We start from the raw sequence: 43,403 nt of genomic DNA, 5'->3' as shown, positions 1-43,403 counted from the left end.
CTGCGCGGGGACGGTCGCCGTCCCCGCGCAGCGCGGCCCAAGGCCAATCCCCCACCCCCTCTCCCCTTTGTCCCCAAACCACCCGGCATCTGGCATCTGGCCGAGTTGTGCTCGACACACCCCCCACACCGGTCCTTTCCTTGCGCTGACGGCTCCCCCGCCCCGTACTGGAGGCTGCATCCGTGACGCGCGCAAGGCGATCCGACCGCGACGGACAGGCACCGGCCGGCCACCGGCGCCGGCCTGGCCGAGGTCACCAGCGCCTATCCCACCTCCGGCGCCCTGTACTTCATGGCCGACCGGCTCGGCGGCAAACGCTGGGGCTGGTACACCGGCTGGCTGAACCTCCTCGGCCTGCTCGGCGCGATCGCCGGCATCGACTTCGGCTGCGCCCTGTTCATGGGCGCGTTCGCCGGTCTGCAGTGGGGTTTCGAGCCCACCCCGGGCTCCCTCATGGTCATCTACGTCTGTGTCCTCGCCCTGCACACGACGCTGAACCTCTTCGGCGTACGCCTGGTCGGCATCCTCAACACCATCTCCGTGTGGTGGCACCTGGCCGGGGTCGCGCTGATCGTCGGCGTCCTGTGGCTGGTGCCCGCCCACCACCAGTCCGTCTCCTTCGTCTTCACCACCTTCGTCAACGACACCGGCTGGAACAGCACGCTGTACGTGGCGCTGATCGGCCTGCTGCTGGCCCAGTACACCTTCAGCGGCTATGACGCGTCGGCGCACTTGAGCGAGGAGACCACCGGGGCGCAGGTGAACGCGGCCCGCGGGATCGTGCGGGCCATTCGCTGGTCGTGGGTCGCCGGCTTCATCCTGCTGGCCGGGCTCACCTTCGCCATCCAGGACTACACCGGCGTACAGCACACCGCGACCGGGGTGCCGCCCGCCCAGATCTTCCTCGACGCGGTCGGCGTCAGCGGGGCGAAGGCGCTGCTGCTGGTGGTGATCGTCGCGCAGCTCTTCTGCGGCAACGCGGAGGTGGCGGCCACGTCGCGGATGGTGTTCGCGTTCTCCCGCGACGGCGCGCTGCCCGGCTCCGCCCGGTGGCGGCACGTCTCCCCGCGCACCGGGACCCCGACCCGCGCCGTCCTGCTCTCCGTGGCCGTCGCCGCCCTCCTCGCCCTCCCCTCCCTCTACTCCTCGGCGGCGTACGCGGCCGTCACCTCGATCAACATCATCGGCATCACCCCGGCCTACGCCATCCCCATCTACCTGCGCCTGCGCCACCGGCGCAGCTTCCGCCCCGGCCCGTGGAACCTGGGCCGCTGGGGCGTGCCGGTCGGCCGGGTCGCCGTACTCTGGGTGGCCTTCGTCACCATCCTGTTCTGCCTCCCCCAGACCCACCCGGTCTCCCTCACGACCTTCAACTACGCACCCGTCGCCCTGGCCCTCGTCCTGACCCTGGCCACCGTCTGGTGGGCCGTGGCGGGCCGCCGCTCGTACCACCTCCCGGCCCCTGGAACGGACTCCGCGGCAGAGCGGGTCGCGGACAAGGCCAACCAGTGACCGGCCGTACCCGACGACCCGGCGAATCCGGCGAATCCGGCGAACCCTTCGGCCCCTTCGGATCCCGACAGGCCCCTGGTAGGAGTCTCCGGCGCCGGGTAGTCAGGGGGGCATGGCCAACACTCACGAGACCAGCCGGATGACCATGCCCCTGCCGACGCCCCGGCGAGTGCCGCTCGACGGGCGGGGGCCGGAGGATGTGGTGGTGGACTCCGCCGGGCGGGTGCTCACCGGGGTGGAGGACGGCCGGATCCTGCGGCTGGGCCCCTTCCCGAAGGAGCCGGGCAGCGCGCCTGCCGGTACGCCGGCCGGTCCGCCACGCGCCGAGATCATCGCCCGTACCGGCGGACGGCCGCTGGGCCTGGAACCCCTGGCCGACGGCGGTGTCCTGGTGTGCGACGCACGCCGCGGACTGCTGCGCGTCGAGCCGTCCGACGGTACGGTACGGACCCTCGCCGACACGGTCGACGGCGCCCCGCTGCGCTTCTGCAGCAACGCGGCGGCAGCCGCCGACGGGACGGTCTACTTCAGCGTCTCCAGCCGCCGCCACCCCCTGGAGGACTGGCTCGGCGACATCCTGGAGCACACCGGCACCGGACAACTGGTCCGGCTGCGTCCTGGCGGTACGCCCGAGGTCGTACTGGACGGGCTCCAGTTCGCCAACGGCGTCGCTCTGGCGCCGGACGAGTCGTTCGTCACCGTGGCGGAGACCGGCTCCCGCCGGCTGACCAGGTTCTGGCTGACCGGACCGCAGGCGGGACAGCACGACGTACTCGCCGACGACCTGCCGGGCTACCCCGACAACATGTCACGCGGCCCCGGCGGCCTGTTCTGGGTGGCCCTGGCCGGCCCCCACTCCACCGGCCTGGACCGCCTGCACCGGGCGAATCCGGCGCTGCGCCACGCCGCGTGGAGCGTGGCCCGGCACGTCCGCCCGCGACCGGGCCCCCTCGCGGGCGTCCTGGCCATCGACACCTCGGGCCACGTCGTCCACGACCTGCGGCGCCGCAGTCCGGACTACCGCATGGTGACCAGCGTCTGCGAACACGACGGCCATCTCATCCTGGGCAGCATCCACGAACGTGCACTGGCCGTCTGCGAACTGCCCTCCGCATCACGGGATTGAATCCCGCGCACACGGGAACCCGGGGCATCCAGGTTCCCACGTGCGGACTCAGACAACAGGGGGCCACAACAGCCGCCCCCCAACAGCCCGCCGCCCCCGGCGCCGGGCCGGCTGATGTGCCGTCTGCTCGCCCGGGCACAGTCCCGGTACGCGACTCCACGGAACCTGCGACCAACAGACGACAACCTCCTGGCGATCTCGGCGAGGGAAGGCAGACATGGAGTGGTGGGAAAAAGCAGCGTGCCTGGACGAGGACCCGGAGCTCTTCTTCCCCGTAGGAGTGACGGGCCCCGCCGCCCAGCAACAGGCGGACGCCAAGGCGGTGTGCCGCCGGTGCCCGGTGGCAGGCGAATGCCTGGAATGGGCCCTGCAGACCGGCCAGAACTACGGCATCTGGGGCGCCACGGACGAGGAGGAACGGCGCAGGCTGACCACCCGCCGCCAACGGAAGCGCAGGGCGGCGTGAAGGGCTGCGGCCCTGTGGGGCTTCTCTAGGACTTTGCGCGTCGGCCGAGACCTTCCGGGTAGCACCGGGCCGGTTCGGGTACCCCCGGACCGGTGCTACCCGAACCGGCCTGTGCGAAGGCCGCGTCGACAGCGGCGGGGCCTCGTGCGCCGGCGCGGGGCAGGAAGCGGGAGTACGTCCGCAGCGTGAAGCCGGGGTACGAGTGCCCCAGCCACCGCGCCAAGGAGACGATGGACTCGCCAGCCTCCAGTAACTCGGAGGCGTAGAAGTGACGCAAGGCATGGAAGTCCTGCTCCCTGGGTGGCTCCCAGACAGGAGGACGTCCTGGGCGGCCTCTTGCAGCGGAACGGTTACACCCGCTCCGGCCAAGGCCGGCTTCCCGACGTAGGTGTTCAAGCTCTTGCGGTCGATCGCGCCGCGCCTACGCCCGGTCACCAAAAGGGTGAGCGTCCTCGGCCTCCGGTGCTTCGCTTCCACCGGCGTTTCTGGCGGACGCGGGTCGCCCCACGGCAACATGGCCGGCACCGGCGCGAGGAGTTCCATGTGCCGCCGAGTGCCCCGCGCCACACTTGACGGCAGGAGAACGTCTCGGGCCTTGCGGCGCTTTGGACGCGCGAAGCACAGGCGGGGCCCCACGCGCTTGACTTGGCGCCGGACATGGACCACTGCCTTGGCAAATGCGATGCTCTCCGGACTCAGCCCGAAGGCTTCATCCTGGCGCAGCCCCAGCCCCAGCCCCGCTCCGAGCACAACGAGGAGACGCGAGCGGTCCGGCATCGCAGCACGGACGGCCAGCACGCGCTCAGGCGGCCGCCGACCGCGCCGGAGCGGCACGGGTTGCGTATGAGGCGGCGGTCCTCGACTGCGTTCTGCAAAATCCCGGAGGGCGACGCCCAGGCATCGACAGACTCCACGCGATACACGCCTCGACCACGGTGGCCCCTGCTGTCGATGACGCCAGCCATAGGGCGCGTGCGGTGAATGACCCAGATATTCGGCGGCGTCTTTCACGTTCGGGAATGCCACTTATGCGGCACACACGACAGGAGGAGCAGACAGCAAATGCGTGGGCATTCACCTCAACCCTCGCTACGAACGCCATTCCCGAAATTACCTGGCCTTCCTCAACCCTTCCGCCGTCAATGGAGGCAATGGTCAGCGTTGCTTCCAGCGCGCGAGAGCAGCCTGTCATCATCGGCAGCCAGAGCCAGAGCCGGGAGAAGCGTATCTGGCGGCGATCGAGACGGCGGTGGCCCAGAACCCGGACGTGGTCCACTATTGGGTGTTTTATGGCCCGCTCGGTACCGCACACTTGCTGACCACCTGGTGCGGCTGCTGGAGCTGCGTGACTCGAATCCTCCCTTGAGGAACCGTCCGCCCAGGTGAGAATGTATGATCATCTGACTGACGGTGCGGGGGCTGTTTTCTATGGGTGTTGTGCTGCCGGGGTGGGCAGACGAGGTTCTCGACATCATCGGGGTCTCTTGGCCCAATGTGGACGAGGACGACTACCGCGAGATGGCCGACGCCATGCGCGAGTTCGCCGACGACATAGACGACGGCGCGAACGAAGCGCACACCGCGATCCAGGGGCTCGTCTCCTCGGCAGGCGGTTCGATCGCCGTCGAGGCGTTGAACGCCCACTGGAGCAAGGTCAACGGCACGCACCTGAAGAATCTGGGGGAGTGCGGCCGCATGGCTGCCACGGCTCTGGACGGCGTTGCCACCCTCATCGAAGGCGCCAAGCTCGGCGCAATCGTCCAACTTGGCATTCTCGCGGCCGAGGTGATTGCCGCGCAGGCCGCGGCTCCGTTCACCCTCGGGCTTTCCGAGGTCGGCGCGCTGGCCGCCACTCAGGCCACCCGCGTGATCGTCAAGCGGCTGTTCAAAGAGGTCTGCCAGCAGGTCGCCGAACAGGTCATCAGCATGGCTCTCACCCCCGTCGAGGAAGCTCTCGGCGCGATGGTGGGCGACCTGGTCGTCCAGTTGGGAGCCAATGCTCTCGGTGTCCAGGACGGCGTGGACCTCGGGCAGACCGCCAAAGCAGGCAAGGAAGGCTTCGACCAGGGCGTCCAAGGCGTCAAGGAGTCCGCGAAATCAGCCGCTGACAACCCCATGGAACTCCTCAGCGCCGGCGGACGGGGCGGCGGTGGCGGCTCTGGCGGCGATGGGTTCAGCCACGACCCCGAAGAACACGACCGGGTCGTGACAGGCCTGCAGAGTGCGAGCGGCACCTTCCGCAACAAGGCCGGCGGCAAGATCGGCCGGGCCAAGAACCATCACGGTCGTACCCGTGGCAAGGACGCCATTGCCGATGCGGCGAACGCGATGCTGGACAAGGTCATCGACGGCATCGAAAAGGGAGTCAAAAAAGCCGCCAAGCACCTCGACGACAACATGTCCCGCGGCATCAAGCAGATGGCCAAGAATCACCACGACAACGACAAAGCCCTGGCCGGCCACTTCAAGGGCATCGGCAAGAACGGCAAAAAGGACCCGAAAGCCCCAAACACGAACGGATCGAACAGCCCTAAGAAGAGCAACGACCGCGGGGCGGACGGCAAGGCCCGGCAACAGCTCGACAAGGAACACCCGAACAACAACTCACGGGTGGACCTCACCAAGAAGGGCTGTGGAGACCCAGTGGACGTGGCCACCGGCCGGGTCTACCTGCGCGAGGAAGACATCACGCTTCCCAGCAGCATGCCCTTGACCTTCAGCCGCAAATTTGAATCCTCCTGCAGGGTCGGCCGGACTGTAGGGCCCTCCTGGACGTCGACGGTCGACCAACGCCTGGAGTTCGACGAACAAGGCGTCATCTTCGTGACCGAAGACGGCATGCTTCTTCCCTACCCGATTCCCAGAGCCGACCAACAGGTTCTGCCGCTTCGCGGCCCACGGTGGCCACTGGCGGTGACGGAACAAGGCGACTGGTCCATTCATGACCCCGGCACCGGCTACACCCGCTACTTCACAGCGGCTACGCACACGAGTGGACTAGGGCTGCTCGACGAGATCACGGACCGTAACGGCAACCACATCACCTTCGACTACGACGACGTGACCGGTGCGCCGCTGGCCATCCGCCACTCAGGGGGATACCGACTCAAGTTCACTACTGACGACCAGGGGCTGCTCAGCTCAGTGCTACTGGCCGCAGCAGGCGTGGATGGCACCGACCTCATCGTGACGTCGTACGAGCACGACGAGTCCGGCAACCTCACCGCCGTCTACAACTCCAGCGGTGTGCCCAATCGCTACGAATACGACGAACAGCACCGCATGACTGCCTGGGTCGATACCAACGGCAGTCGATACGAGTACACCTACGACGAGCACGGACGCTGCGTGACACAGGGAGGTAGCGAAGGACATCTGCGCTACCGCTACACCTACGAACCTGTCGACTCAGAAACCGGCCACCGCGTCGTCGTGGTGACCAACTCATTGGACCAGCTCACACGCTACAAGATCAACGAGCGCCTCCAAGTCGTGGGCGAGACGAATCCGCTGGGCCACACCACCTCGACACGCTACGACAGCTACGACCGGGTACTGAGTGTGACCGACGCACTCGGCCACACCACGCGATATGAAAGGGACGAACACGGTCATCTGACGACCGTGCACTTCCCCGACGGAACACAGGCCCACGCCACTTTCAACGGTCTCGGCCTGCCCACCCAGATCACCGAAGCTGACGGTCAGATATGGCGTTACACGTACGACGCACGCGGCAACCGGCTCACGCAAACTGACCCCAGCGGTGCAACAATTCAGTGCACCTACAACTCTGTCGGCCATTTGACAGCCGTCGCCGACCCGCTTGGGAAGGTCACCCACCTCGTAAGCAATGCCGCCGGCTTGGTCACCGCGGTCACCGATCCGAGCGGCGCGAGCACCTCCTGCGTCCGAGATGAATTCGGCCGCATCGTGCAAGCCACCGACGCTTCCGGCGCCGTAGTGAGCCAAGGATGGAACGTCGAAGGACAGCGCACCTGGCGACAACTGGCCGACGGTACACGCGAAAGCTGGCAGTGGGACGCAGAGGGCAACATCACCAGCCACACCGACCGGGTCGGGCGCACCACCACCTTCGCCGTCGATGCTTTCGACCAGCCGGCCTCCACGCTCTCCCCCGATAACAGCCAATACCTCTTCGGGCACGACACCGAACTACGCCTGACTACGATCACGGGCCCCGACGGCCGCAGCTGGCAGTACCACTACGACCCCGCCGGGCGTCTGGAAGCAGAGACGGACTTCGACGGCCGTACCTTGGCCTATCAGCACGACGCAGCCGGACGTATCATCGCCCAGACCAACCGTGCCGGCCAAACCCTCCACTTCGAGAGAGACGCTCTCGGTCGTGTCGTACGCCTGACCAGCGATGACGGCACGACTGATGCCCTCTTCCAGTACGGCCCCTCCGGGGCGTTGACGCATGCCAGCAACGCCGATGCACGAATATCGGTGACACACAGCCAGTCCGGCCAACCAATACAGGAAGCCGTCAACGGCCGATACCTGATCCGTGAGTACGACGCTCTGGGCCGACTCACCGGCCGCCGCACTCCGCTCGGCTCGGTGAGCCGTTGGGATCTCGACGTAGCCGACGACGTCTCCTCGTACCAGGTCGCCAATCACCAGCTGCGCTTCACCCACGACCTATTCGGCTGCGAGACCAGCAGAATCCTCGACGACCTACTCAGCGTTCGCCACGCTTGGGATGTCAACGGCCACGTCACCCACCAGGTGGTCCGCACTCCGGGCGCAGTACATGAGCGCCACTACGGCTACGGCCTTGACGGAAGCCCCCTCTCGCTGCGCGACGATGTGATGGGCCATCGCACCGTCAGCCGGGACAGCGCCGGCCGCATCGTCACGGTCGAGGCCGACCGTGGTAGCGAGCACTACGAATACACCGCGGCCGGCGACCAGTCCTCGGCCACATGGCCGACCTACTTGCCAGGCCAAGCCGCTGTAGGCGAACGGGTGTACCACGGGTCCTTCCTCAGCCGCGCCGGGCGAACCCACTACCAATACGATGAGCAAGGCCGACTCCTCACTCGCCGTCGCACCAGTCTCAGTGGCAAGTCGATCGCCTGGTGCTACAGCTGGAATGCCGAGGACCAGCTCACTGCTGTTACCACGCCGAACGGTCTGACATGGCGGTACCGCTATGACCCGCTGGGCCGCCGCATAGCTAAGCAGTGCTACGACAGCAGTGGCCATGTGACCGAGGAAACGCTCTTCACCTGGGATGGCCACCTCCTGGTCGAGGAGTCAATCCGCCGCGCGGACACCCCCACGTTCCAGGTCACCACCTGGGACTACCTCGGCGACCGCCCCATCACCCAGTCAGAGCGCACGGTCGACGCAGGCGACGGACGCGAAACCGCCCGCCGGTTCTTCCTCGTTATCACCAGCCCGAACGGCACCCCGACCGAACTGATCGATGAATGTGGCAACACCGCCTGGAAGGCGGACAGCACGCTCTGGGGTCTCACCGCGTGGGACCGCACCAGCACCGCATACACGCCTCTTCGATTCCCCGGCCAGTATTTCGACCGCGAGACCGGTCTGCACTACAACGTCAACCGCTACTACGACCCGGAGACCGGCCGGTACCTCTCCCCTGACCCTCTCGGGCTGGTACCAGCCGCCAACCCGTACATCTACGTCGAAGACCCTCTCGCACACACAGACCCCCTGGGCCTGGCCAAGAAGTGCCGTGACGACATCACCTGGGGCGGTCGTGTCGAGTGGGGCCGCGATCGACACGGGCGCCTCGAGACGATGAGGGCCAAAGTCGAGAGGGACATGCTCGGCGAAGGCACCAGCGCCAGATCAGACAAGTACCCGCCCGGCTTCACAGGCCAGCCTTCCGGGCAGGCCCGAGGCCATATGCTCGCTGCCATGCTGGGAGGTACCGGTGACGATCTCACCAACCTCTTCACCATCACCCACAGGCCAGTGAACACGCCTGACATGCGAGGATATGAGTTCATGGTCAGGAATGCGGTAAAACATAACAACGACATTGTCCACTACAATGTCCGTCTTGAGTACGATAACGACGCCGCCAAGATCCCCAGGTACATACATCTTGAAGCCAGGGGACGCGGCGGCCCGATATTCCAAAATGTGAAGTTGGAAAACCCTGCCTGGCTACAGGAGCCCTGATGAACGATCTGATCCGTCTCCAGCAGCTCTGCCCCCCACCCGAGTCGAGCGTCTCCCGCATCGACTGGGTCACTGTCGAAAACGCGCTGGGCACTCAGCTGCCCGGCGATTACAAGGAACTCGTCGAACGCTATGGAAGCGGCAGCTTCAAGGGCTTCCTCAGTGTCCTCCAGCCCAATGCAGTCCACGAAGCCCTCGACATCGTGAAAGTGACACCGGCTGCACGCAGCGCGGTAGAGAAGATGAGCGAGTGGGTCGAACCGCCCTGTCCGCCGCGTCAGCTCCAGCCTGTCGCTGTCACGAGCAATGGTGACGACATCTTCTGGCTGATGGACCCTGCCGAGGATCCTGACAGCTGGAAGGTCACCGTGAACGACTTGGACAGCGAGGAATGGTTCGTCTCCGATGGCGGCTTCACTGCCTTCCTTCTCGGTTTCTGCACTAATGACACGGTCGTCCCTGGCTTCCCTGATGATCTCCTTGAAAAGCCGGCTTCCTTCACACCCACCACATAGAGCCAGATGCTGAAGGTGGTGACGGTTGGCGGTGATGGAGCGGGAGGTGCGCCCGCTTCCTCGGCCAGCCGGTCCTTCCCGACACACCAGACCGATGGTGCGACCCGTTCCGGAGGCATCGAACCGGGCGGGCAGCCCGTGGACGGCGCTACCACCGGACGGCCGCAGCCGCCGCCCCTGAACTCCTGCTCCGCCCGAGGTCCGGGAAGCCCCCAGTGTGGAAGGTGGTCGTGGGGCACCAGGCGGCCGACGATGTTGTGTGGCGCGTGCGTAATGATGACGAGTTCGTCGCGGCGAGGGGAGTTGGCTGAGGTGTAGATGCTGAGTTCGTGCAGCGGCGCATTCCGCGGCCAGGAGGCATGACGGTATGTCCTTACCGCTGCCCGGTCACCGTTCTCAGCGGCCAGCAGATCGGCACCCTCCCGGAAAACTACCGGCCCAAGACGACCAAAAGTTTGATCGTCGCCTCCACCGCCAACGGCATCGTCATCCGCATGGACGTCAACCCCGATGGCACCATTAGGCTCTACCCCGGCATCGGCAACCGAGCCACCTGGACCGGCTTCGACGGCGTCACCTGCCGCGCCAACTGAGCACCGATTTCCTGATTCTCTGCTCAGCCAGGGACTGTTCACCGTAGGCTCCCCACCGTGTGACAGCACGCGCTGCCTCCGTTCACTCACGTACCCGGACAACGGGTCCGGGACGAACACCGGAGGTGGCCATGCGTCATCGCTTAGGGAACCTGGTCAACCGGCTGGGCCGACGTGAACTGGCGTTGATCATCATCGGAGCACTCGTCTCCGCTGTGGCGGCCAAGCTCATCGACGCCCTGCTGTAGCTGACGAACCTGGTGTAAACGGCACCAGGTTCGCCAGCCGCTCAGCGACCGAACCCCTACCAGACCCGAAGGCATGTCCAACGTGTCTTCGGGGTCAGGGGCTCGGATATCCAGAGCGACCCTTGCGTGGCCTGAACACGTGAGGAACATGGTGGGCGCCTCGGGCCCGGGACCGCTCGCGTACACGGTTGAGTTACTACTGGCGTGAGCCTCCCACACAACTGTTGCGTACGCACCAGCTAAATGAGATTTGACGCTCCCGCGGTTGCCTGTCCGGCGCAGAGTTCCTCGTTTCGTTCACGTGGTGACCGAGGACATGTACCGGGCGGATCTGCGGGTGGTCGAGCAACGCATCGGCCAGGTCGAAGCCGGCCTGTCGGCGCTGCGGAGCGAGCACGAGCAGGCGGTCGAGCGTGGTGCGCAGCAGCGCCGCGAAGACCAGGCGCAGGCCACTGCGCCCCGTCGCCTGGTGATCAGTCCGTTCGTCTCTCCACTGCTGGTGATGACGTTGCAGCTCTGGCTGGCGTCGTACGGGTCGGCGGCGTAGCCGATCGAGGGGTGAGATTTCGGGCGCGGGGAGATAGTGAGCGCCGAGTTGACGACACCGATGAGCCCTGACCGTCTAGTGACTGCCCTGCGGGCAGAGGGGGTGAAGTGGAGAACGGCCGCTGCCCGCGGCCGACCAGGCCGCTACCGACGGCAACACGCATTTTTGCGGCTTCGAGTACGCAACCCTCGGTGACGGCTCAGATCCGTGGCCAAACGTGCAGCTGGAGGCGGTCGAGCGGGCGGCGACCGCGGTGTGCCGGGTACACGGCTGGGTGCCGGGCCGGTGATCGGGCACCGGGAGTGGCCCTCCCGCGGCTCAGCCGTCCTTGCCCAGGGCTGCCCGGACGGCGTCGCGGGCCCGGTCGACCACAGCGGCCAGCGGGCCGAGGGCGGCGTTCTTCGCGCCGGATTCCACGCCCGGGTGCGGGTGGGTCGGCGCGGTCGCCTCGGCCGCCTTGACGGCTTTGGCCATCGCTGCCAGCCGCCCCGGATCGTTCAGCCTCCGCAGATGGGAGAACTCGTAGCGCTCCTCCGCGCGGGCGTGCTGCATCACGTCCGTCCGCAGGGACAGCAGCCGCGGCAGGAACGTCTCGTCCTCGGGGTCGATGTCCTCCAGGGCGGACAAGGCCTGCTTGGCGAGCTTCTCCTCACCCAGCCGGTCGGCGACGATGTCGTCCCCGCCGTCCGCCACCCGCTTCACGTACGGGTGCACGACCTCTTCCTCGGCCGTCTCGTGCACCGCCAGCATCCGCACCAGCCGCCGGAACGCGTCCCGTCGGGCATCGCCGCTGCCCTGCTCGACCTCGTCGAAGAGGTTGCGGATCTGCCCGTGCTGGGCCGTCAGCAGCGCCACCACGTCCTGTTCCAGGGCCGGGGTGAGGTCCTCCGCCGGGTCGGTCGTCGCCGCGCCCAGGCTTTCGTCGGCCCGGTGTGCCGCGGCCATCACCGGCCTCCCCGCAGGCCGGTGGCCGGGTGCTCGCCCTCGGTCTCCAGCCGGTAGTCGCCGCCGATCAGCTTGTCGTGCTCGGCCAGCACCTGGTCGCTGGGCGGCGTGGCGCCGCCGTTGAGGGCCTCCTGCATCGCCTCGAACCGTTCATGCGCCTCGCGCACGTAGCCGGCGCCCAGTGTGGTCAGATCCAGCTGGTCGGCGAGCAGCTCCCGCAGGTAGCCCTTGTTCGGCTCAAAGGTGAGCACGTTGGGCAGCTCGGGTGCCAAGACCTCGGCGGGGTCACGGTCATCGTGGCGCCGCATCAGGTCGCAGGCGATGTGCAGGTGCTCCAGCTCCATGTTCAGGTGCAGCTCCCAGATCGCCTTCACCTTGGGGTCGCTCTCCTGCTCCATGAAGGAGTGATAGAGGTAGCACTCGTTGTACTCGTGGTGGACCAACTGCTCCCACCACGTCTCGCCCGGGTCGACCAGCGACTCGTAGTGCGTGACGTGCTCCTCCTCGATGAGCCCGATCTCCTGGTACAACTGGCGGGCGATCGGCTCCATGTAGGTGGGGCCGGTGTTCATGTAGAAGTTCATCGTCTGCTGCTCGGCCGACATGACCGTCAGCGCGTGCAGCTTCGACAGCGGGTCGGTCCTGGCCCTGTCGTACGGCTCGCGCACGTTGTCGACCGGGTGGCGGTGGTGCAGCGGCGTGGGCCGGCCCGGCATCACCTCGGTCAGCCCGTCCACGATCGACTCCGCCTTGCGGTGCTCGATCATCTCGTACAGGTTCGCGTACCGGTACAGGTGGTCGAAGTCCTCCAGCACCCCGAACTGGTACGCCTGCTTCAGGTACGGCTCCGGCTCCATCCGCGCCACCCACGCCGTCAGGTCGACGGCCACCTGCTCGTACGCGATGGTCGTCTCCAGCACCGACGAGACCCCCGGCAGCAGCCAGTTGACCGCTTTCTGCTGCTGTGCCTCGATGTAGCGGGTCCGGGCGAGCTGCTGTTTGATCTCCAGGTCCGTACAGTGCCGGGCCAGTTGGTGACTGAAGAGGATTGCCTCCACCTCGATCCCGTTCATCGTGATGATCCGGCATCGTGTGTACGGATCACAGTGGTCCGGATCGATCGGCGTCACGTTCAGCTCACGCCAGTTCCGTAACTGCCGGTCCAGGGGAATGCCCCGCTGCTCCAAGGGATTGAACGGCATCGGGCCCTCCAGCCATGTCGTGATGAAGCGGACCAGCACCGAGTGCCCCTTCCCTGCCCTTGAAACAGCGGCTGTCCAGCAGGGTGCGGTCGGTAAGCAGGTGTGAGGAGGGCAGGTGTGAGGAGGGCAGGTGTGACGGATGGGGGGGCCGGGTCCGCCGAGCCTCAGGTACAGCCGCCGCTGTACTTCTGTCACCCGGGCAGCGCGCGCCCATCCGGGTGCGGCCGCCGGGGGCGGCATGGTGCCAGAACCGCCCTGGTCGCCATGCGCCGGGCGGCCTTCGTGCTCATCGGGCGGCCCCCGGAGAGGACGCGGGAGCAGAGGGGGAGGGTGAGGGAGAAGCCGAGGGGGAAGTGGCGCGGCCGTTCGGGTCGTACGCCCAGACCCGCAGCTGCATGGTCTGGTTCCGCTCGTCCCAGGAGTAGACGGTACGCCGCTCGTAATCGGCCAAGCCGTCGCGCTCACGCACGATCAGGTTCCCGCCCGTCACCTCCACCGACACCGGCCGGACGGATGTGTCCATGATCCGGACCACTTGGCCGTGCCGGACCTGGTAGACCCAGAGGGTCAGGTCACGCCCGCTCTTGATGCCGACGATCAGCTCGGCCTTCCCGTCCCCGCTGAGATCCTGGTAGCGCGGGGCCCGCACCGGACACCGCTTGTCGTGCTGCTGGTCCCCGGTGCACCGGTTGATCCGCTGCGTGGTCGCGTCGTCGAATGGCAGCGAGCCGCCCATCGTGACGCTCACGGCGGCCTGCGCCTTGACGATCTTGAGCCAGGAGGCTGTGCGGATGTCGTCGGACGGCACCTTCGGCACCCCTTGCAGCGGGATGGGCTCGGAGTCGACGTCCTCCGGGCTGGACGCGGACGGCTGTGCAGGCTCCTGCCACAGCCGCGTCGGAGCCGAGGCCGCCGACGTCCGCCCGGTGCTCCTGGGCTCCCCGGTCGGCGTACAGCCACTCAGCAGCGCCGCCACCGCCACCGCGGCAAGGGGCGCCGACCAGGCCCGTACGAGTCCGGAAGACGGCCGAGGGGGAGGCAGGGACACAACGATTCCCGTCATTGGGTACACAGGCGCGGGCCGCGACGGCCACGTCGTCACGATGCTGGCTGCCCTCCGTTGCGGCAATCCGGCGACTGTGTAACGGCTGCCCGTAAGGGATCGAACGGTGCCGTAACCGCGCGGCGACGGCCTGGCGACCGAGCGCAGCCGGGCACCGGAGGGTGTGACGGACACCGGTGGGTGTGACGGGGCCGATGGCCGATCGCGATGTGCCTGGTACACGACCTCGCGCCGGGCGAAACAGGGACTGCCTAGCGTGCCGGGCACGGGTGCATTCCGGCACCCGTGTACAGCACGTACATCCGTGCACCACGTACATCCATGAAGGAGCAGTCATGTCGCAGCACGCCATGTCACCGGCCCGTCGTCCCCGGCGCACCGGACTGCGTACCGCCCTGACCGTCGCGGTCGCCGGTGCCGCCCTCGCCGTACCGGCCGGCGCGGCGTTCGCCATGCCCACGGACTACGTCAAGGAGGTCAAGACCGACAGCGGCGAGACGCTCGCGCTGGACGGCAACTCCGGCAGCGTGACCGTCAAGGATGCCGAGCACGGTGTCACCGGTGTACTGAAGAAGGACAAGACCGGCCCGATACAGAGCCGGATGGACCCGAACGGCACCTACACGCTGACGTACCCCAAGCCCGCGGCGCAGGCCGACGCCACGCCGAAGGTCGTCTACAAGCACGACGGCAAGACGGTGCAGTCCTTCGCTCTCCCCCACGGCCCCGGCTGACGACGGCCGGCCCGTCGGTGTAGCCCCATCGGCGGTCCCCGGCTGCATGCCGCGACCGGGGGCCGCCACACCGTGCCGGCGTTGTCCGTCGCCTCGGCGCTCCAGCCGGGCCCGCGCCTCCGTGAGCGCCCGCTCGGTTCCCGGTGCGCGGGTCAGAGTTCGCGGCGGAAGGCGACCCGGTCCAGCGAGGGGCCGTCGTAGTCCGTGACCGGGGCGGACGGGGTGAAGCCGAGGGCGCGGTGGAAGGCGATGGAGCGGTCGTTCCGGGGTGAGGTGATCGCCTTGACGACGGTGCGGCCGTTCGCGCGGGCCATGTCGAAGAACCGTTCGTACAGGAAGCGGCCCAGGCCGCTGCGGCGCCAGGCGGGCGCGACCCCGGTGAAATGGATGTAGGCCTCGTCCGGCCGGGAGGGCGACAGGAAGCCGATGACGAAGCCCGCCAGTTCGCCGTCGCGTTCGGCGATCAGGCTGGTGTCGTGGAAGTGGTTGACGAAGACCCGGGTCAGGTCGCGGGAGGCGGCGCGGCCCCACCAGCCGTCGACCACCGACACGACGGTGTCGAAGTCCTGCGGCACCGCCGCGCGCGTCGTGAAGGGCTCCAGGGTGCGCATCGGGGGCGCGTCGAGCTTCTTGCGCAGGGCCACCCGGGCCTGGCCCGTGCCGTCGTAGTCGCTGTGCACCGGCACCCCGTCCACCTCCCGGTCGCCCGGCTCCGGCTCGAAGCCCATGGCCCGGTGGAAGGCGATGGATCCGGTGTTCTGCGGCGAGGTGATGGCGCGTATCTCGGTACGGCCGGCCGCCGCCGCGCGCTCGAAGAAGGCGGTGTAGAGGCGGCGGGCCACCCCCTGCTTGCGGAGCCGCGGGTCCACGCCGACGAAGTGGATGTACGCCTCGTGCGCGCGGTCGGCGGAGTGGAAGCCCACCAGGAACGCCCGGATTCCCTGCTCGTCCTCCAGCACCAGGCTGGTGTCCGCGAAGTGCTGCAGAAACAGCCGGGGCAGCAGCAGTGACAGCTCCCTCGACTGTTCGGGGGTACGGGAGTCACCCCACCATTGCTGTACGCACCTCACGAGCGTGGAGTGGTCGGCCGTGCGGGCCCGGCGTACGTCGTGCATGTCCTGCCTCTCGGTCGGAGTGGGTGTGCTGTGGGGTGACGTTACGGAAATGCACCAGCCTCCCCCTGCAAAAGCCACTGCAGTCCCATCCCCCTGCGAAGCATCCGAATTTCCGCATCTCCGTTTCCCCGCGTCCGCCCCGCATCTCGTTCCGGCGCTATGCTGCCCCACCCCCATCACGCGTGATGGGTTTTCACACAACCAGGGGGGTTGCATGGCGGGGACGGGCGGGGCCGCACAGGGGTATGAAGCCGATCCGGATGCGCTCAAAAAGGCCGGCGGCAAAGCACTCGACATCAGGCAGGACCTGCTGGACGCGGCCGAGCCCACCTGCGCCGCAACGCGCCGCGCGGCGACCGGGGTGGACGGCTGGCAGAGCGAGGAGCAGCTGAAGAAGACCGCCGCGCTATGGGAGAAGCAGAACTTCGCCCTCGTCGAACAGATGGGGCGTACGGGGGCGAACCTCCAGTACAGCGCCACCAATTACCAGTCGGCAGAGGCCGCCGTCAACGCCGCGGGGATGAAGCCGGGGGACAGCCCGTGGGGATAACGGTGCAACAGCTTGAGCAGGCCGATTCGGACCTGGTGTGGAAAGCCGCCGAGGCCTGGGCGGAGCAGGTCCGGAAACTGAAGGACCTCGTCGAGCGTTACCGGACCGAGGTGAAGGATCCGGTCGAGAAGAGCGGCTGGCAGGGTCCCGCTTACGAAGCGGCCCGCAGCAACTGGGGCGGAGAGCTGACGCAGTTGGAGCATGCACAAGCGGAAGCCGACGGCATCAGGCTGGCCCTGGAAATAGCCACGGCCGACATCCGGGCCGCCCAGAGCGTATTGCGCGGTGGCGTACGGAAGGCCCGTGAGAACGGGGCGAGCGTCACTCCGGACGGCGGTCTGGAGCTGCCGCCCGCCACGGCCCACGACCCTGATGTCCAGAGCGGGCCGGTGGGCGAGAATCTGCACCAGGCCCATACGCAGATACAGGATGCGTTGCGGATGGCGGACCAGGCGGACGAAAGGATCACCTGGGACCTGCTGGACGACGGCGGCACACGGGGTGACGCCTTCAACGACCGGGTGCACATGAGGCGTCGGCGTGAGATTTCCCGAGGACAAGAACGACGGGCACATGGACGCCTTCAGACATGCGTACTGGAACGCCCTGATGGCTCAGCGGTTCGGCATGGACTGGGCGGAGCGGTACGGCACGGCACACGAACGGCTGCCGGGAAACCCGTCGGACCGCGAATCCATGGACCTCCACAACAACGAGATCGGCCGCCGGATCGCGCTGAACAACCCGACCGCCAGCCCGGCCGAGCTGGCGGCGAAGATTCAGGAGGCGGTGCAGGGCGGGAAGACCGTGGTGATCGACCGCGACGGGAAACTCGTACCCAGCGACAAGGTGGAGATCGGACGGCACGGGCACACCAACAAGGTGCCCGGCGCGCCCGACGAAGGGCGGAATCCGGACGCTCCCGGGGCGGACGACTAGGGCGTTTCTGATGGATCTCCGTGGAGGACACCGAGCGGCGTTCGGTGCGTGCGCTTGGGGGTCCCCCCTGCTCGAAGAGCTAGGGGGAGTGCGGTGTGAAGGGTCATGTGGCGGAGCCACCTGTCCCTTTGCGCCGTGCGGCGAGGGTGCGTGCCTGGGGGCACCTCCCAGCGGTAGCTGGGGGAGTCGCGACGCCGCGGAGATCCATCAGAAGCGCCCTAGATCCGACAGAGCACGCACCGCCGGCGGGACGAAGTGGAACGGGGAGAGGCGACAGGTGCGCACGGCACGAAGACGAGTGGCATGGGCCGGGCTCGGGGTGGCCGCGGGGCTGGGGGCGGGCTGGTGGGCGCTCGGCGGGGAGACGCCGCTGGTCAGCACCACGGATCAGGCCCTTCAGCGGAAGCTGGACGCGGCGGTGGAGGGCGCCCCGGCGCCGCTGGCGGAGCTGACCGGTTTCTCATGGGATCAGGTCCGGGTGTTCGACTACGGCACCGATGACGGCGAGATCTCCGATGCCGTGGGCGACCCCGTCGAATGGGAGGCCGCCGCCACGTCGTACACGGGCCCTTCGCTGTGGGTGTTCAGCAAGGGCGGAGAAGCGGTGCGGGCCGTGCAGCTCGACGCCAACGCGCCGACCAACGGCAAAGGCGGGAGCTGGTCGAAGAGCGTGCGGATATCAGGAGGGCCCGACCACAATGTCGTGACGTTGACTGAATAGCCCCGCGGCCGTATTCAGGAGGAAGTCCGCAGCCAGTCGTCGAAGCGGGTGGTGGCCAGCCGGGCGCTGCCTTCGTCGGGGACGAGGCTGCGTTCGGTGAGTTCGGAGCCGAAGTACAGGGCGTGCGGGTCGGCGACGACCGTGCGCGGATCGTTCCACGCGCGCAGTGCCCGGGCGATGAGTTCGTCGAAGCGGGTCACTTCGGGCCCGGCCACCTCGGTGACGCCTTTCAGCGGGGCGTCCACCGCGGCCCTGGTCACCGCCTCGGCGACGTCTTCGGCCGCCATCGGCTGGAAAAGCACCTGCGGTACGCGCACGGTGTCGCCGTCGGTGGCGGTGTCGGCGATGCCCCGGACGAATTCGAAGAACTGCGTCGCCCGGACGATCGAATAGGGAATCGGCCCCTGCTTGATCAGGCGTTCCTGAGCCACCTTCGCCCGGAAATAGCCGTTGTCGGGCAGGCCTTCGATGCCGACGATCGACAGCGCCAGGTGGTGCGTCACGCCCGCCGCAGCTTCGGCGGCCAGCAGGTTGCGGGTGGAGGTGGTGAAGAACTCCCGCACCGCCGACTCCTCGAAGGAGGGCGAGTTGGCGACGTCCACGACCACCTGGGCCCCGGCCAGCGCGTAGCCGAGGCCCTCGCCGGTCAGGGTGTTGACACCCGTGCCGGGTGCCGCGGGCACCGCCTCGTGTCCGCGCTCGTTCAGCTTGGCGACCACTTTGCTGCCGATGAGGCCGGTGCCTCCGATGACCACGATCTTCACTTCGCGTACTCCTTGCGCTGGAGGCGACTGAAGGCAACTGAAGATGTTCGAAGAGGCCTGGACGGCGGGAACGCGTCAGGGCTGCCGGGACGCGCGCAGGTGGGCGCGCCGCTTCAGTTCGTCATCGTCGACCAGGACGAGCATGGGCTGTCCCGGCACGCAGAGCATGGTGACGACGAAGCGCAGGCGCGTGTCGCTGCGGGCGTTGCCGTCCTGGTAGTGGATGACGTCGCCGCCGGGCTCCCAGAACGCTTCCCCGGCACGGACGATGCGCTCCGGCTCGCCTTCCAGCTCGAAGCGCATCTCGCCCTCCAGCACATAGCCGAAGGCCGGCCCGGGGTGGCGGTGCGGCGGGGCGCCCCGGTCGCCGGGCGGATATTCGATCTCGACGGTCGACACGTGCGCGCCCTCCGGGATGGCGGGCGGGGCGACCTCCTGCAGCACGGTGAGCGCGGTCTTCCATGCCTCCGAGTGCGGGTGCTCGTGGGTGCCGGGCATGGCGGGTCCTCCTCCTGCGGTGCCGGTGGCGCGGTGCCGGCCCCGTGTAAGGCGGCGGACTCCGGTGGACGGTCCGGGCGGTGCACGGTACGGCCGGGAAGGGTTCCATTGTTCAGAGCCCCGGCATGCGCGGTGAGCGCCGATCCGGACACATCCGGGACGCGGTACGGGAGCGTCCGGGGGGGGGGCGGCCCGTGCCCCGCGCGTCTCATCTCCCGTACCACCATGTGAACAGGGGTGTCCGTACGGGGTGCGCGCGATCTACGCTGTCCGGTGCAGCTGGTTCGCCCTGCCCGCCAGGCAGACGCGTCGCAAGAGGGAACCCGGTGGGAATCCGGGACTGCCCCGCAGCGGTGAGCGGGAACGACCGCCGTCATACGCACTGGATCCGGGCCGCGGATCCGGGAAGCGACGGCCAGTAGGTGCCCGCCGGACGATGATCCGGCAGGCGCGCCCGCGAGTCCGAAGACCTGCCCGTTGCCCGCGCGCGTCCATACGTGCGCGGACACCTCCGGTGACCTTCGAGGGCGGGTCGGCGTGTCATGGCAGGCGGGCATGGGTGTCATCGGACGCTCCACGGCTCGCCCGGCGCGTCATTCCTTCGCGTTCTCGTCCCGTCACCGGGGCTCGGAGAAGATCACGCTCGCGAAGGAGAGTTCCGTGACAGCGAAGCCCGCAGCCGCGGCAGCACGGGCCACCGTGTACGGCTACCCCCGCCAGGGACGGCACCGGGAACTGAAGAAGGCCGTCGAGGGGTACTGGAAGGGCCGCGTCACCGCGGACGCCCTCCAGGAGACCGCGCGGGACCTGCGCCGGTCGAACTGGCAGCAGCTGGCCGACGCCGGCCTCCACGAGGTACCGACCGGTGACTTCTCGTACTACGACCACGTGCTGGACACCAGCGTCATGGTCGGTGCCGTCCCGGAACGGCACCGCGCCGCCGACGCGGCCGACGCCCTGGACGGGTACTTCGCGATGGCGCGCGGCACGCAGGACGTGGCGCCGCTGGAGATGACCAAGTGGTTCGACACCAACTACCACTACCTGGTGCCCGAGCTGGGCCCCGACACCGTCTTCACCACCGACTCCGCCAAGCAGGTCGGCGAGGTACGGGAGGCGCTCGCGCTCGGCCACACGCCGCGCCCGGTCCTGGTCGGCCCGGTCACCTACCTGCTGCTGTCCAAGCCCGCTCCCGGCGTCGCCGCCGACTTCGACCCGCTGACGCTGCTCGACCGGCTCCTGCCCGTCTACTCGGAAGTCCTGGCCGACCTCCGCGCGGCCGGTGCCGCGTGGGTGCAGTTCGACGAGCCCGCCCTGGTGCAGGACCGCACCCCGGCCGAACTCAACGCGGCGGAACGCGCCTACCGTGACCTCGGCGCCCTCACCGACCGCCCGAAGCTGCTGGTCGCCTCGTACTTCGACCAGCTCGGCGAGGCGCTGCCGGTGCTCGCCAAGGCCCCGGTCGACGGGCTGGCGCTGGACTTCACCGAGGCCGCCGCGGCCAATCTGGACGCGCTCGCCGCCGTCGGCGGTCTGCCCGGCAAGCGGCTGGTCGCCGGTGTCGTCAACGGCCGCAACATCTGGATCAACGATTACGAGAAGTCGCTGGCCACGCTCGGTACGCTGCTGGGCCTGGCCGACCGGGTCGACGTGGCCGCCTCCTGCTCCCTGCTGCACGTCCCGCTCGACGTCACCGCCGAGCGCGACATCGACCCGCAGGTGCTGCGCTGGCTCGCGTTCGCCCGGCAGAAGAGCACCGAGATCGCCACGCTCGCCCGCGGTCTCGCGCAGGGCACCCACGCGATCGCCGCGGAACTGGCCGCCAACCGCGCGAACCTGGCGTCCCGGTCCGGTTCCGCGATCACCCACGATCCCGCCGTACGGGCCCGTACCGCCGCCGTCACCGACGCCGACGGCCGCCGTTCGGCACCGTACGCCGAGCGGACCACCGCCCAGCGGGCCCACCTGGGCCTGCCCCTGCTGCCGACCACCACCATCGGCTCCTTCCCGCAGACCGCCGAACTGCGCACCGCCCGGGCCGACCTGCGGGCGGGCCGCATCGACACGGCCGGGTACGAGGAGCGCATCAGCGACGAGATCCGCGAGGTGATCTCCTTCCAGGAACGAGCGGGCATCGACGTCCTCGTGCACGGCGAGCCCGAACGCAACGACATGGTGCAGTACTTCGCCGAGCAGCTGACGGGATATCTCGCCACGCAGCACGGCTGGGTCCAGTCGTACGGCACGCGCTATGTCCGGCCGCCGGTCCTAGCGGGTGACATCTCGCGGCCCGAGCCGATGACCGTGCGGTGGACGCGGTACGCGCAGTCGCTGACCGGCCGGCCCGTCAAGGGGATGCTCACCGGCCCGGTCACCATGCTCGCCTGGTCCTTCGTCCGCGACGACCAGCCGCTCGGCGACACCGCCCGTCAGGTGGCGCTGGCCCTGCGCGACGAGGTCGGCGACCTGGAGGCGGCCGGCACGTCGGTCATCCAGGTCGACGAGCCGGCGCTGCGCGAAACGCTGCCGCTGCGCGCCGCCGGCCGTGCCGCCTACCTCGCCTGGGCCACCGAGGCGTTCCGCCTCACCACCAGCGGGGTGCGGGACCGGACGCAGATCCACACGCACATGTGCTACGCCGAGTTCGGCGACATCGTCCAGGCCATCGACGACCTCGACGCCGACGTGATCAGCCTGGAGGCCGCCCGCTCGCACATGCAGGTGGCCCGCGAACTGGCCGAACACGGCTACCCGCGGGAAGCCGGCCCGGGCGTGTACGACATCCATTCGCCCCGCGTGCCGAGCGCCGAGGAGGCGGCGAGCCTGCTCCGCAAGGGCCTCGGCGCGATCCCGGCCGAGCGCCTGTGGGTCAACCCTGACTGCGGCCTGAAGACCCGCGGCTGGCCCGAGACCCGCGCTTCGCTGGAGAACCTCGTCACGGCCGCGCGGACCGTGCGCGCGGAGCTGCCCTCGTCCTGAACCGGTGCGGGCCGGGTGGGTGCGTCGGCGCACCCGCCCAGCCCGTCACCCGCCCGGCGCCTCCCGGAGACGACGGTCCCCCGGGGCGCCCGGCGGACGGCCCGTAAGCTGCTCTTCCCGCAACTCACCGAGGAACCGCAGTTGACCCCGTATTCCCTGGCGTTCTACCTGGACGTCGTCACCACCGGCACCGTGCTCGGTCTGCGACACACCGACTCCCCCGACCGCGTCGCCGAAATCCTGGGGCCCGACTTCGGCGAGAACCGGTTCGGTGAGTGCAGCCTGGGCTATTCCTACGCCCTGCCCGAGTTCTTCTGGGACCGCGAGAGCGGCGACGCTTCCTGGTCGGGTCACCACTTCACTTTGCAGGTGCACAGGCTGGCCCACCGGAGGCGTGACAGCGTCGACGAGGCGATCCGCGCCCGGTACGGGCGCTTCACTCCCAGGCTGCGCTTCGAGAAGCTGCGGCGCCTGCTGGAGCGGCGTGGTGTGCCCCTGCTGGAAATTCCGGAGGATGCGGCGAACGCGCCGTATTACCGGACGTTCTGGCAGCCGGATTCCCAGGTCTCCGTCTCCGTCATCGGCTGCTACGGCGAGTTCGTCACACCGGGCGACCTGCGGGTTGGCGATGTGTACAGCATCCAGGCTCCGATGACCGCCGACGAGGTCGAGTGGCGGAGGGCGCGGGCCGCCGCCTAGAGGCCGGCGCGTTGGCAAGGTTGGCAACGGGGCGGAGAAGATTCGCAGAAGTTGGCACTGTGCCACGGTTGTTGGCACTCAGTGCCACTGCCAGAGTCTTCACGACGCCCCGCACGCGATCCGGGAGACGCCCATGTCCACCACTGAACTGACCCACCACATCCAGGTGCTCGGCCTTCCGGGCCACCGCTTCGGCGAGATTCTCACGCCGGCCGCGCTGGACTTCGTCGGGCGCCTCGCCACGGCCTTCGCCGACCGGCACCGGGAGGTGCTCACCGAGCGCCGCCGCCGCTCCCTGCGGCTCTCCTCCGGTTCGCCGCTCGACTTCTCGCGGGCCACCGCGGCCGTCCGCGCCGATCCGCGCTGGCGGGTCGCGCCGCCCGCGCCGGGGCTCAGCGACCGCCGGGTGGAGATCACCGGTCCGCCGGACCGGCGGACGACGGTCGAGGCGCTCACTTCGGGCGCCCAGGTGTGGCTCGCCGACTTCGAGGACGCCACGTCCCCCACCTGGGACAACATCATCGGCGGGCAGCTGAACCTCTTGGACGCCGTCGAGCGGCGTATCGACTTCACCACCCCGGAGGGCCGGGAGTACCGGCTGGGCGAGCGGCTCGCGACGATCGTCGTCCGCCCCCGTGGCTGGCATCTGACCGAACGCCATCTGCTCGTCGACGGGCGTCCCGTACCCGCCTCGCTGGTCGACTTCGGGCTCTACTTCTTCCACTGCGCGCAGCGGCAGATCGACGCCGGGTCCGGCCCGTACTTCTACCTTCCCAAGCTGGAGAACGCCTGCGACGCCCGGCTGTGGAACGACGTCTTCCTGCTCGCCCAGGATCTGCTGGGCATTCCGCGGGGCACCGTACGCGCCACCGTCCTGATCGAGACGGTCACCGCCGCCTTCGAGATGGAGGAGATCCTGTACGAGCTGCGCGAGCACAGCGCCGGGCTCAACGCCGGGCGCTGGGACTACCTGTTCAGCCTCATCAAGACGTTCGCACACCGGCCCGACTTCTCCCTCCCGGACCGTACGAAGATCACCATGACGGCGCCGTTCCTGAGGGCCTACACCGATCTGCTGGTGCGTACCTGTCACCGGCGCGGCGCGCACGCCATCGGCGGTATGGCGGCGCACGTCCCGGGCCGCGCCCCGACGGCCGACGAGGCGGCGCTCGCCACGGTGCGGCTCGACAAGGAGCGTGAGGCGGAGGACGGCTTCGACGGGACGTGGGTCGCCCACCCCGGGCTCGTCCCCTTCTGCCGCGACATCTTCGACGGCGTGCTGGACGGGCGGCCGCACCAGATCGACCGCACCCGGGACGACGTCGACGTCACCGCCGACCAGCTGCTGGCCGTCCGGCGCACCGCGGGACCGCCGACCGAGCAGGGTGTGCGCGCCAACCTCGGGCTCGCGCTGCGCTACTTCGGCGCCTGGCTGCGCGGCTCCGGCGCGGTGGTTCTCGACGGCCTGATGGAGGACGCGGCGGCGGCCGAGATCGCCCGCTGCCAGATCTGGCAGTGGCTGCGCCACGGTGCCGTCGGCCGGGACGCCGTCCGCAGGCTGCTCGACGAGGAGTGCGCCGCGTGGGCGCAGGAGGATCCGCGGGGGCCGGCCGCCGAAGCCCGCGCGATCCTCGAACGCACGGCTCTGGCGCGCGAACTGCCGGCGTTCTTCACGGCGGATGCCTATGACCGGTACCTGGCCCGGGCTACGGGGCCGTGAGGGCCGGGAACCGCACGGGCGGCCGGGGCTGAGGGGCCCCGGTTCGTCGCCGGGGTGAGGGTCCCGGTCGCAGAAGGGGCGGGCGCGGAGCAGGACTGAGGCTGCTCCGCGCCCGTCCGTGCCGGACGAGCGGTATTCTCCGGCGAGAAGCGGTCAGTTCTTGTCCGCGTTTTCCAGGACGAGTTGCAGCTCGACTTCCTGGTCGCCCGACACCGTGCCTTCCGTACGGACGGCGAACGCGCGCGTCAGCACGTCCCGCAGCCGGTCCACCGCCAGGTGGCTGCCCTGGAGGTCGACGGTGACGGCGGCGGACAGCTGGGTGTTCTTCTCCACGCCGCCGTGTACTTCCGAGGTCTCGAAGTTCTCGGTCCAGACCGTCGGATGTCCGGGCTGGTGCGGCTGTTCGTGCGGGGTGTCGCCGTCGGCGCGGTCGGAGTCGAAGCAGCTGCGCAGTGTGCTGAACACGGCCTCGGCATCGGCCGGGGACTGTGCGCTGAGCACGACCTGGGCCGGCTCGTCGTTGTGGGGTGTGCGGGTCATATGGGCTGAGTCCTCTCCGCGCTGTGCGTTGGGGTGGTGCGGCGGGCTTCCTTGGCCGCCCGTTGGGGTACGACGGTGTATTTCGGGTCCTCGGCGGAGGCGATGCCGGCCGCGAAGATCCCGAAGCGGGTGCACGCGGAACCGGCGAGCAGGGCCAGACCGCCCGCGACGGCCAGCGGTCGTGAGCGGCCTCCGCAGACGGCGCCCACGGCGGCTCCGGCCGCGGTGAGCGCGCTCGCCGTGCGGAGCAGCGTGCCGGCCCGCCCTGTCCGGTAGGTCTCCGCGACCATGCCGAGGCGCCGTTCGGCGGCCTTGGTCACCGCTTCGTCGGCGACCGCGGCCAGGACCGCGGCGCAGCGGGCGGGTGCGGTCTCCCGTACGGGGCCGACGACGAGCGCCATCCCGGAGGCGGCGGCCGTCGCCGAGGCGGCGAACAGGTACGGGAGTTCGCGGTGGGCGCCGTGCCACGCGGGGACGGCGGTGTCCGCCGCGAGGACCGCTGTGTAGGTGGCGACGGCCGGGCCGAGGAGCGCCGCGGCGCCGGTGGCCAGGGCGCCCGTCCTGGGCAGCTTCCCGGTGACGGCCGAGGCGGCCGCGGCGCCCGCTGCCGGCCCGTAGGCGGCCAGCAGCCAGGAGCCGACGCTCATCGGCGAGGTCGGCTTGACGACCCGCAGCATGTTCGCGAACCGGCCCGGCCTGCCGAGGTCGTTGACGAGCGCGGCGGTGGACAGGGTGACCGCCGCGACGGAGGAGATCTTCATCGCGGTCGCGGTGGTGGTGCGGCCCGTCGCGTGGGCTCCGGCGGCCAGTACCGATCCCGCGCCGGCCAGGCCGCCGAGGAAGAAGTACCCGGCGATGTCCCGGGCGCGCCAGGCGGGCGCCTTGATGATCGGCCTGCCGTAGTACGACTGGAACTCGGCCGGGGGCGCCATGAGCTGTTCACCGCGGCCGCCACGGCCGCGCTTGCCGCCCTTGCGCCGCCCTCGCCCGTCGGCGCCCGGCCCGCCCCGCAGCATCGCCGGCGCGGCGTCCCGGCCCGGGCGTTCGCCCTCCGGGCCCTCGCGGGTGACATCGGAGCCGGTCATCGCCATCCCTTCCGTCCGGTGGACCTGGCCAGGTGGTGCAGTGCGGGCACGGCGAACGACAGCGCGACGCCGCCGGCCAGCGAGAACGCCGCGGTGCCCGCGTGCTTCCACATGGCGGGCAGGTCGCGGGTGGTGACGACGGGGTCCGGCGGCAGGCCGTAGACCTCCGGTTCGTCGAGGAGGAGGAAGAACGCGCCGTCCCCGCCAACGCCGTCGTCCGGTTCGTGTCCGTACAGGCGTGCGTCGGTGACGCCTGCCGCGTGGAGCTGGTCGACGCGGAGCGCGGCGCGCTCGCGGAGTTCGTCCAGCGGCCCGTACTGGATGGATTCGGTCGGGCAGGCCTTGGCGCAGGCGGGTTCCTGTCCGGCGCCGAGCCGGTCGTAGCACAGGGTGCATTTGAAGGCGCGGCCGTCTGAGGGGCGTTGCTCAATGACGCCGTACGGGCAGGCGGGTACGCAGTAGCCGCAGCCGTTGCAGATGTCCTCCTGGACGACGACCGTGCCGAACTCGGTGCGGAAGAGCGAGCCCGTGGGGCAGACGTCCAGGCAGGCGGCGTGGGTGCAGTGTTTGCAGACGTCGGAGGCCATCAGCCAGCGCAGTTCGCCGCCCGAGCCACCGGAGCCAGCGGTTTCCGGCGAGCCGTCGTTGTCCGGTGTGCCGGCGAGCGGCAGTTCCGTGCGTCCCTCGGGCGCGGGCACCGGCTGTTCGACGAAAGCCACGTGCCGCCACGTCGACGCGCCCAGCCCCTGGGTGTTGTCGTAGCTCATCCCCGAGAGGGACAGTCCGTCCTCGGGCAAAGCGTTCCACTCCTTGCAGGCCACTTCGCACGCCTTGCAGCCGATGCACACCGACGTGTCGGTGAAGAAGCCCGTGCGGGGCGGGGCGTCGGGGTGGCCCGCGTCCCCGGCCGGGTCGGGTTCGACGCCGCTGAGCAGGCGGTCGCCGAGCAGGCGGTCACCGGGCGAGTGGTCGCCGAGCAGGTGGTCGGTCACGGGCGGGGCTCCGTTCCGGTGGTCGCGTCGATGCCGGCGCGCTCGCGGTAGGCCGCGACCAGGTCCGGCAGGCCGGGTCCGCGCGGCCGGCGTCCCGGCCGGATGTCCGCGGTGAGCGCCTTGTCCTCCTGGATGTGGGCGTTGGGGTCGAGGGCGATGGCCACCAGTTCGTTGGCGGCGTCGCCGGTGACCACGCCATTGGGTCCCCAGTGGAAGGGCAGGCCGATCTGGTGGACCGTACGGCCCTCGACGGTGAGGGAGGAGATCCGGCGGGTGACCATGACGCGGGCCTCGATGGCGTTCCGGGCGGTGATGATGGTGGCCCAGCCCATGTGCTCCAGGCCGCGTTCGGCGGCGAGCTGCGGGGAGATCTCGCAGAACAGCTCCGGCTGGAGTTCGGCGAGATACGGCGACCAGCGGCTCATGCCGCCCGCGGTGAAGTGCTCGGTGAGCCGGTGGGTGGTGACGATGTACGGGTAGACGTCGGCGCCGGGTTCATCGCCGCTGGGGTGGTAGCGGTTGCCTTCGTGGGGGTGCAGGCGGCGGACCGGTGAGCGCGGTGTGGACGGGTAGAGGGCGTTGCCGAACGGGGAGTCCTGCGGCTCGTAGTGGGTGGGCAGCGGCCCGTCCACGAGGCCGGCGGGTACGTACAGCCAGCCCTTGCCGTCCGCCTGCATGATGAACGGGTCGTCGCCGCGCAGTGCGTCGGGGCCGGTCGCACCGTCCGGCGGCTCGAAGTCGGGGGCGCGGTCGGGGATGAAGTCCGGGACGTCGTGGCCGGTCCATGTACCTTCCGCCGCGTCCCACCACACGTACGCCTTGCGTTCGCTCCACGGTGTGCCGTCCGGGGCGGCCGACGCGCGGTTGTAGAGGATGCGGCGGTTGGCGGGCCAGGCCCAGGCCCATTCCTTGGCGACCCAGTCCTGTTCGGTGTGCGGCTTCTTGCGGGCCGCCTGGTTGACGCCGTCCGCGTAGACGCCGCAGTAGATCCAGCAGCCGCACTTCGTCGAGCCGTCGTCCTTCAGCTCCGTGTACGCGGTCAGCGGGGCGCCGTCCGGGCCGGTTCCGTTGATCTCGGCGAGCACGGCGTCGGCGACCGGCTCCCGCAACGGCCCTTCCACCGGGTAGTCCCAGGTCAGGTCCTGTACCGGCCGGTCCATGGGGTCGGTTGAGGCGGCCAGCTTCGCCTTGATGCGCCGGCCGAGGTGGTACATGAACCACAGGTCGCTGCGGGCGTCGCCGTCCGGTTCGACGGCCGCGTGGTGCCACTGCACCCACCGGTTGGTGTTGGTGAAGGAGCCGGACTTCTCGGTGTGCGCGGCGGCCGGGAAGAAGAACACCTCGGTGCCGATGTCCTCGGTGCGCAGTTCGCCCGTCTCGGTCTCCGGGCCGTCCTGCCACCAGGTCGCCGACTCGATGAGCGAGAAGTCCCGTACGACCAGCCACTCCAGGTTGGCCATGCCCAGGCGTTGCAGGCGGGTGTTGGCGGAGCCGACGGCGGGGTTCTCCCCCATCAGGAAGTAGCCCTTGCAGGTGCCGTCGAGCTGCGCCATGACGGTCTCGTATGTGGCGTGCGCGCCGGTCAGGCGCGGCAGGTGGCCGAAGCAGTAATCATTGTCGGCGGTGGCCGCGTCGCCGTAGTACGACTTGAGCAGGCTGACGAGGTAGGCGCGCATGTCACCCCAGAAGCCCTTCACGGTACGGGTCGCCTCGACGAACGTGTCCAGGTCCTCGTGCGCGTGGGCGTGCGGCATGGGGAGGTAGCCGGGCAGCAGGTTGAAGAGGGTGGGGATGTCGCTGGAGCCCTGGATGGAGGCGTGGCCGCGCAGGGCCTGGATGCCGCCGCCGGGGCGGCCGATGTTGCCGAGGAGCAGTTGCAGGATGCTCGCGGCCCGGATGTACTGCGCGCCGACCGAGTGCTGGGTCCAGCCGACCGCGTAGCAGAAGGCGCTGGTGCGGTCGCGGCCCGAGTTGGCGGTCAGGTCTTCGCACACCCGCAGGAACGTTTCCTGCGGCACTCCGCAGATCCGCTCCACCATCTCGGGGGTGTAGCGGGCGTAGTGGCGCTTGAGGACCTGGTAGACACAGCGCGGGTGCCGGAGCGCCTCGTCGCGCGGCGCCTGCTGCCCGGTGCGGGCCCCGCCGGAGCCGTGCGACTCCGAGCCGCCGGCCTCCTGGACGCGGACCTCGTACAGCTCGTCCACCTCGCCCGACGGCGCCTGGACGTCGACGCCCTCGTACTGCCAGCTCAGGGTGTCGTAGTGGGTCCCGTCCGCGTCCAGACCGGAGAAGACACCGGCCAGGTCCTCGGTGTCCCGGAAGTCCTCGCCGACCAGGGTGGCGGCGTTGGTGTAGTTCAGGACGTAGTCACGGAAGTCCTTCTCCTCGGTCAGGACATGGTTGATGATCCCGCCGAGGAAGGCGATGTCGCTGCCCGCCCGCAGGGGGACGTGCAGGTCGGCCAGGGCGCTGGTACGGGTGAACCGCGGGTCGACGTGGATGACGCGGGCGCCGCGGGCCTTGGCCTCCATCACCCACTGGAAGCCGACCGGGTGCGCCTCGGCGAAGTTGGAGCCCTGGATGACGATGCAGTCGGCGTGCTGGAGGTCCTGCATGAAGGTGGTCGCGCCGCCGCGCCCGAAGGAGGTGCCGAGACCGGCGACGGTGGAGCTGTGGCAGACCCGGGCCTGGTTCTCCACCTGGACCACGCCGAGGCCGGTCAGCAGCTTCTTGATGAGGTAGTTCTCCTCGTTGTCGAGGGTGGCGCCGCCCAGGCTGGCGATGCCCAGGGTGCGTGCCGTGTACAGCCCCTCGTCGGACTCCCACTCCCAGGTGCGGCGGCGGGTCTCCACGACCCGGTCGGCGACCATGTCCATGGCCGTCTCCAGGTCCAGCGGCTCCCAGTCCGTGGCGTACGGGGGCCGGTACAGCACCTGGTGACGGCGGGACGAGCCGGTGGTGAGCTGGAGCGTCGCCGACCCCTTGGGGCAGAGCCGGCCACGGCTGACGGGCGAGTCCGGATCGCCCTCGATCTGTACGACCCGCTCGTCCTTGACGTACACCTGCTGGCCGCAGCCGACCGCGCAGTACGGGCAGACGGAGCGCACCATCCGGTCGGCGGAGTCCGTCCGCGGGCGCAGCCGCTCCGTGTACGGCGACATCGCGGCGCGGCCCCGGCCCAGCGGGTCGCCACCGGTCAGCTGCCGGTACACGGGCCAGTCGCGAACCCGTTTGCGCACGCCCATCGCTTCTCCTCCAGCGCGTCTGCGGTCCGCCACGGCGATCGGCCCGGCGGCGGGTGCCTCCTCAAAGGCTCGCCCGCCGGAGCCCCGGCTGCGAGCGGGGGCGGCAAGCGCGGCCCCGGTGGCGGCAGGCCGGTGCCGCCGGTGCCGACCGGCGGCGCGAGGGCGGGTTCCCCGCGCCGGTCAGGGAAAACCCGTACCGGCCGGCAAAGATCCACGAGCGCCGGGGCGCGCCCGGACCGTGCCGCCGCGGACCCGCCCGGGTGCCCGTTCCGTCGCCGTACGGGTGAGCCGCGCCACGGGCGGAATCGGACGGTACGGTGATTGACCCGTCCGGGCCCGGGGAACCCCTGGCGCATGGCTGTCGATCACACACAGGCACCGGTTCTGGAGGCGCTGGCCCGATACCGGCAGGCCGGGGAGGTCTCGTTCACCCCGCCGGGGCACAAGCAGGCCCGCGGCGCCGACCCGCTGGTGCGGGAGGTGCTGGGCGACGCGGTCTTCCTCAGCGATCTGCTGGCCTCCGGCGGTCTGGACGACCGGCTGGGCACGGGCCGGGTGCTGGAGCGGGCCGAGGCGCTGATGGCGGACGCGGTGCACGCCTCGCACACGTTCTTCTCCACCTGCGGCAGCTCCCTGTCCGTCAAGGCGGCGATGCTGTCCGTCGCTGGGCCGCACGAGAAGCTGCTGGTCGGCCGGGACGCGCACAAGTCGGTGGTGTCGGGTCTGATCCTGTCCGGCGTCCGGCCGATCTGGGTGGACCCGCAGTGGGACGAGGAGCGCCGGATCGCCCATCCGCCGTCGGTCGAGGCGTTCGAGCGGGCTTTCGAGGAGCATCCCGACGCCCGCGGCGCGCTGGTGACCAGTCCGACGCCGTACGGCACCTGCGCGGACCTGGACGGGCTGGCGGAGGTGTGCCACCGGCGGGAGCGCCCGCTGGTCGTGGACGAGGCGTGGGGAGCGCATCTGCCCTTCCACCCAGATCTGCCCTCCTGGGCGATGGACGCCGGCGCCGATGTCTGTGTGACGAGCATCCACAAGATGGGCAGCGGCCTGGAGCAGGGGTCGGTGTTCCATCTCCAGGGCGACCTGGTCCGGCCGACCGTGCTGAAGTCCCGGGCGGACCTGTTCGGTACGACCAGCCCTTCGGTGCTGCTGTACGCGGGCCTGGACGGCTGGCGGCGGCAGATGGCCCTGCGGGGCCACGACCTCGTAGGCCGGGCCCTGGACCTGGCCGCGCGGGTACGGGCCGCCATCGAGGAGATCGACGGGCTGCACGTCAACGACCGGGCCGACTTCTGCGGTCCGGGGCTGGCCGACGACTTCGACCCGCTGCCCGTGGTGATCGACGTCAGCGGGCTCGGCACGTCCGGCTATCGGGCCGCCGACTGGCTGCGCGAACACCGCTCCGTCGACGCCCACCTCGCCGACCACCGGCGGATCAGCGCCCAGCTGACCCACGCCGACGACGACTCGACCGCCGGGATACTGCTCGACGCCCTGCGCGACCTGTCGCGGCACGCCGCCGAGTTGCGGCCGGCGCCCGAGGTCGAGGTGCCGACGCCGGGTGAACTGCGGCTGGAGCAGGTGTGCCTGCCGCGCGACGCCTACTTCGGCGAGGTCGAGGACGTACCGGCGAGCGCGGCGGCCGGCCGGATCGTGGCGGAGATGCTGACGCCCTACCCGCCGGGCATCCCGGCCGCGCTGCCCGGCGAACGGCTCGACGAGCCCGTGGTGCGCTATCTGACGAGCGGGGTGCGGGCCGGGATGAACGTGCCCGACGCGGCCGACCCCGAGCTGAAGACGGTCCGGGTGCTCGTCGAGGGGAACGGCTGACATGCGTACGGCGCTCATCGTGATCGACATGATCAACACGTATGAACACGCGGACGCCGAGCAGTTGCTGCCGTCGGTACGTGACGCGCTGCCCGGCATGCTGCGGGTGCTGGAGCGGGCCCGTGCGAAGGGCTCGGACGTGGAAGTCATCTACGTCAACGACAACTTCGGCCGCTGGCGTTCGCACCACGACGAGATCCTCCGCACGGCGCTGGACGGACCGCACGCGGACCTGGTGGAGCCGCTCCGCCCCGACGACTCCTCGCTGTTCGTGGTCAAGGCCCGGCACTCGATCTTCTACGAGACGCCGCTGGAGTACCTGCTCGGCCAGCACGGCATCGGGCGGATAGTGCTCTGTGGCCAGGTGACCGAGCAGTGCGTTCTGTACTCGGCCCTCGACGCGCACATCCGCCACCTGGACGTCACGGTCCCGCGCGACGCGGTGGCACACATCCACGCCGACCTTGCCGACGCCGCGCTGCGGATGATGGAGCGCAACATGGGCGCGAGCGTGACGGACTCGACGGCGGAGGAGCTGTTCGGATGAGGCGCGGCAGCCCCTGAATTGACGGCTGGTCAGCTGTGGCGGGCTCCGCGCCACCCGCCCCGGCACCGCGGGCATTGCCCCTGCGCACAGGCGATCCCGCCGGCCGGAACTCCCTTTGCACACGAATGGTCGATTTGTCGACATAGGAGTACTTTGGGAGGTGGCATCGGGGGCATCACCGGACCTTGGTGATGACATCTCTTCGAGGGAGCGAATGATGCTTGCCCAGACTCTCCAGCCCACCGGCCTCACACTCGACAAGGAAGCACTGGGGTGGGTCGCGGCCCAGCCCGAAGCCCCGCTGAGCGACGCACCGGTCCCCGCACCGCACGGCGCCGCATGGGGCGTCCTGCTCCTGGGGCTCCTGATCTCGCCCAAGGAGCCGAAGGAAACGAAGCGCCGGTGATCTCCGAGCGTTCACGGACCGCCCACAGCGAATCGGCCGACCAGTTGGCCCGTCGCGCCCTCGATGCCCTCCGGGGCACCGGGGGCGCAGCCGTGGCCGCGCTCCACGTGGAAGCCGCGGCGGCGGAGTCCGGAGGCGACCCGGCGGTGGCGCTGGGCGCCATCCGCATCCTGGGGGCGGACGTCCTCGCGCCGTACGTACTGAACGGTCAGGCCCCTCCCGCCGGCGAAACGGACGCCATCAGCCTGGCACTCAGTGCCCTGCCGCCGGATGAGGCGCCCGTTCCGGCGCCCCCCGCGGGCACCGAAGAGGCATGGGTCATGGCCTGGATCGACTGGGGTCTGGCCACCGTACTGGCCCGCCTCGACCCCGCCGGCTCGCCGGTACGGGCTGCGCCCCTCCCCCAAGGCCCTCCGCTGTGCGACGACGCCACACCCCGCGGCCTGCCACCGACCACCGAAGCGGCCGGTGACGACCGCCCGGGCGGCCCCGGCGCCTTCGCGCGGGAAGGCTGGGTGTCCTGGTCCGTACGGATGGGAAAACTGGCCTCACTGGCCCTGCCGGGGCTCGACGGACCGGTGCACGCCGCCGCCCGGACCGGCGCCCTGGGCCTGGCCCGCGGTGCCACCCGCGCCACCCTGCGGCGTGACCACCCCACCGCCGCCCGGATCACCCGCTGGCTCGCCTGGCTCCGGGCCGACGGGACCGAGCTGCCGCTGGACCCCGTGCCCCTGACCGAACACATCGGGCTGCTCGGCGGCGGCGACCGCCCCGCCCTGGACACCGCCGTCGCCCGCCGGCTGCTCGGCCTGGAGGAGATATGAGCCCGGCCCCGGCGCGGACCGCGCACGCCATCGGCTCCCGGGCCCTGACCTGGCTGCACGCCAACCGCGAGTACGGCAAACTCTCCGACTGCCCCCGGGCCGACCTCGTCGACGACGCCGACGCGTACAAAGGCCTCGGTGAGGCGGCCCTCGCGGCCTCCCTGGTCCTGCGCAGCGGCGTCGCGGGCACGGCCGAACTGGCCCTGGCCCGCGAGCTGCTGGAGTTCTGCTGGCAGCAGGTGGACAGCGGTGCGCTGCTGTACGAGCGACTGCTGCGCCACCCGCTCAAGACCGACCCGATGGAGACCTACGCCCACTTCGTCCGCGGCGGCTACCAACACCCGGAGCTGGACCGCCTGCTCGCCCACACGGTCACCCTGCGCTCGACACACGCCGTGGAGCACGTACCGAACCGGCGGCTCGCGGTCGCCAACTCCGCGCGCGTCATCGGCCTCGACCAGGGCACGGCAGCCTACGACTGGGCCACCCTGACCGAGGCCACCTGGCTCGGCGCCAGGCCCGAGCCCTGGCACATCGACTGGCTGACCGGTTACGGCGTCACCCACGCCGCCTTCCACCTCACCGACTGGGGCCGCCTGCCCGCCCGGCTCCCCGCCGAGCTCGTGGAGTACCTGACCCGGTGGCTGCCGGTGTGGACCGACATCTGGGCGGAGTGCGGCCAGTGGGACCTGGTGGCCGAGCTGATGATCGTCGGCACCTGTCTGCCCGAGCCCTGGGCGGAGACCGACGACTGGCAGCGGCTGGCCGGCCTGCAGCGCGACGACGGGCTCGTGCCCCGCGACGACCAGCCCGTCGAAGGCGACCCGGCCGAACTCTTCGACGCCCACCAGCACCCCACCGTCGTGGCCGTCGTCGCGGGCACCATCGCCCTCACCCGGGCGCTGGGCGACGCGGGACAGCCCGGCCCATGACGCCGCCGGGGACACCGGCCGCGCCGGAATCCGGCCCGCCCGAGGCACTGCCGCCAGGCCTGCCGGCATCGCTGCTGTCGGCCGCCCCGGACGCGAGTGCCGTCGCCGTCGGCCTGTACCGGCGCGGGCAGCGGTCCTTCCTCGTCCGGGGCAGCACCGTGTTCGAGGGCGGGATGCCGGTGGAACCGTCCACCCGCTTCGAGGTCGGCTCGCTCACCAAGACGTTCACCGCGCTGCTCTTCGCCGAACACGCCGCCCGGGGCGAGGTGGGCCACCACGATCCCGCCGCCCGCCACCTGCCTCCGGGCGCACAGGTTCCCGTACGCGGTACGGACATCACCCTCACCCACCTGGCCACCCACACCGCGGGCCTGCCCCGCCTGCCTCCGGGACTGCTGCACTCCGCCGCCGGCCGTCTCCTGACCAACCCCTACGCCGGATTCACGCGCGCGGATGTGCTGCGCGCCCTGGCCCGCACCCGGCTGCGTGCCCGGCCGGGCACGCGGATGCGGTACTCCAACTTCGGGGTCGGCCTCCTGGGACACGCCCTGTGCGGCGCGGCCGGCGGACTCCCGTACGAAGACCTGCTCGCGGCCCGCGTCCTGCGGCCCCTCGGCCTGCACGACACCAGCGCCACAGCCGATCCGCCCCCCGGAACCACCCAGGTCACCGGCTACTGGCACCGCCGCCCCCGGCCGCCGTTCAGCATCCCGGGCCTGCCCGGCGCCGGCGCCGTCCGCTCCAGCGCGCGCGACCTGCTGACCCTGGCCGAGGCGCTGGTCAGCCCGGGGACCGCCGACGTCACCGGCGTACCGTCGGCGCCGTTGCGCACCGCCCTGGAGGACGTCATCCGCCCCCGGCTCGTCCTCCCCCGCAAGACCTCCCGGCTCGCCCTGATCTGGAACATCCGCCCCCGGCCCGACGGCCACAGCCTCTACCACCACACGGGCGGCACCCGCGGCTGCATGGCCTTCGTCGGATTCGCCCCACAGGACGACACCGCACTGGTCGCACTGGCCAACTGCGCGCCGGGCCTGCGCGTCGCGTTCGTCCAGCAGGCGTACGACACGCTGACGGAGCTGCTGCGCGCCTAAACCTCGGAAGAACTCAGACCCCGAAAGGCTACGAAGAACTACCCGTAAGCCTCTCCGCCCAGTTCCAGACCCGCCGTGCCCGCCGTCGCATCGGCCAGCCAGGCGCGGAAGGCGTCCAGGTCGGACTCCGGCAGCCCCACCTCGATCCGTACGTCAGACCCGTACGTCACCTCGCGCACGGCCCGGCCCGTGGTCCGCAGATCGTTCTCCACCCGCCCCGCGCGCTGGTGGTCCACGGTGACGGTGACCAGGCGGAAGCGCTGCCGGGTGACCGTGCCGAGCGCGTCCAGGGCCTCCCCCACGACACCTCCGTACGCACGGATCAGGCCGCCGGCCCCCAGCTTGACGCCGCCGAAATAGCGGGTGACGACCGCGACGACGTACCTGACCTCGCGGCGCACCAGCATCTGGAGCATCGGCACACCGGCGGTCCCGCCCGGCTCGCCGTCGTCACTGGCCTTCTGCACCCCGCCGTCGGCCCCGAGGACGTACGCGAAGCAGTGGTGCCGCGCGGTGGGGTGCTCCTTGCGGATACGCGCGATGAAGTCCTGGGCCTCGGTCTCGGTCGCGATGGGGGCGAGCGCGCAGATGAAGCGGGACTTGTTGATCTCGATCTCGTGGACACCCTCGCGCGCGAGAGTCCGGTACTGCTCCTGCATCAGGCCACCTTATGCGCCGCCGCAACCACCCCGTCCCCCAGTACGGCCACGGCACCCGAGGGCGATTCTTGTCGCCCCCGGATGAATTCCGGCGGCCGCCGGTCCGGGCACGGCAGCATCGGGCCCCTTGCACCCGGCGGCCGGCCGCGCCCGAGGCGGGCGGCGCGGCGGCCGGGCGGCCCGCCACCGGAAACGAGGGGTGTTCTCCGTGCCCGACCTCCGCGGCCAGCGGTCATCGCGCCACGCACTGCCCGACGCCGCTCTGACCCGTGCGGTGCGCGGCGGGCAGGTGGGGCACTTCCCGGAGCTGTACCACCGGCACTACCCGGGAGGCGGTGGCGCGACTGGGCCTCAGCGCGGCCGCTCCACTGGAGGACGGCAGCGCGGCGCACTTCCGGCTCCGCCCCCTGTCCCATGCCCCGTCCGTGCTGCTTCTCTCCCCCGCCCCGGCCTCACGTGCCGTCCTGGCAACGGTCGTCTTCATCGCGGGCGTCGTCCTCGGCAGCGTGACCGCCCCGTCCTGCGGCACCCGGGCGGAGACCCACACCCAACGCGAACCGGTACCCGTGGGAATCTTCGTCCCCTCGCACACGTTGACCGGTGCAGAAGGCCGCCGACGTACGGCCACAACCAACGGACCCCGGTCCGACCCACAGGAGGCAGCTGTGTACGGCGATCCGGCGACGATCCGCAGGATCCTTCGGGAAACCGGCGACACCTGGGCCGTCGTGGGCCTGTCCGGCAACCGGAACCGCGCGGCGTACGGCGTCGCCGGCGTCCTCCAGCGCTACGGCAAGCGCATCGTCCCGGTCCACCCCAAGGCCGAGACGGTCCACGGCGAGCAGGGGTACCCGTCCCTGGCTGCGATCCCCTTCCCGGTCGACGTGGTGGACGTCTTCGTCAACAGCGACGTGGCGGGCGGCATCGCCGACGAAGCCGTGGAAATCGGCGCCAAGGCGGTCTGGTTCCAGCTCGGCGTGATCGACGAAGCAGCGTACGACCGGGCACGGGCCGCGGGCCTGGACATGGTGATGGACCGCTGCCCGGCCATTGAGATACCCCGTCTCGCCGGTTGATGTTCCGGTCCGTCAACGGGCGGGAGTTCAGGGCGTAGGCGTCGGCGCGGCGTCGATGAGGAATGTCTGGTTGTCGCGGCCGGTGCACCGTTGCAGTGTCACTTCGGCGCCGGGGGTCGTACGGGCACCCCGCACGCCGAGGCACTGGCCGCCGTCGGTGCGGAAGACGTAGCGGCCGGACTTGGGCTCGACGCGGAAGCCGCTTGCCTGGGCACAGGCTTCCCACGGTTCCAGCAGGCCGTCCGCCGCTCCGCCCGACAGGGCCTTCAGGCAGCCCTTTCCGTGGACGGGGTGCACCCAGGCGATGCGGTAGGTGTCCGTACCCACCGGTTCGAGTGCGGTGCGCTGCGGGGCCACGCCTTCGCACGGCCGCTGTACGGCCACGAGGGAGGGGTAACGCTCGTCCTGGACGCGTCCGTCGGTCACGCACAGGCCGGGGGCCGCGGCCGGGCGGATGCGCAGCCAGCCGGCGGGGACCGCGGCGCCCCGGGCCCGTGCTTCGGACTTGGCGCCTGCCGGAGTGTCGTTGCGTTCGGTCCGGTGGCCGCTCTGCCGGTCGGCCGGCCCGTCGGCTGCGGGGGCCTTCGTGGAGGTGAGGGCGTCCGAGGTCAGTATCCAGGCGGTGGTGGCGGCGAGGACGGCGGCGACGGCCGACGCGATCAGCACCGGCGTCCGGCGGGCCCGGGTGGGGAGCGGCCGGCGCCGGGGGCGGTGGTCGGCGGTGTCCGGCGTCGTCGGTGGCGTGACCGGTTCCGTCGTTGCCGTGCGGGCCCGGGCGGCGACGTTCTCGCGGGCGTCGAGCCAGGCCGTGGCCCGTTCGTCGTCCTCGCCGCAGGCGCGTACGAAGACGGCCAGGACTTCCGGGCGGGGCAGGCGCCGGCCGCTCAGCACGTCCGCGAGAGTGCTGCGGGCCAGCACCTCGCCCCGCGCGGCGGCGCGTTGTTCGAGCTGGCGGTATGTCAGTCCCCGGTGCTCCTTGAGTTCCCGCAGCATCGCGAGGAATGCGGCCACATCACGGGCCTCGGCCGGGTCCGTGCTCCCCCTGGTGTCCATGGCGCGAATGATCGGGCCACGCATCCCCGTACGGCTATAGGAGATTCCGCCAAGAGTGCATGCTTCCGGACGTGGACCGGACGTGGACCGGACACGGGTCAGACAGGAACCGGACACGGGCCGGACGTATCCGGTCCCCTCCGGACAGGGCGCTCATCAGCTCGGACAGCCGACGGCGCGCGCCGGACACCCGGACCTCCCGACGCCGTCACCGATCGCGGTGGAGGCGGCCGCAGCCCTACTCCCCCGGGGCCGTCCCCAGCCCGTCGAGGACGGTCGCGCCCGGCAGTTCGGCCAGTGCCTTGCCCGGCACGATGAGTTTGCCGCGGCGGCTGCCGCTGCCGATCAGCGCGTACGGAGTGTCCGCCACGGCCGCGTCCACCAGCAGCGGCCAGCCCGATCGGGGTGATGCCGCCGTACTCCATGCCGCTCTCCCCCACGGCGGTGTCCATGGGCGCGAAGGACGCCTTGCGGGCGCCGAGTTGGCGTCGTACAGCGCCGTTGACGTCGACCCGGGTGTGCGAGAGGACCACGCAGGCTGCGAGCGTGACGGCGCCGCCGCGCTTGCCCGCCACGACGACGCAGTTCGCCGACTGCTCCAGGAGCCACGAGCCGTGGTGTTCGACGAGGACGGCGGTTTCGGCGATCGCGGGGTCGGTGTCCACGTAGTGGAACTGTTCGACGGGTACGGTGCCCCGCCAGCCGCGGATCGCGGCGGCGACCGGTTCGGGCAGCAGGTCCAGGCAGTCGGTGGCGGCGCGTACCCCGTCGAAGGCATCCATGGGCTCGGGCATGCCGCCCAAGCTAACAGCGCGGCTGGTCAGCGGGGCGTGCCGTCCCAATGGGCGAGCGGGACGCGCACGGTCATCGTCGTGATCCGCGGCCGGGGCTGCTGGTGCGGGGCCTCAGCGGTGCCGTTCGATGAGGGCACGGGCCATGTCCTGTGCCCGCCGGGCGGCCTCGGTGTCGCCCTCGGCCGCCGAGATGATCGACCCCTTCATGAGGATGTGCCAGGAGCGGGCGAAGTTGTCGGTGTCCCGGAGCCCGGCCTCCTCGGCCAGGGACCGCACGATGGCGCGGATGTTCTCCAGGTGACCGATGCACGCCCGGCCGAGCGGGTGGTCCCAGCCCATTTCCAGCAGCACGTTGATGAAGGTGCAGGCGTCAAAGCCGGACTCGCGGAACCACTCGTCGAACACATCGAAGACGGCGAGCAGCCGCTCCTCCGGGTCCGCGCCCCGCCGCCGCGCGCCGGCCTCCACGAAGCCCCGGGTCCAGCGCTGCTCGCGGCGCTCCAGGAACGCCAGCACCAGGGCGTCCTTCGAGGGGAAGTTGCGGTAGAGCGTGGCCTTCGCCACTCGGGAGCGGGCGATCACCTCGTCGACGCCGACCGCGCGGATGCCGCGCCGGGAGAACAGCTCGTAGGCCGTCTCCAGGATGCGCTCGCGTGCCTGGGCGGGCGGACGGGCTGCCGGCACCGTGGTTTCGGTGGCCGTCGCGTCCCCTGGAGCCATCGGGTCCCCCTGACGAACGTGGTGGTGATTGTGGACAGGCTCGTCCGACCCTGACACGGTAAGGGCATGGCCCCTGAGACAGAACTGTCTGGCCCGGACTTCGTAGACATCTTGACGGTCCGCACCCGCCTGCACGGCCACCGGGCCGTGCTCAGCCCCCGAGGAGAGATCGACTGCGCTTCCGTACGCCTTCTCGACCAGGCCCTGGACGAACTGCCGACCGTGACGAGCAGCGTGACCCTGGACATCGCGGAGGTCTCCTTCATGGACTCCGCGGGCCTGCACTTCGTGGAGCGCCTGCATGCCTTCGGCGACCGGCGCCGCATCCGGGCCCGCACCCGTAACTGGGGCAGCCAGCCGAGCCGTCTGCGCGAAGTCGCCCGCCGCCCCTGATCCCCCGAACCCGCATCACTCCTCCAGCACCGGTGCGCACCACCGCATCGGCGCTCGTCGGTCAGTGGTCCGGGCGGGACGGGCGGATGTACGGGATGGGCGGGGCCCGAGTGGCCAGGGGGCCGGGTCGTTCGCCCAGCGGACCAGCAGCCGGTCGAGGGCGGCGAGGCTCAGCGGCTTGGCCAGGTGGGCGTCGAACCCGGAGCGGGCCGACCCGGCGCGGTCGGCGTCCTGGCTGAAGCCGGAGACGGCGATCAGCCGAGTGCGGCCGGGCGGAAGCGTCTCGCGCAGCCGGCGGGCGATCTGATGCCCGTGCACGTCGGGCAGGGCGAGGTCGCTGAGGATCAGGTCGTACGGTGCGGCGCCGGCGGCGGCCAGGCCGTCGCGGCCGGTGAGGCAGACCGTCACCGTGTCACCGTGCCGTTCGAGCAGGGTGCGGTAGGTGGTGGCGAGGTCGGTGTTGTCCTCGATGACCAGGATGTTCAGGGGCGGACGCGGTACGGCCGGGGCCTGCTCGTCCGCCGGGCGGCCGGGGGCCGGGGAGGGCGCCGCGACCGGGAGCCGTACGCGGAAACTCGCGCCGCTGCCCGGACCGTCGCTGTGCGCCCGTACCGTCCCACCGTGCAGTTCGGCGATGCCGCGGACGATCGGCAGCCCCAGGCCGAGCCCGCCCGCCCCGGCACCGACGGCCCCGGCGGCCCGCACGAACGCCTCGAACAGGGTGTCGGCGGTGGCCGGGTCGAACCCGATGCCGTCGTCGCTGACCGTCGTCACGGCGTGGCTTCCGCCGCCGGGCGCGGCCGCCGTGTCCAGCGCGATGGTCACCGTCCCGCCGGACCTGGTGTACTTGCGGCCGTTGCTGAGCAGATTGGCGGTCATCTGGGCGAGGCGGACGCGGTCGCCCTCGACGGGCACCGGCCGGGACGGGAGCGAGACCCGCAGTTCGCGGGCGGCGCGGACGTATTCGGGCCGGATGTCGTGGACCGCGGTGGCGATGACGGCCCGCAGGTCGAGGCGTTCGCGGACCAGCAGGAGGCGGCCGGTCAGCGCCTTGGCCGCGTCCAGCAGGTCGTCGGTCATCCGGACCATGTCGGTGAGCTGCCGTTGCAGTACGGCGAGCGCCGGGTGCCCGGCCGGGTTGTCGAGGGCGAGCAGCTCGACGGCCGCCTGTACTGCGGCCAAGGGGTTGCGCAGTTCGTGCGAGAGGGTGGCGATGAACCGGTCCTTGGCCGGAAGTCATGGGCGTCTCACCTCGTCCCGCGTTCCGTGTGCCGCTCAGTGGTCCTGCGCCGTGATGTCGAGCCGGTAGCCGAAGCCGCGTACCGTCATGATCCGCGGCGTACGGACACCGCTGGCCGACAGTTTGCGCCGTACGCGGTAGACGTGTTCGGCGACCGTGGCCGGTGTCTGCCAGCCGTCCCTGTCCCATACCCGGTCCAGCAACTGGACGGCGGAGAAGGTCTGTCCGGGGGCGGTCGCGAGGAACTCCACCAGCGCGTATTCGCGTGGGGTGAAGGCGATCGGCCCGCCCGGGGTCCGGACCTGCCGGGCTCCGGTGTCGACGGTCAGCTCGCCCAGCCTGCGCACCGGTCCCGGCTCCCCCGCCCGCCCCGCGCCGTGGCCGGGCGCCGTCCGGCGCAGCACGGCCCGGATGCGGGCGGCCAGTTCCCGCTGGGAGAACGGTTTGACCAGGTAATCGTCGGCGCCCAGTTCCAGCCCGAGCACCCGGTCGGTCTCCTCGCCGCGCCCGGTGACGATGATCACCGGCGGCCCGTCGGTGTGCCGTACACCGCGCAGCAGGTCCAGGCCGTTGCCGTCCGGCAGCCCCACATCCAGCACCACCAGGTCGACCGGCTCGCCGCGCAGTACGGCGCGCCCCGACCGGGCGTCGGGCGCCGCCACCACGGCGAAGCCCTCACGTTCCAGACAGGCCCGGGACATCGCGACGAGGTCGCTCTCGTCGTCGATCAGCGCGATCACCGGCCGGGCGCCCGGCGGCACGCCGGCCGGGGGGGGGGGGGGGGGGGGGGAGGAGGAAGGGGGGGGGGGGGGGGGGGGGGGGAGAGGGGGGGGGGAGGGGGGGGGGAG

At 70.5% G+C, this 43,403-nt stretch carries 37 protein-coding genes, 4 pseudogenes and 1 riboswitch; of the genes and pseudogenes, 24 read left to right on the top strand and 17 right to left on the bottom strand.

Annotation, left to right across the window (positions count from 1 at the left end; all coding sequences use genetic code 11):
• Nucleotides 1-234: 234 nt before the first annotated feature.
• The 9 genes and pseudogenes from ACZ53K_RS39375 to ACZ53K_RS39335 form a co-directional block, all read left to right on the top strand.
• A pseudogene (locus ACZ53K_RS39375) lies at nt 235-1,512 on the top strand (amino acid permease); the annotation flags it as partial.
• A gap of 112 nt (nt 1,513-1,624) precedes the next feature.
• Nucleotides 1,625-2,638 (top strand): SMP-30/gluconolactonase/LRE family protein, encoded by a 1,014-nt coding sequence (locus ACZ53K_RS39370; RefSeq protein WP_468846945.1) that lies wholly within the window; start codon nt 1,625-1,627, stop codon nt 2,636-2,638.
• Nucleotides 2,639-2,855: 217 nt separating this feature from the next.
• On the top strand, nt 2,856-3,104 hold the full coding sequence (locus ACZ53K_RS39365; protein ID WP_468846942.1) for a WhiB family transcriptional regulator: 249 nt from the start codon (nt 2,856-2,858) through the stop codon (nt 3,102-3,104).
• Between the two features lie 1,066 nt (nt 3,105-4,170).
• On the top strand, nt 4,171-4,470 hold the full coding sequence (locus ACZ53K_RS39360; protein ID WP_468846940.1) for a hypothetical protein: 300 nt from the start codon (nt 4,171-4,173) through the stop codon (nt 4,468-4,470).
• A gap of 62 nt (nt 4,471-4,532) precedes the next feature.
• Complete coding sequence (locus tag ACZ53K_RS39355; RefSeq protein ID WP_468846938.1) at nt 4,533-9,290, top strand: RHS repeat-associated core domain-containing protein; 4,758 nt, start codon at nt 4,533-4,535, stop codon at nt 9,288-9,290.
• A complete protein-coding gene (locus ACZ53K_RS39350; protein ID WP_468846936.1) occupies nt 9,290-9,805 on the top strand; it encodes an SMI1/KNR4 family protein in 516 nt (171 codons plus the stop codon). The genes ACZ53K_RS39355 and ACZ53K_RS39350 overlap by 1 nt, the downstream gene beginning before the upstream one ends.
• A 359-nt stretch (nt 9,806-10,164) precedes the next feature.
• The gene (locus tag ACZ53K_RS39345; RefSeq protein WP_468846933.1) at nt 10,165-10,398 is read left to right on the top strand and encodes a hypothetical protein; all 234 of its coding nucleotides are present in this window, start codon (nt 10,165-10,167) and stop codon (nt 10,396-10,398) included.
• 552 nt (nt 10,399-10,950) lie between these two features.
• Nucleotides 10,951-11,193, top strand: a complete 243-nt coding sequence (locus ACZ53K_RS39340; protein ID WP_468846930.1) for a hypothetical protein — start codon at nt 10,951-10,953, stop codon at nt 11,191-11,193.
• A 139-nt stretch (nt 11,194-11,332) separates the two neighbouring features.
• A pseudogene (locus ACZ53K_RS39335) lies at nt 11,333-11,499 on the top strand (N-acetylmuramoyl-L-alanine amidase); the annotation flags it as partial.
• 12 nt (nt 11,500-11,511) lie between these two features.
• Here the strand turns inward: ACZ53K_RS39335 and ACZ53K_RS39330 are convergent.
• From ACZ53K_RS39330 to ACZ53K_RS39320, 3 genes are all read right to left on the bottom strand, one after another.
• Complete coding sequence (locus tag ACZ53K_RS39330) at nt 11,512-12,138, bottom strand: hemerythrin domain-containing protein (protein ID WP_468846927.1); 627 nt, start codon at nt 12,136-12,138, stop codon at nt 11,512-11,514.
• A complete protein-coding gene (locus ACZ53K_RS39325; RefSeq protein ID WP_468846957.1) occupies nt 12,138-13,340 on the bottom strand; it encodes a hypothetical protein in 1,203 nt (400 codons plus the stop codon). The genes ACZ53K_RS39330 and ACZ53K_RS39325 overlap by 1 nt, the downstream gene beginning before the upstream one ends.
• A 286-nt stretch (nt 13,341-13,626) precedes the next feature.
• A complete protein-coding gene (locus tag ACZ53K_RS39320; protein ID WP_468846925.1) occupies nt 13,627-14,388 on the bottom strand; it encodes a hypothetical protein in 762 nt (253 codons plus the stop codon).
• A 350-nt stretch (nt 14,389-14,738) separates the two neighbouring features.
• Between ACZ53K_RS39320 and ACZ53K_RS39315 the strand changes: the two genes are divergently transcribed.
• The gene (locus ACZ53K_RS39315) at nt 14,739-15,137 is read left to right on the top strand and encodes a hypothetical protein (RefSeq protein WP_468846922.1); all 399 of its coding nucleotides are present in this window, start codon (nt 14,739-14,741) and stop codon (nt 15,135-15,137) included.
• A gap of 152 nt (nt 15,138-15,289) precedes the next feature.
• Here ACZ53K_RS39315 and ACZ53K_RS39310 read toward each other — a convergent pair whose 3' ends face one another.
• On the bottom strand, nt 15,290-16,252 hold the full coding sequence (locus ACZ53K_RS39310) for a GNAT family N-acetyltransferase (RefSeq protein ID WP_468846919.1): 963 nt from the start codon (nt 16,250-16,252) through the stop codon (nt 15,290-15,292).
• Between the two features lie 214 nt (nt 16,253-16,466).
• Here ACZ53K_RS39310 and ACZ53K_RS39305 point away from each other — a divergent pair, with 214 nt between their 5' ends.
• The 3 genes from ACZ53K_RS39305 to ACZ53K_RS39295 all read left to right on the top strand — a co-directional run bounded on the left by ACZ53K_RS39305 (nt 16,467) and on the right by ACZ53K_RS39295 (nt 18,462).
• Complete coding sequence (locus ACZ53K_RS39305) at nt 16,467-16,802, top strand: hypothetical protein (RefSeq protein WP_468846916.1); 336 nt, start codon at nt 16,467-16,469, stop codon at nt 16,800-16,802.
• A 540-nt stretch (nt 16,803-17,342) separates the two neighbouring features.
• On the top strand, nt 17,343-17,741 hold the full coding sequence (locus ACZ53K_RS39300; protein ID WP_468846912.1) for a DUF6973 domain-containing protein: 399 nt from the start codon (nt 17,343-17,345) through the stop codon (nt 17,739-17,741).
• A gap of 277 nt (nt 17,742-18,018) precedes the next feature.
• A complete protein-coding gene (locus ACZ53K_RS39295) occupies nt 18,019-18,462 on the top strand; it encodes a hypothetical protein (RefSeq protein ID WP_468846909.1) in 444 nt (147 codons plus the stop codon).
• A gap of 14 nt (nt 18,463-18,476) precedes the next feature.
• Here the strand turns inward: ACZ53K_RS39295 and ACZ53K_RS39290 are convergent, their stop codons facing one another.
• Both ACZ53K_RS39290 and ACZ53K_RS39285 read right to left on the bottom strand, forming a co-directional pair.
• Nucleotides 18,477-19,226, bottom strand: coding sequence for an SDR family oxidoreductase (locus ACZ53K_RS39290; RefSeq protein ID WP_468846906.1), 750 nt, complete (start codon nt 19,224-19,226; stop codon nt 18,477-18,479).
• A gap of 75 nt (nt 19,227-19,301) precedes the next feature.
• Nucleotides 19,302-19,724: a cupin domain-containing protein gene (locus ACZ53K_RS39285; RefSeq protein WP_468846903.1), complete on the bottom strand. Its 423-nt coding sequence runs from the start codon at nt 19,722-19,724 to the stop codon at nt 19,302-19,304.
• A gap of 263 nt (nt 19,725-19,987) precedes the next feature.
• Nucleotides 19,988-20,216: riboswitch (cobalamin riboswitch) on the top strand.
• Between the two features lie 168 nt (nt 20,217-20,384).
• Here ACZ53K_RS39285 and metE point away from each other — a divergent pair.
• The 3 genes from metE to aceB all read left to right on the top strand — a co-directional run bounded on the left by metE (nt 20,385) and on the right by aceB (nt 25,122).
• Nucleotides 20,385-22,703: a 5-methyltetrahydropteroyltriglutamate--homocysteine S-methyltransferase gene (gene metE / locus ACZ53K_RS39280; RefSeq protein WP_468846900.1), complete on the top strand. Its 2,319-nt coding sequence runs from the start codon at nt 20,385-20,387 to the stop codon at nt 22,701-22,703.
• Nucleotides 22,704-22,844: 141 nt separating this feature from the next.
• Entirely contained in the window at nt 22,845-23,402 is a 558-nt protein-coding gene (locus ACZ53K_RS39275) for a hypothetical protein (RefSeq protein WP_468846897.1), read from the top strand.
• 133 nt (nt 23,403-23,535) lie between these two features.
• The gene (aceB, locus tag ACZ53K_RS39270; protein WP_468846894.1) at nt 23,536-25,122 is read left to right on the top strand and encodes a malate synthase A; all 1,587 of its coding nucleotides are present in this window, start codon (nt 23,536-23,538) and stop codon (nt 25,120-25,122) included.
• Between the two features lie 153 nt (nt 25,123-25,275).
• On the opposite strand, the gene ACZ53K_RS39265 is transcribed toward aceB, so the two are convergent.
• From ACZ53K_RS39265 to fdh, 4 genes are read right to left on the bottom strand one after another with little or no spacing between them, the layout of a single operon-like run.
• Nucleotides 25,276-25,662 carry a hypothetical protein gene (locus ACZ53K_RS39265; RefSeq protein WP_468846891.1) on the bottom strand — a complete coding sequence of 129 codons (387 nt, stop codon included), beginning with the start codon at nt 25,660-25,662 and terminating at the stop codon, nt 25,276-25,278.
• A complete protein-coding gene (gene nrfD, locus ACZ53K_RS39260) occupies nt 25,659-26,747 on the bottom strand; it encodes an NrfD/PsrC family molybdoenzyme membrane anchor subunit (RefSeq protein ID WP_468846888.1) in 1,089 nt (362 codons plus the stop codon). The genes ACZ53K_RS39265 and nrfD overlap by 4 nt, the downstream gene beginning before the upstream one ends.
• Nucleotides 26,744-27,697 carry a 4Fe-4S dicluster domain-containing protein gene (locus ACZ53K_RS39255; protein ID WP_468846954.1) on the bottom strand — a complete coding sequence of 318 codons (954 nt, stop codon included), beginning with the start codon at nt 27,695-27,697 and terminating at the stop codon, nt 26,744-26,746. The genes nrfD and ACZ53K_RS39255 overlap by 4 nt, the downstream gene beginning before the upstream one ends.
• 38 nt (nt 27,698-27,735) lie before the next feature.
• Nucleotides 27,736-30,984, bottom strand: a complete 3,249-nt coding sequence (gene fdh / locus ACZ53K_RS39250; RefSeq protein ID WP_468846885.1) for a formate dehydrogenase — start codon at nt 30,982-30,984, stop codon at nt 27,736-27,738.
• A 354-nt stretch (nt 30,985-31,338) separates the two neighbouring features.
• On the opposite strand from fdh, the gene ACZ53K_RS39245 reads away from it, so the two are divergent.
• The 6 genes from ACZ53K_RS39245 to ACZ53K_RS39220 all read left to right on the top strand — a co-directional run bounded on the left by ACZ53K_RS39245 (nt 31,339) and on the right by ACZ53K_RS39220 (nt 36,620).
• Nucleotides 31,339-32,817: an aminotransferase class I/II-fold pyridoxal phosphate-dependent enzyme gene (locus ACZ53K_RS39245; RefSeq protein ID WP_468846882.1), complete on the top strand. Its 1,479-nt coding sequence runs from the start codon at nt 31,339-31,341 to the stop codon at nt 32,815-32,817.
• Nucleotide 32,818: 1 nt separating this feature from the next.
• Nucleotides 32,819-33,364, top strand: a complete 546-nt coding sequence (locus ACZ53K_RS39240; RefSeq protein WP_468846879.1) for a cysteine hydrolase family protein — start codon at nt 32,819-32,821, stop codon at nt 33,362-33,364.
• Between the two features lie 217 nt (nt 33,365-33,581).
• A complete protein-coding gene (locus tag ACZ53K_RS39235; protein ID WP_199930990.1) occupies nt 33,582-33,770 on the top strand; it encodes a hypothetical protein in 189 nt (62 codons plus the stop codon).
• A complete protein-coding gene (locus ACZ53K_RS39230; protein ID WP_468846875.1) occupies nt 33,767-34,594 on the top strand; it encodes a hypothetical protein in 828 nt (275 codons plus the stop codon). The genes ACZ53K_RS39235 and ACZ53K_RS39230 overlap by 4 nt, the downstream gene beginning before the upstream one ends.
• Nucleotides 34,591-35,526, top strand: a complete 936-nt coding sequence (locus tag ACZ53K_RS39225) for a DUF6895 family protein (RefSeq protein ID WP_468846872.1) — start codon at nt 34,591-34,593, stop codon at nt 35,524-35,526. Before ACZ53K_RS39230 ends, ACZ53K_RS39225 begins: the two co-directional genes overlap by 4 nt.
• Nucleotides 35,523-36,620 carry a serine hydrolase domain-containing protein gene (locus tag ACZ53K_RS39220; RefSeq protein ID WP_468846870.1) on the top strand — a complete coding sequence of 366 codons (1,098 nt, stop codon included), beginning with the start codon at nt 35,523-35,525 and terminating at the stop codon, nt 36,618-36,620. The genes ACZ53K_RS39225 and ACZ53K_RS39220 overlap by 4 nt, the downstream gene beginning before the upstream one ends.
• A gap of 38 nt (nt 36,621-36,658) precedes the next feature.
• On the opposite strand, the gene ACZ53K_RS39215 is transcribed toward ACZ53K_RS39220, so the two are convergent.
• Nucleotides 36,659-37,279: a YigZ family protein gene (locus ACZ53K_RS39215; RefSeq protein WP_468846867.1), complete on the bottom strand. Its 621-nt coding sequence runs from the start codon at nt 37,277-37,279 to the stop codon at nt 36,659-36,661.
• A 665-nt stretch (nt 37,280-37,944) separates the two neighbouring features.
• On the opposite strand from ACZ53K_RS39215, the gene ACZ53K_RS39210 reads away from it, so the two are divergent.
• A complete protein-coding gene (locus ACZ53K_RS39210) occupies nt 37,945-38,355 on the top strand; it encodes a CoA-binding protein (protein WP_468846950.1) in 411 nt (136 codons plus the stop codon).
• 27 nt (nt 38,356-38,382) lie between these two features.
• Here ACZ53K_RS39210 and ACZ53K_RS39205 read toward each other — a convergent pair whose 3' ends face one another.
• The 3 genes and pseudogenes from ACZ53K_RS39205 to ACZ53K_RS39195 form a co-directional block, all read right to left on the bottom strand.
• On the bottom strand, nt 38,383-39,408 hold the full coding sequence (locus tag ACZ53K_RS39205) for a helix-turn-helix domain-containing protein (RefSeq protein WP_468846864.1): 1,026 nt from the start codon (nt 39,406-39,408) through the stop codon (nt 38,383-38,385).
• Nucleotides 39,409-39,646: 238 nt separating this feature from the next.
• Nucleotides 39,647-40,202: pseudogene (locus ACZ53K_RS39200) on the bottom strand (YbaK/EbsC family protein).
• 111 nt (nt 40,203-40,313) lie between these two features.
• Nucleotides 40,314-40,922 (bottom strand): TetR/AcrR family transcriptional regulator, encoded by a 609-nt coding sequence (locus tag ACZ53K_RS39195; RefSeq protein ID WP_468846862.1) that lies wholly within the window; start codon nt 40,920-40,922, stop codon nt 40,314-40,316.
• 66 nt (nt 40,923-40,988) lie between these two features.
• Here ACZ53K_RS39195 and ACZ53K_RS39190 point away from each other — a divergent pair, with 66 nt between their 5' ends.
• Nucleotides 40,989-41,315, top strand: coding sequence for an STAS domain-containing protein (locus ACZ53K_RS39190; RefSeq protein WP_468846859.1), 327 nt, complete (start codon nt 40,989-40,991; stop codon nt 41,313-41,315).
• A gap of 15 nt (nt 41,316-41,330) precedes the next feature.
• Here ACZ53K_RS39190 and ACZ53K_RS39185 read toward each other — a convergent pair whose 3' ends face one another.
• The 3 genes and pseudogenes from ACZ53K_RS39185 to ACZ53K_RS39175 all read right to left on the bottom strand — a co-directional run bounded on the left by ACZ53K_RS39185 (nt 41,331) and on the right by ACZ53K_RS39175 (nt 43,295).
• Nucleotides 41,331-42,395 (bottom strand): hybrid sensor histidine kinase/response regulator, encoded by a 1,065-nt coding sequence (locus tag ACZ53K_RS39185; RefSeq protein WP_468846948.1) that lies wholly within the window; start codon nt 42,393-42,395, stop codon nt 41,331-41,333.
• Nucleotides 42,375-42,533 (bottom strand): annotated as a pseudogene (locus ACZ53K_RS39180) (histidine kinase dimerization/phospho-acceptor domain-containing protein); the annotation flags it as partial. The gene ACZ53K_RS39185 and the pseudogene ACZ53K_RS39180, both read right to left, overlap by 21 nt.
• 57 nt (nt 42,534-42,590) lie before the next feature.
• Complete coding sequence (locus tag ACZ53K_RS39175; RefSeq protein ID WP_468846856.1) at nt 42,591-43,295, bottom strand: response regulator transcription factor; 705 nt, start codon at nt 43,293-43,295, stop codon at nt 42,591-42,593.
• Nucleotides 43,296-43,403 lie beyond the last annotated feature (108 nt).

The sequence above is a fragment of the Streptomyces sp. NPDC033221 genome (assembly GCF_055577005.1).
The sequence above is the reverse complement of the archived record's forward strand: the minus strand, read 5'-3'. Positions and strand labels throughout refer to the sequence as shown.

Excerpts from the sequence above, each read along its gene's own strand:
- ACZ53K_RS39195 (WP_468846862.1), bottom strand. The coding sequence starts at position 40,922 with ATGGCTCCAGGGGACGCGACGGCCACCGAAACCACGGTGCCGGCAGCC.
- ACZ53K_RS39235 (WP_199930990.1), top strand. The coding sequence starts at position 33,582 with ATGCTTGCCCAGACTCTCCAGCCCACCGGCCTCACACTCGACAAGGAA.
- ACZ53K_RS39245 (WP_468846882.1), top strand. The coding sequence starts at position 31,339 with ATGGCTGTCGATCACACACAGGCACCGGTTCTGGAGGCGCTGGCCCGA.
- ACZ53K_RS39350 (WP_468846936.1), top strand. The coding sequence starts at position 9,290 with ATGAACGATCTGATCCGTCTCCAGCAGCTCTGCCCCCCACCCGAGTCG.
- ACZ53K_RS39185 (WP_468846948.1), bottom strand. The coding sequence starts at position 42,395 with ATGACCGACGACCTGCTGGACGCGGCCAAGGCGCTGACCGGCCGCCTC.
- ACZ53K_RS39345 (WP_468846933.1), top strand. The coding sequence starts at position 10,165 with ATGACGGTATGTCCTTACCGCTGCCCGGTCACCGTTCTCAGCGGCCAG.
- ACZ53K_RS39285 (WP_468846903.1), bottom strand. The coding sequence starts at position 19,724 with ATGCCCGGCACCCACGAGCACCCGCACTCGGAGGCATGGAAGACCGCG.
- fdh (WP_468846885.1), bottom strand. The coding sequence starts at position 30,984 with ATGGGCGTGCGCAAACGGGTTCGCGACTGGCCCGTGTACCGGCAGCTG.
- ACZ53K_RS39370 (WP_468846945.1), top strand. The coding sequence starts at position 1,625 with ATGGCCAACACTCACGAGACCAGCCGGATGACCATGCCCCTGCCGACG.
- ACZ53K_RS39265 (WP_468846891.1), bottom strand. The coding sequence starts at position 25,662 with ATGACCCGCACACCCCACAACGACGAGCCGGCCCAGGTCGTGCTCAGC.
- ACZ53K_RS39315 (WP_468846922.1), top strand. The coding sequence starts at position 14,739 with ATGTCGCAGCACGCCATGTCACCGGCCCGTCGTCCCCGGCGCACCGGA.
- ACZ53K_RS39325 (WP_468846957.1), bottom strand. The coding sequence starts at position 13,340 with ATGCCGTTCAATCCCTTGGAGCAGCGGGGCATTCCCCTGGACCGGCAG.
- ACZ53K_RS39215 (WP_468846867.1), bottom strand. The coding sequence starts at position 37,279 with ATGCAGGAGCAGTACCGGACTCTCGCGCGCGAGGGTGTCCACGAGATC.
- ACZ53K_RS39365 (WP_468846942.1), top strand. The coding sequence starts at position 2,856 with ATGGAGTGGTGGGAAAAAGCAGCGTGCCTGGACGAGGACCCGGAGCTC.
- ACZ53K_RS39205 (WP_468846864.1), bottom strand. The coding sequence starts at position 39,408 with ATGGACACCAGGGGGAGCACGGACCCGGCCGAGGCCCGTGATGTGGCC.
- ACZ53K_RS39240 (WP_468846879.1), top strand. The coding sequence starts at position 32,819 with ATGCGTACGGCGCTCATCGTGATCGACATGATCAACACGTATGAACAC.
- ACZ53K_RS39310 (WP_468846919.1), bottom strand. The coding sequence starts at position 16,252 with ATGCACGACGTACGCCGGGCCCGCACGGCCGACCACTCCACGCTCGTG.
- ACZ53K_RS39190 (WP_468846859.1), top strand. The coding sequence starts at position 40,989 with ATGGCCCCTGAGACAGAACTGTCTGGCCCGGACTTCGTAGACATCTTG.
- ACZ53K_RS39225 (WP_468846872.1), top strand. The coding sequence starts at position 34,591 with ATGAGCCCGGCCCCGGCGCGGACCGCGCACGCCATCGGCTCCCGGGCC.
- nrfD (WP_468846888.1), bottom strand. The coding sequence starts at position 26,747 with ATGACCGGCTCCGATGTCACCCGCGAGGGCCCGGAGGGCGAACGCCCG.
- ACZ53K_RS39305 (WP_468846916.1), top strand. The coding sequence starts at position 16,467 with ATGGCGGGGACGGGCGGGGCCGCACAGGGGTATGAAGCCGATCCGGAT.
- aceB (WP_468846894.1), top strand. The coding sequence starts at position 23,536 with ATGTCCACCACTGAACTGACCCACCACATCCAGGTGCTCGGCCTTCCG.
- ACZ53K_RS39355 (WP_468846938.1), top strand. The coding sequence starts at position 4,533 with ATGGGTGTTGTGCTGCCGGGGTGGGCAGACGAGGTTCTCGACATCATC.
- ACZ53K_RS39220 (WP_468846870.1), top strand. The coding sequence starts at position 35,523 with ATGACGCCGCCGGGGACACCGGCCGCGCCGGAATCCGGCCCGCCCGAG.
- ACZ53K_RS39330 (WP_468846927.1), bottom strand. The coding sequence starts at position 12,138 with ATGGCCGCGGCACACCGGGCCGACGAAAGCCTGGGCGCGGCGACGACC.